Here is a 57,671-nt window from a genome sequence, read left to right as displayed (position 1 = left end):
GGCACCCTCGGTCCATCAAAGCAAGTTGCTTCCTGTTGGCTTTGCACGATGTATTACTTGGACGCGCCTCAATCGTTGTCCTGGCGCTTGGAATTGCCGTTCTGATCGAAATAGAACAGGCCCGGCAGATCATCGTCAGCCCTGGTCCCCAGCACGATCCTACGCCTGCCCTGGCGGTCGTAGATCTCGATGCCGGCCGATCCATTTTCCGGATTGGTGGTCAGTTTGATCCTGACGGCGTTGTTATTGGGGTCGCGGATCAGGATTTCCCTCTCCTCGAAGGTCGCCGCGCCAGCCACGCCCAAGCCGGCGACGGCGAGGAGCAACGAAAGAACGATTCGCTTCAAGCGACGATTCTCCCTATCGAGCCGATCCATGCGAAGGCTCAACGCTTCGATGCTGCTTTCCGACATGGCGCGATCTCCAGTCGACAGGTGGGTGGCGAATTATTTGAACCCAATGAGTACATTGTCGAGCGATTGGCTTCTCTTTTCAAGCCCTTCCAGATCAATCGCCGGAAGCGTCGATCCGCCCAGACCGTCGGCGTCGATTCCACGCACCGCGAGCGAGGAAAGCCGCCCGGAGCGCGCTTGACAGGCGATTGTTCGCCGTGTATGTAACTAATCGGTTAGGTAACCAGTTGGATAGATACGCATGGCCGTTGACTCACTCAGCACCACGTTCGCCGCGCTGTCCGACCCCACGCGCCGGGCGATTCTCGCTCACCTTGCCGCGGGGCCGGCGACGGTGAAGGAGCTGTCGGTGCCGTTTGCGATGAGTGGTCCGGCGGTTTCCAAGCATCTCCGGGTGCTTGAACACGCCGGCCTGATCGCGCGAGGTCGCGAGGCGCAGTGGCGCCCCTGCCGGCTTGAGGCGGCGCCGCTGAAGGAGGTGGCCGAGTGGGCGGAGAACTATCGAAGGTTCTGGGACGCGAATTTCGAGCGGCTGGATGAGTACCTCCAACACCTGAAGGAAAAGGAGAGGAATCATGAGCCCGGCGAATAAGGTCGGTGCCACGACGTTCACGACGCCGTCGGATCGGGAGATCGTCATGACGCGCGTCTTCGACGCGCCGCGCAGGCTCGTCTTCGAGGCCTGGACCAACTCCGAGCACCTACCGCGCTGGATGCTCGGCCCTGGAGGCTGGACGATGCCGGTCTGCGAGATCGATCTCCGTCCCGGCGGAAGGTGGCGATTCGTCTGGCGCGGCCTCGACGGCGCCGAGATGGAGATGAGCGGTGTGTACAAGGAGGTGACGCCGCCTGACCGGCTCGTCTCCACCGAGTCGTGGGGCGGCGGCTGGCCCGAGACCCTCAAAACGCTGACGCTCTCCGAAGAGGACGGCAAGACCACAGTCACGAGCACCGTGCTCTACCCGTCGAAGGAGGCCCGCGATGCGGCGCTTCAGACCGGGATGAAGGAAGGCGTCAACGCGAGCTTCGACCGACTCGCCGAGTACGTCCAGACGCTCGCCTGAGACCCGCCCGAGGGCGAAGGACAGTCGCCGGCGGGGCTTGAGAATCGGAACGGTCGTCCCTCCAACCGCTTTCAACCGCCGTCAGGAGGCCTGGCTCGCGGGCTTCTTGCGGTGGAGCGAAGGGGCGTCGGGGAAGTGCCGGAGGAGCCATCGCGACAGGCCCCAGTCGACGAACCGGGGCGCGAGCCTGTTCATGAACACCAGGAGTCGGCCCCTGGTCGTCAGCGTGATCTCGCGTTTGCGACGTGCGACCGCCCGGAGCGTGGCGCGGGCGACCGCGTCGGCGGGCATCGTCCGCCATTCGGAGACCGACACGCGGGCCGTCTTCGCTACCGCGTTGTCGTCGAACGGGGTGTCCGAGAACCCGGGATTGACCTGGAGGACGTGGATGCCGAACCGCCGCCACTCGATTCGGATCGACTCGACGAATCCCGACACCGCGAACTTGCTGGCGCTGTACTCGGCCCGGCCGGGCAGGCCGCGACGCGCGTTGACCGAGCCCATCACGACCATCACCGGGGCGGTCCCCTCGCTCAAGAGCGGCTGGGCCGCGCGGCAGACCTCGGCCATGGCGAAGAAGTTGATCTCGAAGACCCGGCGCAGGACCCAGGGATCATGGGTGTCGAACTGGCCGGTCGCCCCGACCCCGGCGTTGTTGACGACGAGGTCGAGTGCTCCGAGGCGGTTGGCGATCTCATCGAAAAGCCGCTGGCGGTCCTTGTCGACGGTCAGGTCGGCCGCGACGGTGATGATCCGCTCGGGAGAGGCACCCGATTGCAGCAGCTCGTGGGCCACGGCGTCGAGCTTGGCGGCGGAGCGGCCGGTCAGGACGACCGTCGCTCCCAGATGGACGAGGTGCTCGGCGATGGCCCGTCCCAGGCCCGAGGATGCGCCGGTTACCAGCGCTCGGGTGTCATTCCACGATCGACGGTGCGACATGGACATGGTAGTTGTGACCCGGATGGCTCATTGACGTTCGTCAAGGTGGCAGTCCAGGTATTCTAGCACATTTGGGAATTCATTTCACAACGGAATTATCAAGGCCGCCTTCCACATGCGTCATGGCGGGCGTGTCTTCGAGGTCGGCGCTGCGCCAGCCGAACCGCGACGACCGGCTGGAGTTGGTGGGCTCGCTGACCACGACGCGCGATTTGCGGCCGTTCTCGATGACGGTCTCGCGCGAGCTGACGACGGTTCCGCCGTCGACCGTGCTGGGGATCTCGCAGACCGGTCCGGCGACCGTGCTGGGCACGACGGTCCCTGGGGGGCACGCTCCGGAGCCCTGGCCGCCGTAGTAGTAATAGTGGTGCTGATGGCATCCCCAGCCGCAGCAGCATATTCCACCAGCCAAGACGACGCCGAGAGCCTTGCGACCCAGTAAGAACATCAAGCGGGCGTCTCGCATGGCGAACCTCCCGTGCAGCGACCCGGTCGAACGCGTCTCGCCGACGGAGCCGATACGGCCCCGTCCCGGCGAACTCCGACCCAGTCTCGACACCAGATACCTGTACGGAAACGGCGGAAGAAGACCTCGCCGCAAGTGAACGAATCCGTCAACCACAATCGATCGAAAGGGGAGGACTCACGGAAACGCCGTCGCCGACCTCCTGTCGACTCGGGTTGGGCCGGACTTTATAAGAATCCCCCGAATCAGCCAACATCAATTTGTCGCCCGCCCGCAAAAATCCCGCGGCTTTCCTACGCCCCTCAAAAGGCTGAATCGCCGCTGGTTTCGCCAGTTCAGGCCATCTCGGCCGAAGTAAGCTACTGGCGTGCGCGATTGGATCGGGTTACAACGGATCGATCTCGTGGCTCTCACACAAACATGAAGGCGCGGCCGGGCGACTGATGGACAGGGCTCGCGATCGCTCTCAACTCGGGGGTCGGTTCATCATGGGCATCACCTGGAGCGTTGTTCGGCGAGTGGATTTACCCCGGCGCGCTCGCCGGATCACGGATCGCCGCCGGCGACTCGTCCTGGAACCGCTGGAAGCGCGCCTGGTGCTGAGCGCGACGATCTCGGGGAGCGTGTTCCAGACGTTCGACGCGTCGGGGCTTTATCCTTCGCCCGTCACCCCGAGTTCGACGATCCCGGCGTCGGCGTTCTTGAACCTCGTCGGCGGCGTCGTCGTGACGCTCGACGGTTCGACGATGGTGTCGACCGGGACCAGCGGCTCGGGCCTCGGCCTTTACCAGTTCACGAACGTCGCCCCCGGCTCGCACACGATCACGATCCAGCCGCCGTCCGGTTTCCTCGGATTCAGCGGCCAATCGCTGAGCGACACGCTGGTGGTCCAGGCCGACCAGACCTCGTACGCCAACCTGAACTTCGCCGTCACGCCCACGACTGCGGCCGTGGTGCAGAACCTCTACCAGCTCGTGCTCAACCGGTCGGTCGGCGCCGACGAATTGAACCAGCAGGTCCTGGCGTTGCAGTCGGGCAAGACGACGATCGGCGGCGTGTTCAGCGGCCTTTACAACTCGGCCGAGTTCAACGCGACGTCAGAGCCCGTCGCGCAGGTGATCGAATCGTTCTTCCCCGGCCCGCTCGACGTCGGCGCCCTGCGCAACGCCGTGCAGCTTCAGAAGCTGGGCGTCAGCCAGGACGCCGTCGTCACTCAGATCCTCTACTCGCCGAAGTTCGTCCAGGCGTTCGGCGATCTCAGCAAGCTCAGCAATTCGAGTTACGTCACGGTGGTCTATCAGAATGTTCTGGGACGCGCGCCGAAGTCGTCCGAGCTGACCTCGTGGGACGCGCAGCTCGCCGCCGGCTTGCCGCGCGCGGACGTCGCGCTGAACCTGGTGCAGACGCGCGAGTACCAGATCCGAGGGCGGGGCGACGCCCGCCAGACGGCCGTCAGCCTGGCGTTCGTCGGCGTCCTCGGCCGCCAGGCGACGCCGAAGGAGCAGGCCTACTGGGTCGCCAGGCTCCAGGCCGGCGTGAGCGTCGCCAACATGGCCAACGCGCTGGCCGCTACGGCCGAGTTCAAGAACCTCAAGGGCTTCACCGATTCCCTGGTCTGGGACGTGAACGCCCATCAGATCGCGTCGCCCGTGAACGACCTCGACCGGCTGGAGCAGTTCAACCGGACGACGAGGCAGTTCGACCTTCCCGTCGCCGCCGGGAGCATCACCAGCACGTCGGCCGACCCCAGCAACGTCTACTTCCTGGTCCACGGCTGGGCTCCGGGCCTGACGCAGCCGGTGCTCTTGGCCTCGACGCCCGGGAATCCTCTAAAGTGGTGGTCGAGCACCGATACGGGATGGCTCCTGAACGGCGTGACCAACGTCTCGACCGAGGGCCTCGCCCAGTCGATCATCGACGCCGACCCGAACGCCAAGGTCTACGCTTATAGTTGGATCGATCAATCCGACACGCCTTCCTCGCTCAATCCCTCGCAGACCGCGGTGAACGCCTACGTCCGCAAGAATCAGAACGTCGTCCAGGTCTCCAGCGTCAGCAAGCTCTTGCCGGGCATGACGGTGCTCGGCCCCGGAATCCCGGCTTCGACGTACATCACCAAGATCAACGCCGCCAAGAACCAGATCACGCTCTCGGCGAGCCCCAGCGCGCTCGATCCCACCGCGACGCTGACCGTGCTGACCTCGCAGTTCACGGTGTCCGGCACGCTCACGGCGGGCAGCGCGGTCGTCAGTGGGATCGCCACTCGCTATCTCACCGCCGGGATGACGGCGACCGGCGGCGGCATTCCGGCGGGCGCTTCGATCGCGTCGATCGATACGTCGGGCCAGTTGACCCTCTCGCAGAACGCCGTGACGAGCGGGACGTCTCCGCTGACGTTCACGGGCTTCGGAACCGTGATCCAGACGCAGCAAGGCACGCTCAAGAACGGGTTCCTGTCGATCACGGGGCTCGACACCTCCGGCCTCTCGACCGGGATGACCGTGGTCGGATCGAACGGCGCGGTCCTGGGCTCGATCGTGTCGATCGACAGCTCCTCGCAGGTCACGATGTCGCAGTCGGCGACGTCGACCGGCGCGCAGGCCCTGATCTTCAAGGGCGCCGACCTCAACCTGCTCATGGAGCAGAACCTCTACGTCGGTCAGTCGGAATCGTACACCCAGACGAACGGTCTGCGGCTGGCGGCGGCCATCCAGCAAGCGTTGGCCCCCGGCTTCTTCACCTACGGCGACAGCACCGGCGGCGGCCTGATCCACATCCTCGGCCACAGCCACGGTTCGAAGGTCGCCACGGTGGCCACGCTCGCCTTGCAGCAGGCGAACGTTCCGGTCGCCCAGTTGACCACCCTCGAATCGCCCGAGGCCGGCCCTCAACTGACCGAGCTGGACCAGGCGATCAACACCCACCTCCCCAACCTGGGAGGGGGCGAGAACTTCTTGTGGTACTACATGAGGCAGATGAACCTGAGCCGGACCCCCGTGACCGGATCACGCGGGTCGACCAACTCGACGTTCGTCGACAACTATTTCTCGACCGAGGGCTTCGGCACGGCGCTGGGGGCCTTCACGGGCCTGAACGCCTTCGGGTCGAACACCAAGAACAACAGCCTCTCCAGCGTCGTCGACGCCCAGATGCATCCCGAGATCCTCTACGGCGGGGTCAACATCTCGAACCCGGCGACCGCTTATCCCACCTTGATCGGGTCGCACGATTATCCGCCGGCCTGGTACGGCCAGGCGAGCCTCCGCAAGGCCCCGGACCAGCCGAACGGCGTCGGCTGGTCGCCGCTCGTGAATCCGTCCGCCGTTCCCACGGGCGACCTCTACCAGCAGCAGACGTCGACCACGCGGAACTCGGTGACTCTGACCGCGGGCAGCGCGATCGTCCCCAACATCGATACGACGGGCCTCTACGTGGGGATGCCGGTGTCGGACGACGCGTTCTTCTACCACTCGATTCCCAGCGGGACCACGATCGCCTCGATCGACCCCGTCCACAACAGCGTGACGCTCTCGGCGAAGGCGAAATACTCGGACACGTACAACCTGACCTTCCAGTTCAACATCCCCGCGTACGTCGCCAACCAGTACACGTTGCTGCCGCCGACTACGCCGCCGAGCGTCACTCCCACCGGGCCGACGCCGTTGAGCTATTCGCAACAGTATGCGACGGGTCAGGTCGCCGACACCGGAAGCTCGATCACCCTGACCGTCGACGCCGGCCATTCCCAGGCGATCGACGCGATCGGCTTCAATCCGGTCGCCGCGCAGGGGATCGCCAATCTCGGCGCCGGGATGGATATGCAGGTCCAGTTCTCGGGCGTTCCCGCGGGCGCCGACGTCCAGCTCGTGGTCTGGATTCGCGGGCTGCTCGCCGCGCCCCAGGTGCTGGGGACGTCGCTGGGGGCGACGCTCGGTTACGCGAGCATTCCCTTGCTGACCCTCGACAGCTCGGACGTGGGGTCGAGCGTGCAGTACGCGACGTTGAGCGTCGGTCAGTACCTCAACTCGTGGCTGCTGCGGGCGCCCTTCAACGCGTTGAACTCCTCGACCGCCGCCGCAGGAACGATGGTTCCCACGATCGCCTTCAGTCTGATCGGCGACGTCACGTCGACGGTCTCGGCGACCGTGTCCAACATCCGCCAGTTCACCGACAACGCGTGAACGAAAAAAGGCCGAGGCGGTTGGAGCCCCGCCTCGGCCCTTCGGTCAGCGCGCGCCGCATTGAGAGCGGAGCGCCGGTGGTCAATAGCTGTCGGCCGAGATCACTTCGCCTCCATTGCCCGAGCCGAGCGCCATCCAGGTCTGCTGCGCGACCGAGTCCTTGATGAACCGGACCGAGCCGTCGGCCATCAGCGAGTTGACCCCGCCGGAGTGGAAGCTGCTGGGGGTGAACAGGTGGCCGAAGTCCGAGCCGCAATCGGCGGAGCAGTCCCAACGGCAGTACGAGAACGTGTACTGGTTCGAGTTGGGCGTGATGATGATGTTCGTCAGGGTGAACCCCGGCGAGCCCAAGGTCCAGAGCTGGCCCCGGTTGGGGTACTGGCCGGGAGTCGCGACGTACGCCTGCTGACACGTTTGGGCGGCTTGAATAATCGCGGGAAGATTCGTGCGCGCGTCGGGCAGGACGGTGGTGTCCGAGGTGAGCCCCAGACCCGAAACGCCTCCCCGGAACCGAGCCTTGGGCTGGGTGGAGGTGGTGGTGAGCGCCTCGACGTGGGAGATCGTGTTCGAGGTGCCGTCGGTGAGGTCGGAGATCTTGACTTCCTTGGCCTGCGGCGTGAAGACGCCGTTGGTCGTCGTCGCCCACGGGTTGGTGCCGGTCCCGAACGAGCCGTGGTAGCTGTTCTTGTAGTCGCGGCCGGCGTTGCCGTCGGACGGGCACAGGAAGGCGGCGATGATGGCGTTGTTCGCCGTGCTGTTGTAGTCGGGCTGGCCCGAGACCACGACCCAGGCGGTCCAACTGAAGTTGATGGCGTTGTAGACCGGCGTCTGCTCCATGTACGGCAGGAGCATCGGCAGGTGGCCGAAGGTGCCCCAGTTGTACTGAGCGCCGACCGCGCCGTACGCCACCGAGTTGCCGATCGGGAACGAACCGATCGACTGGTGGTAGTTGTGCATCGCCAGGCCGATCTGCTTCAGATTGTTGACGCACTGGGCTCGGCGGGCCGCCTCGCGGGCCGACTGCACCGCCGGCAGCAACAGGGCGATCAGAACGGCGATGATCGCGATCACCACCAGAAGCTCGATCAGCGTGAATCCGCGCGATCGTGACTGCGACATGGCTTCTCCCTCTTCAACTCGAAAGATCAAGGAATCGAAAATTGCGGATCGACGCCGGCTCTTGATTTCGAGGGCCGCGCCGGATGTCGTTGGGGCCTCAGTGCTTCGCCGCGCCTTTGCCCTTCTGGGGCGCCTTGGTTTTCATGAACTCGACCATCGCGTTGCGCGACCCCTCTTCGGCCTTCTTGGCCGGCTCGGAAGGCGGACCTTCGCTCGGACCGTCGCAGCCCGTCGACACGACGACGAGCGAACACAGCAGCAGCGAACTGGTTGCGAAAATAACCCAATTTCGGTTGAACATGATAGCTCATCATCATGGAAATAGCCGGCGCGCGCCGCGACCGCTCCTGGGCCGCGCCGGCGGCGAGACGCGCTGGATCTCGTCGAAAGTAATAAGGAACGAGCCGGCCGCTCGCGCAACGTCGCGATGAGCCGGGGCACGTACAGGGGGGATTCTTCAAGCGGCTGATTCGCACGAAGCCGGCTCACCCGAAGGGCCCGCCCTCGGATCAGTGGATTCTCAGTCGCGGGAATACATCAAATCTTCGTAATTTCAAGGTCGCGATGCGCCGCGGGCGCGCCGGCCCGCGTCGGTGACGGATGCACTGTCAACGACACCGCGACTTTCTGAGTCTTAATTTATTCGTCGAAGAAGCGGAACGTCAAGGCGGCTCCAGCTTGAAAACGAATTTCTTAGGAGATGTGTCGGCGGCGTCGGGCCTGGAATTGCGGGTGGGGTTGGGGGGCGAAGCGCGGGGCGGACTCATCGCGCCGCCCCGATCGGCGGTGAAGCGGTCGACCCTCATCCGCCGCTTCGGCCGAAGCGGCGGATGAGGGTGAGACGTGATCAGCGTCCCAGGCCGAGTTCTGGGGCCATGAGGACGACGCCCTCGCGGCGGACCAGTTCGAGGCGGCCGAGGGCGTCAATCACGACGGCGGCGTGCGCGGGGTCGAGGGCTTGCACCAGCGGCAGGGCCTGGGAGATCAGGAACGGCCGGGCGGCGGCGGCGACGTCGAGGCCCTTGCGGTCGTCGTCGCCCGCCGATTGGTCGAGGAGCCGTTCGAGGGCCGACTTGGGACGGGGGACGACGCGGACGTCGTACTCGGTGATCTTGGCGGCGTCGGCCGCGAATTTGACGGCGTCGTGGAGCGTGCCGAGCCGGTCGACGAGGCCGAGCGCGAGCGCCTGCTTGCCGGTGTAGACGCGGCCGCCGGCCAGGTCGTCGATCGGCTTCTTGAGCTTGCCGCCGCGAATCGCGGTGACGTGCCCCTTGAACACGCCGTAGATCTCGTCCATCCAGGATTGCATCTTGATGCGTTCGGCCTGGGTGAACACGTCGCCCGACGAGAGCATGCCGGCGTTCTGGCCGCGGCGGCTGGCCTTGAACTTGACGCCGATCTTGTCGTACATGCCGCCCGTCGCGAGCTTGCCGCCGACCACGCCGATCGAGCCGGTGATGGTCGCGTCGTCGGCGAACACCGTGTCGGCGCCGCAGGCCACGTAGTAGCCGCCGCTGCCGGCGACGTTCCCCATCGAGACCGTGAACGGCTTTTTGGCTTTCACGCGGCGCGTGGCGTCGAGGATGATCTCGCTGGCCAGGGCCGAGCCGCCGGGGGAGTCGACGCGGAGCACGACGGCCTTGATCGCGTCGTCGGCCGCCGCTTCGTTCAGCGCCTTGCGGATCTCGGTGCTCGCCGCCGACTGTTCCTGAAACAGCTCGGCGCTGCTGCTGGCGTTGAGGACGATCGGGCCGTCGACGTAGACGACGCCGATCGCCGCCTTCTTCTTGTCGACCGGCTTCGACGCGCCGAGCAGCTCGCCCCAGAACTTGAGAATCCCGAACGGCGACGAGGCGTCGAGCCTGGGCTCGGCCTTCTTGCCGTACTTGCGGTCGAACACGACGTCGTCGCCGTACGACTTCTTGAGGCGGGCCTCCAGGTCCTGACGGTGCTCGACGGCGTCGAGCATGCCCAGTTCCTTGGCCTTCTCGGCGCTGTGGGGGCCGCTGTCGATCCAGGCCTTGACCAGCTCGGGGCTGACCTTGCGGCTGGCGGCGATGCGGGCGACCTGGGTGTCGTAGAGGCTGTCGAGCAGCCAGTTCTGCATCGCTTCGGCTTCCTTGCTCGGCCCTTCGCGCATGAAGATCTCGGCGGCGCTCTTGTAGTCGCCGCAGGTCAGGAAGTCGGGCTTCACGCCGAGCTTTTCGAGCAGGCCGCGGAGGTACGGCGTCTCGCCGTAGAGCCCGGTGGCCCAGACGTCGGCCGTGGGCACGGCGCTCACCCGGCCGGCGCCGCTCAGCAGGGTGTACTGGCCCAGGCTTGAGATCGTGTCGGTATGACCGATCAGCTCCTTGCCCGCCGCCTTGACGCGGTCGAACGCCTGGCGAAGCTCGCCGACCTGGGCCGCGCCGATCGTGGCCCCGTCAAGCAGCACGACCACCGCCTTGACTGCCGGGTCGGCCGCCGCCTTGTCGAGACGCTCGACCAGCGTCCAGAGCGGCGTGCCGGTCTCGCCGCCGAAGTTGAAGATCTCCTCGGTCGGCGTCTCCTTCACGGCCGCCGCCAGCCGGAACACGGCGATCCGCGCCTTGGGCGGCTCGACCTTCTTCTCGTCCTTCTTGACCTCGGCGCCTTTCGCCTTGGCCGCCTCGTCATGAGGCTTGTCCTGAGCCCGGGCCGCTCCAGAAAGGAACGGGGCCGCGAGGCCGACGGCCGACATCACGACGGCGAGCTTCATCCACTTCCGCGCACTGCTCATGATTTCATCCTCAATCGAGATCGCGCACGCTCCGCTGCGAACACGCCCGTCCAAGCCCGCGCGACGTGACAGGGCGACAGGCGGTTGGATATTCGACCGGGCGAGCCGTTTCTTGACCGGCCCCCGGCACGAGCGCAACCATCGTAGTGCGGCTCCGGGGCGGAGGGCAACACGTGTCTGACTGGTGTCGTAGGGTGAAGTGGAGGCTATCCGGGCGCTCTCGCCGTCCCTTCCGCGTCGAGTTCGATGCGTTCTGTGGGCGGGTCGGCCGCGGCGGGCGCGGGAATCTCGCTGCCGGTCAGGTGCTCGAAGAACTCGCGAAGCCATTCCGGCCCGGGGCGGGGAGGAAGGTCATGGGGGTGGCCCTCCGCCCACTCGAACGCCAGGACGAGGGGGACCCAGCGGACGAACCGACTCGTAGGATCTTGACCGATCCGGTTCACGGCCCTGGAGACCTTCGCCGCCAGCTTCACGCAGTGCACTGTCTCGGGGGACGGTTGCGCGCAGTGCTCAGCCGGCGAGGTCACGAGGTATTCACGACAGGCGATCGGTCGTTCCTCGTAGATCGAGCACGACTCGTCCTCAAGGAACGGACAGGGGATGCCCTGTTTGAAATAGTCCAGAGCGAACGGCCGCAACTGATCGTCGGAGAAGGCCTCGGGCCTGAGCAGCATCTCGAGCAGTCCGGCCTCATCAAGGCGGCGACGCGCCTCGGCGAAGCGGGACAGGACCCTCGCGCGCCGGGGCTCGGGGAAGTCTACCACCAGATCATGGATCAGGCGGGCCTCGACTTCACTGCTCGGCACGAGCTGCCGGCAGCACGCCCCGCAGCCGCTCCGACAGGAGATCGTCAGCCCCTCCGACTTCGTGTCCTCCACCGCATGCTCGATGATCGTCTCCGCCAACGACCGGAACGTCGGCAACAGCATGGGGAGCGGAAACGGCGCCACGGGGACCGTGATCTTCGCCTCCACCGGAGTGCCCGAGAGGTTCAGGTTCACGTTGGCCGTGATGGTCCGCGGGGGGGAGTCGGGCTCGGGAGTCATGGGAGTCTCTGGCCGTTGGGCCTCTTTCGTGAATGGCAGCCTCGTCGTCAACCATTCTGCGCGATCGGACGCTCCGCAAGTGAGCGAAAAATGCTGAAGGATAGGGCCGTTCTCGCTGGATTTCCGGACTGCCTGTCAGTCGAAGAGGAGGAGTTGCTTGTCGCTGTCACCGCCGGGTCGCTGGAAGGCGGCGGCCGAGACGGGCCACGGGCGGACGTTGAGGTCGAGCCGCTTGCAGGAGGATCGGAAGACCCGGGCGATCAGCTCGGCCATCGGGCCCTGGCCGCTCATCCGGCTGCCGAACCGGGCGTCGTTCAGCTTGCCCTCGCGCATCGACCGGATGCGATTGAGGATCTTGTCCTTGGCGTCCGGGCGATGGCGTTGGAGCCAGTCTTCGAACAGCGGCGCGACGGCCGACGGCAGGCGGATCATGACGTAGCCGGCGGTCTGCGCCCCCGCCTTGGCGGCGGCTTCGAGGATCGCCGGGATCTCGTGGTCGTTGAGACCGGGGATCACCGGCGCGACCATCACGCCCGCCGGCACTCCGGCGGCGGTCAGCGCGCGGATCGCCTCCAGTCTTCCCGACGGTCGGCTCGTCCTTGGTTCGAGCAGCGAGGCGAGCGCCGGGTTGAGCGTCGTGATCGAGACGAACACGCCGGCCGCCTGGTGGGCCGCCAGCGCGGCCAAAACGTCGGCGTCGCGCGTGACCAGCCGGTTCTTGGTCACGATCGTGACCGCCTGGCGGTACTCGGCCATCACCTCCAGGCACCGCCGCGTCAGCCGGAGCTTCCGCTCGATCGGCTGGTAGGGGTCGGTGACGCCGCTCAGCGACAGCACCCGAGGCCGCCACTTGGGCGATTCCAGCTCGCGCCGCAAGAGCGCCGGCGCGTCGTGCTTCACCAGGATCTTGGTCTCGAAATCCAGTCCCGCCGACATGCCGAGATACTCATGCGTCGGCCTCGCATAGCAATAGATACAGCCGTGTTCACATCCGCGATACGGATTGAGACTGGCTTCGAAGCCGACATCGGGGCTCTGGTTCTCGGCGATCACGCTCCGCGAGCGGTCGGGGAGGAACTCGGTCTCGGGTCGTCGCAGGCTTTCGAGGTAGTCCTCGTCGTCCTCGAACGTCTCCAGCTCGATCTCGTGGTGCTCCGGGTCGAACCGATTGGGCGGGTTGAACCCCGCCCCCCGCCCTTTGGGAGAGATGCGCTCGCCGTTCATAGGTTGCGTCCACCTGAATTGGAACGTTGAGCCGGCCGAAGCGATCCGGAGGCCGTCCCCCTTCTCATCGGCGACGCGCCTACTCTAGCGTCTCCCAGGAGTAGTGTCCAGATGGATAGTAATCGATTCTCGGCGACGCGCCTCAGTGGCAGTTTGGCGCTGATGACATGGAGAACGGGACGAGGTCGATCGCGCCGTCGTAGATGTCGGCCGCCTTGAGCGAGCCGAGGTAGTCTCGGTATTCGTATCCGAAGGCCGACGCGGCGGTCGCGAGCACGAGAAGGTAGAAGAGCAGCCGGTGCGACGCCGGCTTGCGGGCGGTCTGTTCGGATGAGTTCGAAGCGTCGGGAGTCGACCGGGCGCCGAGGCTCGTCCGCAGGGCGTCGTTCGCGAGCGAGGCTTCGATCGGCGTCGCGGCGGACGATTCGGTTTCGAGGGCGTAGAGCAGGAAGGCCGCCGCGGGCGCGAGACCCCGGCGCTTCAGTCGCGAGCGGAGCATCTCGCGGGCCCGCGACAGCCGCCCCTTGACGGTCCCCACCGGCCATTGGAGCAGCTCGGCGACCTCCTCGTTCGACTTCCCCTCGAAGTAGCTGAGGACCACCGGCGCCCGGTACTTCTCGGGAAGGAGGCGGACTTCCTCCTGGATGAGGGGCCGGATCTCCTCGCGGCTGGCCTGGTTTTCCTGCTCCGATGTGCGGACCACGTCGGCCATGGCCAGCACGTGGGCCTCGCGGGCGCGGCGGCGAGCCCCCGCGCCGCGCGACCGGACGGCGATCCGGTGGGCGACCTCGCAGAGCCAGCCCGCCAGGTACCGACGGTCGCGGATCGTCGCCGCCTTGCGCGCGAGCGTCAAGAACGTCGCCTGGAACGCGTCCTCGGCGTCGTGCGAGCCGTTCAGCGCCTGCCGGCAGACGGCGAGGACCATCGGCCCGTGGCGGAACATCAGCTCGCGGAACGCCTCGTCGGCGTCGCTCTCCCCTCCACTCAAGTACCGATCGAGTAGCGCCTCGTCGGAACGATCGGGGCTCCCTTCGCCCGCGAAACCTGTCAGACGCGAGGGAGCGTCATGCGTGGCGACAGTCGTGGACATCGATGTGGGTCTCCTTGCCTGTAATCCGTCCCTTTACACAGAGTCTCGATTGATCACGCTGGTTACAAGATGTTTTCAAGAATCCCGGATGCGGCTTTCGAGAGAGGGCCGCATTGGGCGGCAGCCCGATTGTGCGGAGCCGGCCGCGTCGGGACAATAATCGGGCACGGGCGGCGAACCATCCTTGCATCCTTCGCCTTCGTGGGTGGGATGGGGAGGAGCCTTTCGCGATGACCTTTGGTGAGCGATGTTGATCGAGCTTGAGGAGCTGACGAAGACGTATGGCGCGATCACGGCGCTTGCGGGGTTGTCGACGGCCCTTCCCGAAGGGGCGGTCGGGTTGCTTGGTCCCAACGGGGCGGGCAAGACGACGATGATCCGCAGCCTGCTGGGCCTGATCGCGATCGACGCCGGCCGGGGGCGGGTGCTGGGGATGGACATCGCCCGCGAGGCCCTCGAAATCCGTCAGACGGTGGGCTTCGTGCCCGAGGACGAATGCCTGTTCCCGGGCGTGACCGGCGTCCAGTTCGTCGCCTACGCCGGCGAGCTGGTCGGCATGGGGCCGAGGGACGCCCTCCAGCGGGCGCACGAGGTGCTCGATTACGTCGATCTGGGCGAGGCCCGATACCGCCGCGCCGAGTCGTATTCGACGGGGATGAAGCAGCGGCTCAAGATCGCCTCGGCGATCGTCCACGACCCTCGGCTGCTGATCCTCGACGAGCCGACCAACGGCATGGACCCCGTCGGCCGCGACGAGATCCTGGCGCTCTGCCGCGACCTGTCGCGGGCCAAGGGGATGAACCTCTTGATCTCCAGCCACCTGCTGCCGGACGTCGAGGCGGTCTGCGAGTACGTGGTGGTGCTCGGCAAGGGCCGGGTGCTCGCCCAGGGGCGGATCGCCGAGTTGAAGCAGGCCCACGACCGCCAGTTCGAGCTGCGGGTCCGGGGCGATCAGCGACGGTTCGCCGGGCTGTTGGGAGCGCGCGGCGTGCGGGCCGAGCCGGTCAACGACCACCTGCTGGTCGACCTGCCTCCCGGATCGACCGTCGCGGCCCTCTGGGAGACCGCCGAGCAGGCCGCCGAGCAGATCCGGTCGCTGCGTCCCCGCCGCAGCACGCTGGAAGAAGTGTTCTTGCGAGCCCTTGGAGAGCCGAGCTGATGCCGATCCTGGACCAGGGCTATCAACACTGGAACGGCAAGCTCGCCGGGCACGCGCTCCGCTGGCTGACGATCACCCGGCAGGGCGTTCGCGCGCAGCTCAAGAACCGCTGGGTTCTGCTGATGCTGCTGTCGGCCTTGCTGCCGGCGCTCGTGCTGGCGGCCTTTCTGATCGTCTGGGGGCTGTTCGAGCAGAAGTCGGCGGTCTTGACGCCGATCCTGTTCCTCTTCACAAGCCTGCCGGACGCGCTCAAGGACGGTCCCAAGGGATACCGGTCGACGTTCTGGGTGCTCGCCTTCTCGCTGTTCTTCGAGGTCCAGATCTTCGTCTGCATGATCCTGACTGTATTGGTCGGTCCCGACCTCATCAGCCAGGACTTGCGGTTCAACGCGCTGCCGCTTTACTTCTCGCGGCCGTTGCGGCGGATCGATTATTTCCTCGGCAAGTTCGGGGTGATCGCCGCGTTCCTGCTGACGGTCACGCTGATACCGGCGCTGCTGGCTTTCGTCGTCGGGTTGGCGTTCAGCCTCGACCCGATGATGATTCGCGACACCTGGCGCGTGCTGGCCGCATCGATCGCCTTCAGCCTGGTCGCGACGCTGTCGGCCGGCCTGCTGATGCTGGCGTTCTCGTCGCTGTCGAGGAATTCGCGGCAGGTGGCGGCGATGTGGATCGGGCTCTGGATGGTCGGCGGCGTGGCCTCGGGCGTGCTCAAGCATTCGCCCTACCGCGAATGGTCGCCCCTGGTCTCCTACACCATGAACCTGTCGCAGGTCCGCGAGGCGCTCTTCGACGTCGATCGCGAGCGAGAGCGCGTCGGCGAGTTGTTTCGGGCGGGCAAGAGCACGCTCGACTCGGCGTCCCGCTTCGGGCCGCTGGGGCTGGGAAAGCGGCGAGGCCGAGGCGACCGCGACCCCATCACTCCGCCGATCCCGCCGAGTCCACCGGGCGGGAAGAACAACGCCACGAACCTCGCCTCGGCGCCGGTTCCCTGGACGTGGTCGGCCGGGGTGCTCGCGGGCCTGGGCGCCGCGTCGATCGTCGTCCTGTCCACGCGGGTCCGATCACTCGATCGATTGAAATGAGGGTTTATGGTGGGTTCAAACGCACCGGGTGGCCGAAAACCCGTGGCATTCGTAGGGGCGTCCCTTGTGGGCGCCCTGGGATGTGGGATCGGGCGCCCACAAGGGACGCCCCTACGAATGCTCCATGAAATGAGGGGCGCCGGATGAGTATGGGAGACGTGGACGGGCCGGACGAGCCGGCGGTGATCGAGTTTCGATCGGTCTCGAAGTGGTACGGCCAGGTCATCGGCGTGAACAACCTTTCGCTCCGCGTGGCCCGGGGCGTGACCGGGCTGCTGGGGCCCAACGGCGCGGGTAAGAGCACGCTCTTGCAACTGGCGACCGGCCAGCTTCGCCCCAGCCAGGGGGAAGTCCGGGTGCTCGGGCATCGGCCCTGGAACAACGCGGGCCTCAATCGGTACGTCGGCCTCTGCCCCGAGCAGGACGCGCTGTTCGAGTGGATGACCGGCCGGAAGTTCCTCCGCGCGAGCGCGGCGCTGGCCGGCTTGGGACGGACCGCCGCCAGGGAGGCCGCCGACCGCGCGCTCGAACACGTCAAGATGACCGCGCACGCCGACCGGATCGTCCGAGGGTACTCGAAGGGGATGCGGCAGCGGATCAAGCTCGCCCAGGCGCTCGTCCACGACCCCCAGGTGCTGTTCCTGGACGAGCCGCTCACCGGCACCGATCCGGTGGCCCGGCGCGAGCTGATTGACCTGATCGCCGGCCTGGCCCACGAGGGCCGGACGATCCTGGTTTCGAGCCACGTCCTTTACGAAGTGCAGGCGCTCACGCCGCGGATCGTGCTGATGAATCGGGGCCGGCTGGTGGCGTTCGGCGACGTCCGCAACATCCGCGACCTGATCGACGCCCACCCGCACCGGATCGTCCTCAAGAGCCCCAACACGCGCAACCTGGCCGCCAAGCTCGTGCGGTGGGACGACGTGGTCGGGGTCGAGATCGCGCGCGGCGGCGATTCGATCGTGATCGAGACCCACGCGCCCGACCAGTTCTATCGCCGGCTCCCGGCGCTGGCCCGCGAGGCCGACTCGCTCATCGAAGAGATCTACTCCGACGACGATTCGCTCGAAGCCGTTTTTAAATATCTGGTGAATTCATGAGTCGCGATGCAACGGCCCCGATCCCGCCGCCGGCCCTCCCCTGGTGCGAGCCGGTTCCGCTTTCGAACCGGCCGTCGCTTTCGGCTCTGGCGACGGTGCTGGCGATCACGGCGGCCCGGCAGGTGCGCGGGAAGCGGATCTGGGTGCTCGTGCTGTTGTTCGCCCTGCCGGCGGCGTTCGCCTTGCTCGTCCGGCGTTACGACCCGTCGTACGATCCCGCGATCCAGGAGCAAATCCTGGTCTTCGCCCTGATCCCGCAGGCGATCATCCCGTTGACGGCGCTCTTGTTCGCGTCGGGCCTGGTGCAGGACGACGTCGAGGAGCAGACGCTGACGTATTTGCTGGTCCGGCCCGTGCCACGTTGGGCGATCTACCTGGTGAAGGTGCTGGGGACGACGCTGGTGACGGCGGTCTTCGCCTCGGTGTTCACGACGGCCGCCCTGGCGGCGGTGTACGCCGGTCTGCCCGAATACGACGCCGGCTGGCTGCTGGCGCGCGCCGGAGTGGTGGCGGGGCTGACGGCCCTGGCCTTGCTCGAATACATCGCCGTTTTTGGATGCCTTGGGCTCGTCACGCGGAAGTCGCTGGCGGTCGGCGTCGGCTACATCCTGGTCTTCGAGGGGTTGCTGGCCAACGTGCCGTTCCTGCTGCGGTACGCCACGGCGATGTTCTACAACCGGGTGCTCAGCGTCCGATGGCTCGGGCTGCCCGGCGACGACTGGTCGATCGACCTGAACGCCGTCCCATCGGTCGCCGTCTGCCTGCTGGTCCTGCTCGGCGCCGCCGCGTTCTTCCTCGCCCTGGGCGCGTGGATCTTCAGCACCCGCGAATTCCGCGTCAAGACGCCTGAAGGAAGCTGAGTTCCCTGGTCGTGGCGACAGCTCTCTGTTTGAGACGTCCGAGTTCCAGGATGGGTGGCCTGGGTTCGGTTTCCGAACCCAGGTGGGGGGGCCGAGGCTCTCGCTCACGGGTTCGGAAACCGAACCCGTGGCACCCGCCGTCATGACGGCCGAGGGGAGCTAAGCTTCTTCGCTCATTTCTTCGCAGGCGCAGGCGCAGGCGTCGGTGGTGGCGGGGGGATGACCTTCAGTTGGTCGAACTTCTTCTTGAGGCGGCGGAGGAACTCGCGCTTGACGTTCCACTGCTGGAGTGGGAGCGTCTTGATGTAGAACTTGATCACGACGACCGTCTCGGTGATCTCGTCGACGCCCAGCATCGTCAGGTCGTCGACGATCATGAGCCGAAGCGCGGGGTCCTGGCGGATCTCCTTGCCCAGCTCCTGGATGGCCGCGATGACGCGGTCGACGTCCTCGGCGAGGGCGATGCGGATCGCGAACGCCGCGCGCGACCAGCCGTGCGTCATGTTGACCACCGAGGTCGTCGAGCCGTTGGGCATGAAGTGGAGCGCCCCCTCGTCGTCGCGCAGGGCCGTCATCCGCAGGGTGATCTGCTCGACCTGCCCGGTGTGGTCGCCGATCCTGACGACGTCCTTGAGCTTGTATTGATTCTCGAAGAGGATCATAAAGCCATAGAAGAAATCCTTGATTAGATTCTGGGCTCCGAAGGCGACCGCGACGCCGGCCACGGCGGCTCCTCCGAGCAGCGGGGTGACGGGGACGCCCGCCTGGCTGCAGATCGTCATCGCGCCGCCGACCAGGATGACAACGCTGCCGGTGTTCTGAAGCACGCTGACGAGCGTGTCCATCCGGTTGTCGCGCTCGGCCTTCGACCCGCGCAGGCCGCGGGTGGCGAAGATCTGGACGATCTTGTGCGCGTACCGGCTGACGATCCAGTAGAGGAGCGCCATGACGACGAGCGTCGCCAGGATCGACGGGCCGTGGAACCATAGCCATCCCATGATGTGATAGGATGAGAACGGGCTCTCCAGCGCCTCGACCTGTTCCTGAACCTTCTTGAGCCCCTCTTCGGCCGACTGAGTCCGCTCGGTGACGCTCTTGAGCGCCCCGAAGATCAGGTCGCGCTCCTCGACCATCGCGTCGTGGCGGGCGAGTCGATTCTTGGCTTCCTCGCGGCACGCCAGGATGCGCCGATCGAGGGCGGTGATCACGTCGACGCCCGGCGTGGTCCAGGCTTCCAGGGCCGGCGACTTCGGATCGCGCTGCATCTCCTCCTGGAGATAGGCGCGTGTCCTGGTCGCGTTCTCCATGCAGAGCCGCGAAACCTCGGCGAGTTCGCCGACCAGCTCGATCGACCGGGCGACGTTCTGCATCCGCGCGTCGAGCGTCATCGTCCGCTCCTGGAGCTTCTGGACGACCGTGCTCTTGGCGGCGAACTCGCGCTTGGCGGCGATCAGCTCCTTGCTCGGAGGCAGCTTCGCCTCCTTAACCTCGTCCTTCGCCGGCACGGTCTCGGCCGTCTTGGCGGCGTCGGTCTTGGCGGCGTCGGCCTTCTTCTCCTCGGGCTTGGGGACGCCCGGCAGGAGGGAGGGGACCGATACCGGGGCCGGCGCGGGGGCGGCTGGCTTGGGCTCCTCCGCGGCGGCCTTGGGCGGTTCGACGACCGCCGGGGGCGTGACGGCGGCCTTGCCGTCGGCGGCGAGGGGGACCGGCGTCGGCGTCGGCGTCGGCGCTGGGGCCTTGGTTTCCTCCAGGGCCTTGAGGGCGTCTCCCGATTCAAGGATCGCGTTGAGCCGCTGCTGGTCGTGCGCCAGGATGCTGTTCAGGAGGTTGATGCGCTCGAGGCTCAGCATCCGGCCGCGCAGGTCGAGGTTGAGCCGTTCGCGGGCCAGCTCCCAGGGCGTCCGCAACGCGGCGATCCGCTGCGCCAGGTCCTCGGCCTGCTTCGCATCGGCTGCGACGGTCTTCCGCCGCCGCTCCAGGTCCTGGAGCATGTCGTCGAGCTTCTGGAACGTCGACCGCGCCCGATCGTCCTCGTCGTAGTCCTGGAGCTGAGGCTCCAACTCGCCCAGCTCCTGGCGGTTGCCGCGGAGGACGCGCTCCAGCAGCGTGACGAGGTCGGCGGCGGTCAGCTTCAAACTCGGCCCCAGGGCCGGCGCATCGGGCGGTGGAAGCTTCTGGATATGGGACAGGGCGTCGGCTTCGGCCTCGGCGGCGCTGACGATGGGCTTCGTCGCCGACGGCTTCAGCTTCTCCAGGCTGTGGGAAGTGAAATATTCGCAGCCTGACGCGCCGAGTACGACGCAGACGGCGGCGAGCCACGCCAATCCGAAGCGACCGGCCGCGGTTCCGATCACCCCGTTTTCAGGCTTCGCGACACGCGACGGCAACGGCGACCTCGTGATTCAAAAGCATTTTTTTCTCGATTTCGAGAAAACAGGGCGGGAAGTCGACGACGACCGACTATACATTCAATGCAAGCCGGATGCCAAGTTCGCCGTTATTCCCAGGAAGCCGCGATGCCTCGCACGATCAAGCTATACAAGCCCTACGACGTCCTCTGTCAGTTCACCGACCCCGGCGGCCGCGCCACGCTCGCCGATTACATGCCGGTCGCCGGCGTCTACGCCGCGGGCCGGCTCGACCGTGACAGCGAAGGGCTGCTCATCCTGACCGACGACGGGCCGCTCTCGCATCGCCTGACCAATCCTCGATTCGCGCATCCACGCACCTATTTGGTGCAAGTCGAGCGCGTCCCCAGCCCCGAGGCGCTCGAAGCGTTGCGCCAGGGGGTTGTGCTGTCGGACGGCCTGACCCGGCCGGCCGGAGTGGAGCTGCTTTCCGAACCTCCCCCCCTGCCCGACCGCCCGGTGCCGATCCGGTTTCGCAAGAACGTGCCGACCGCCTGGATCAAGCTGACGCTTCGCGAGGGCCGCAACCGCCAGGTGCGCCGGATGACCGCCGCGGCGGGCTTCCCGACGCTCCGGCTCGTCCGCTGGTCCGTCGGCCCGATCACCCTCGAAGGCCTGACTCCCGGCGGCTGGCTCGATCTGACCTCCGAGGAACAGCAAGCCCTGGGCACCTTCCCGACGCCGGAGCCGGAGCCGGAGCCGGAGCAATCCTAGCGCGGTCCCGGGTCGAATTTCCCTTCTCCCCCTGGCCGGGGGAGAAGGCATGGTTGCGAGGGTCTTTCTTGTCAGGGCTTCGGCGCTCACCTCTTGCCTTCCTCCGTACGATTTCGGCGTACACAACGTCGAACTTCCCGCCGATCCTCCTCCCTCGGCGATTTCCGCCTTCGCGACTCGCGAGACCCCCTTGATGCCCCTCGACGATCAGACGCCGCCGTCCATCCTCCGGACGGCCCGCCCCGGACTTCGTTTCATCATCCTTCTCGGCCTGCTCGACGCCTTCGGGCCGCTCGGCATCGACATGTACTTGCCGGCGTTCCCGGAGATCGAGCGCGACCTGCACGTTCCGGGCGGGATGATGCAGATGACGCTCTCGATGTTCCTGGCCGGCCTGGCGATCGGCCAGCTCGTCTGCGGACCCATCTCCGACCGCGTCGGCCGGCGCAAGCCGCTGCTGTACGGCGCGGCGGCGTTCGCTGTCGCGTCGGCGATCTGCGCGTTCGCTCGCTCGATCGAGGCCCTGATCCTGGCTCGGTTCGTCATGGGGCTGGCCGGCGCGACCGGCATGGTCGTGGCGCGAGCCGTGGTCCGCGACTCGTTCGAGGAGGCCGAGTCGGCGCGGGTGTATTCGATGCTCATGCTGGTGATCGGCGTCGCGCCGATCCTGTCGCCGTCGGTCGGCGGCTGGCTGATGCAGTTCGGCGGCTGGGGGGCGATCTTCTGGGCGCTCGCCGTGTTCGCCTGCCTCTGCGGCGCGGCGGTCGCGGTCGACCTCCCCGAGACCCACCCGCCGGACCGTCGCGACCGCGAGCCGATTCTTTCGGTCTTCCCGCGTTACGCCGAGATGATCGTCGACCGCCGGTTCATCGGCTACGCCGCGCCGGCGAGCCTGTCGCTGGGGTTGATCTTCGCCTACGTCGCCTCGGCGCCGTCGATGTTCATGCAGTATTACCGGCTCTCGCCCTCGGCCTTCAGTCTGGTTTTCGCAAGCAACGCCGTCGGCTTGATCGGCTCGGCCCAGGTCAACCGCTGGCTGAGCCGGCGGTACAGCACGCACGCCATCCTCCGCGGCGCGTCGCTGGTCGGCGCGGCGGCGGGGGCGCTGCTGCCGGTGCTGGCCTGGACGGGCGTCGGCGGGTTCCCGGCTTTCGTCGCGGGGATCTTCGTCTGCCTGTCAATGCTGGGGTTGATCCTGCCGAACGCGACGGCCGCGGTGATGGCACCGTTCCCCGAGCACGCGGGCGTGGCGTCGGCTTTGCTTGGCATGCTCCAGTTCGCCGTCGGCGCGGCCACCGGCGCGTTGGTCGGCGTCTTCCACGACGGGACGCCTCGGCCGGCGGCCCTGACGATGGCCGGCTGCGCGGCGGTTTCGCTGGCCGTCACGCTCGTCGCCGAGCGCGGCCGGGCTCGATCGGCGGAGATCGACGACCTTGCGACCGGCGGCTGCGCCGTCGCGCCGAGCGGGTCTTAATTCCGTAGGTGATTTTAGCGCGAGCTTTATTTAGGCGTCACTTAATCTTCACGACAGCAGCCTATCCTACCTGTCTCACCTGATGGTTGATACGCTCGCCGAGCGGACCCGCTGTTGGGCCGCATGGCGAGCCGAGATAGAGAGATAGGAGAATAGCATCGTGACGTCGAAACGACGGTCCCGGCCGACGCGCCTGGGTTTCACTTTGATCGAACTTTTGGTTGTGATCGCCATCATCGCGGTGCTGATCGCGCTTCTGCTTCCCGCCGTGCAGTCGGCCCGCGAGGCCGGCCGCCGCGCCCAGTGCACCAACAACCTCAAGCAGATGGGCCTGGGCGTGGCGAACTTCGAGAGCGCCAACGGCTATCTGCCGCAGGGGCCCTACGACGGCGACCCGAATCCCGTCTCGCTGAACGGTACACCCGACACCGCCAAAGGGAGCACCCCCGACGGCGGCGCGTGCTGCAACGCGGCCCATCCGAACGGCTGGAACCACTTCTTCAAGATCCTGCCCTTCATGGAGCAGCAGCCGCTCTACAACATCGCCAACTTCAACGCCCCGGCGGTCCAGGTCAGCCGGCCGGCGACGCTGAACGGCGAGCAAGACGTCTCGCGCGTCGCCTTGTCGACCTTCTATTGCCCGAGCCGCCGCATGAACGAGCGCTACGGCAGCCCGCTGATCGCGGCGACTTCTCGCAACGACTACGCCGGCTGCGCCGGATTCATGCAGGGGCAAGCGTATAGTTGTTCGGGTTCGGCGTTCACGCCCGCGCCCCCCAACGGGTTGACCCCGGCCGTGGGGATCACGTCGGGGATCAATCGCGGCGACACCGCCGGCTACAAGGGGGCCATCGTGTGGAGCGGGCTCGGCGCCAAGCGGCTGTGGGCCCACTTCAAGGACGGCACCTCGAACTCGATCGTCTTCGCCGAGAAGAGCCAGCCGTTGAAGACCGTCGGCTCCGACGGCGGCGACAACGAGATGTGGCAGAACAGCGGCTGGGACGAGGACTGCATCCGCTATCAATTCGTCCCCATCCCCGACGATCAGGCCCCCTGGTTCAGCGGCGTCTGCAACACGCCGCCGGACCCGAAGACCGGCACGGGTCTGTGGCGGCGGAATTTCGGCGGACCTCACCCCGGGGGCATCAACGCCCTTCTAGGCGACGGCTCGGTCCACTTCATCAAGTTCTCCGTCAACCCCACCACGTTCCGCAAGCTGACGGTGATCGACGACCTGGAACCCCTGAGCGCCGACGAGTTCTGATCTCGGACGACCGCCGTTGAATTGAATAAGGATTGCACGATATGATCAGACTCTCGGCGATCGCCGCCCTGTTCGTCCTCTCCGCCGCCCTCGCCGGCTGCGGAGGGGGAGAGGCCGCACCCAACGACGTCAGCCAGCTTCCGGAACTCAGCGCCGAGGAGCGCGATGCGATGACCCAGCACGACTCCGCGGTGGCGGACGAGGAGAAAGCGACGATGCTCCTCACCCCTGCGGAGAAGGGATCGAAAAGATCCTCGAAGAAGCGGGTGGACCCGACCTCGGCCGAGGCGGAACGCTTCTGAGCGTCCGCCCGCCGCGCGACTTCGCATCAACTGAAACGGCCCGGGCGAATCGATCGCTCGGGCCGTTTCGTTTTGACGGATCGAACGAATGAGCTTCGGCTCGGCGCCGTTCGCTTCTGGGACTGTAGGGGCGTCCCTTGTGGGTGCCCGAATCGCCAACGCCGCGGCGGTTGCCGACGCCGATCGGGCGCCCACAAGGGACGCCCCTACGTGTGCAACCCAAACGCAATCCGCACTGGTTTTTGTTTGGACTCGGGGCATCCGCTTCGGCGGCTCAGTTGAACAGGAAGTGGCAGATGTCGCCGTCCTGCATGATGTAGTTCTTGCCTTCGACGCGGAGCTTGCCGGCGGCTCGGATTTCTTTCTCGCTCTTGTAGGTTTCGAGGTCGTCGAGGGTGTAGACTTCGACGCGGATGAAGCCCTTCTCGAAGTCGGTGTGGATCACGCCGGCGGCCTGGGGGGCGGTGGCGCCGACCGGGATGGTCCAGGCGCGGACTTCCTTCTCGCCGGCCGTGAAGTAGCTTTGCAGGCCGAGCACCCGGTAGGCCTCGTGCGCGAGGGCCGGCAGCGCGGCTTCTTCGAGGCCCGCACCGGCGAGCATCTCGGCCCGGTCGGCCTCGTCCAGCTCGGCGATCTCGGCTTCGAGCTTGGCGCACACCGGGACCATCCCCGCGCCGACCATCGCGGCGCGTTCGCGGACCTTCATCGCCAGCGGTCCTTTTCCGGCCAGGTCGCTCTCGTCGACGTTGGCGACGTAGAGGATCGGCTTGGCCGTCATGAGGCCGAAGCTGGAGATGGCGGCGGCTTCCTGCTCGTCGAGGGTCAGCTTGCGGAGCGGCTGGTCCGTGCCGAGGTGGTCGAGGCACTTGCGGATGGCGTCGGCCCGCAGCTTAGCCTCCTTGTCGCCGCTCTTGGCCGTGCGCTCGGCCTTGGGCAGGGCGTTCTCCAGGGTCTGCATGTCGGCCAGCATCAGCTCGATCTCGATCACGTCGATGTCCGAGATCGGGTCGACCGCGCCGGCGACGTGGACGACGTCCGGGTCTTCGAAGCAGCGGACGACCTGGAGGATCGCGTCGACCTCGCGGATGTGGCTGAGGAACTTGTTGCCCAGCCCCTCGCCCTCGCTCGCCCCCTTGACGATCCCGGCGATGTCCACCAGCCGGAGCGCCGCGTGGATCAGCTTCTTGGGGACGATGTACCGGCTGATCCGCTCCAGGCGGCCGTCGGGGACGCTCACCACGCCCTCGTTCGGCTCGATCGTGCAGAACGGATAATTCGCACTCTGCGCCGCCTTCGAGCTGGTCAGAGCGTTGAACAGCGTACTCTTGCCCACGTTCGGCAAACCAACGATGCCAGCCCTCATGTTCTCGCGACGCCCTTTCGATTCGACCGGGGTGATCCCGATCCGGGTGAGAAAAACGGCGGAATCCAGCTTCACGACGCCCCGCCGATCAAGGGAGCCATCGTACACTCGGCCGACCCGCCGCGTCTTCCCGAATTCGCCGGCCGAACACCCGCGAGCCTACCGTTTACGTCCGGCGGCGGGTGCTGTGGGCGTCGACGCTTTCCGCTTCTGTTCCTCGCTCAACAGTGGAACCGGTTCGATCACGACGGCCTCGCCGGCCTTGAGGCCCTCCTTGACCTCGACCGCCTGGCTGTTGGCGATTCCCAACTTCACTTCGCGCCAGTCGAGCTTGCCATCGGGCGTCTTGACCGCGACGTGGTCCTTGTCGTCGTACTGGACCACGGCCTGGACCGGCACGCTGAGCACGTCGTCGAGCGCGGCGACGAGGATCTCGACCTCCGCGGTCATCCCCGGCCGGAGGTCCGGGAGGCCTTTCGTGATTGTGACGTTCGAGGTGTAGGATTTGGCGCCGCTGCCGAAGGAGCTCCGTGCGTCGGGGCGCGGGGCGACGGCCTCAACGAGGCCGGAGAAGCTTTCGTTGGGGAACGCATCGACTCTGATCCGGGCCGTCTGTCCCGGCTTGAGCTGGTCGACGATCGACTCATGGATCCTGGCGGCGACCCGAATGCTCGTGAGGTCGGGGATGCTGAAGAGCTTCTGGCCGTAGGTGACTACGACGCCTTCCTTGATGCTGGGCCGGTTCTGGTAGTCGGCCAATACCAGGATGCCGTCGGACGGGGCGTGGATCTCGCAGTCGGCGACCTGGCGTTCGAGGCTCGCAACTATGCCCTTGGCTGACTCAAGGGCCGTCTTCTTGGACGACTCGTCGGCGCCGGCTTTTGCGATCTCGGAGCTGAGCTGCTTGGCCGTCTTGTCCTTGGTGAATTTTTCGAGGACGACCAGCTTGTTTTGCCCGACTTCGACCGCCATCTGTTCGCGGGGGACGGCCTGTTCGGCGGCGTCGAGGCGGTCGGCGACGTCGAGCTCGGCCGCGACGTCGGAGGGCGTGACCGCCTCCCGGCCGGCGAGGATCGTGTTCAACCGCTCGCGGGCGGATCGGGTCCGTTTCAGCCGCTCCTCGGCCCGCTTGACGGCCGACTGGGCCAGGCGCACCTCGCCCAAGGCGGAAGCGTGGTCCTGCGGATAGATCCCGTCCACATACTCTTTGAGCGCGATCTCGGCGACCTCGCGGGCCAGCTTGGCGCTCCCGTAGGCGTTTTCGGCCTTCTCCACGGCGGTCCGCTCGCTGGTGAGGATGCGCTTCAGGCCCGCGGAGTCGAGCTCGCAGACGAGTTGACCCTTCTTGACGCGGGTTCCCTCGGGCAGGATCATTCGGATCGCGGTGTTCTGCTCGACCTTGGAAGACACGTCGTTGTTCCGCGACGCCTCCAGGCTGCCCCGCTCCTTGATGACGACGGAGAACTTGCCGGGCTTGACTTCAACGGCCAGGCCGACGTCCGCGCTGGCGGCCTGGAGCGTGTCGTCGGGCGCTCCCTTTTCAACCCCCGCCCCCCGCCCGGCGATTGAGACGACGCCGGACGTCGAGGCGGTCACGACGAGCAGGATCGACGCGGCTTTCCACCAACTGGATATGGCCATGGATTTGATAACCCCCAGAGCGAGTGTTGCGGCGGGTCCTTGAGAGGCCGCCTGGATCGAAACGAAACGGGTCGCGGCGGCGACCGTCGCGCCCACGAGTTCGGCAGGGAGCGGCTCGCGCGGCCCCTGCCATGCCAGCATGCCGGTCGCCAGGCCGCGCCGCGTCAGACGGTCGCGGAGCCGTTCCCGGCCCCGGGACAGGCGGCTGCCAACCGTCCCGACCGGGCAGCCCAGGTGCCGCGCCGCGTCCTCGCAGGTTCGGCCTTCGAGGTCGCAGAGCACGACCGCCGAGCGATACCGCTCTGGGAGCCGGTCGACCTCCTCGTGGATGACCGCCGCCAGGTCGTCGCGGTCGGCGTCGACGTTGTTGTGGACCGCCATCTCGACCGCCTTCTTCTCGCTCGCCAGCCGCCGGGCCGCCGCGCGCTTCGCGCGGCCGGCAGCGCGGCAGGCGACCCGGTGCAGCCACGGGCCGAGCGAGTCGCGGACCCAGAGCGAGCCTCCCTTGCGGGCCAGCACGAGGAACGTGGCCTGAAAGGCGTCCATCGCCTCGTGGTCGTCACGGAGGACGCCCCGGCAGGCGCGCAGGACCATCGGGCCGTGGCGCTCCACCAGGGCGGTGAAGGCCAGCTCGGACGCCTCGCCGCGCCGGGTCGCGAACCGCTCCAGGAGCTGGCCGTCCGTCAACCCGGTGACGGTCCCCGCGTCGAACAGCGTGCGGACCTGTCCACGATAAAGCCCCTTCAGGTCGCCTGCCACAAATCCGTCCCCAGAGCGATGAGTTGTTGATCTCCACTCAAGTAAAGCCGCGATCCGGCCGGACTTATCCAGGTTTTTTCGGTATTTTCGAGAAATACGATTCTCGGGATCAACCTCGATTGCAGACCAAAGCCTCTTCCGGAGTCATCCGACCATGCGCGCCCGAACGTCCGTCTTCCTGTCGCTGACCTTGGCATGGATGGGGGGCGTGGTCGCGGCGGGCGACGACCTCCGGATCAACCAGATCCAGGTGATCGGCACGCACAACTCGTATCACATCGCCCCCGCGCCGAACGTCCTGGCGATGATCGCGAAGACCGGCAAGGGGCTGGCCGAATCGCTCGAATACACGCATCTTCCGCTCGCCGACCAGTTCTCGAAGCAGGGCGTCCGCCAGATCGAACTCGACCTCTTCGCCGATCCCCAGGGAGGGCGGTACGCGAAGCCCTTGATCCGGACGATCCTTGAGAAGATCGGCGAAGACCCGGGCGTCGATCCCGATCGCGACGGCGCGATGCGTCGGCCCGGGGCGAAGATCCTTCACGTCCAGGATCTCGACTACCGCTCGATCGTCCCGAGCTTCGCCCAGGCGCTCAAGGAGATCCGGGCGTGGTCGGCCGCGAGTCCGAGGCACGTGCCGATCCTTGTGCTCGTCGAGCTGAAGACCGAGGCGTTCCCCCTCTTGCCGACCAACCCGCTGCCGTTCGAGAAAGCGGACCTTGAGGCGCTCGAATCGGCGATCCGCGAGGGCTTCCCGCCCGCGACCCTCGTGACGCCCGACGACCTCCGAGGGGCGTCCGAGACGCTTCCCGAGGCGATCCGAACTCACGGTTGGCCGACCTTGGAATCATCGCGCGGCAAGGTGATGTTCGCCCTCAACAACGGCGGCGGCCTCCGCGACCTGTACCTCGAAGGCCACCCGGCGCTGCGGGGCCGCGTGATGTTCGTCCAGGCCGAGCCGGGCCATCCCGCCGCCGCCTGGATGGGGATCGACGACGCGGTCGCGAACCACGATCGGATCATCGAATTGGTGCGCGCGGGATACCTCGTCCGCACCCGGGCCGACGCCGACACCCAGGAATCGCGCCGCAACGACACGACGCGCCGCGAAGCCGCGTTCTCCAGCGGCGCGCAGTTCCTGAGCACCGATTACCCCAACCCTCGGCCCGATTTCTCCCCCTACTCAGCCCGCCTCCCCGGCTCCGTGGTCGCCCGTCCCAACCCCGTCAACGCCCGCCCCCGCGTCGGCGAGCGGGTCGACCTGGAAGCTTCGAAATGAACCACGCCGCCGGTTGCGCGACCGACGGCGTGGCGATTTGATCGTACCAAACCCGTCCGCGAGGGCTCAGGCCGGGTTGGTGTTGATGACGTTTTGGAGGTTGCTGGATTCGGAAAGCGGAGGCAAGGCGTTGGAGACGCCATTGGCCGAGACCGAGGCCGGGCCGGTGAGGACGCGGCGGTTGACCGACGACTCGACGAGCCGGACCTTGGGGACGCGAACCGGGCGCGCGAAGTGGGGCGGCTTGGGCGCCGGGTGCGGGACGAAGCCCCGGCTGAACTGCCAGGTCCACGGACCTTGCGCGCCAGCCGAGGTGTTGCCGGTCAGCAGGTTGCCCGACTGGTCGACGACCCCCGCCGAGCCCTGGCCGTTGACCGTGAGCTGATAGAGCTTGCCGAGCTGGAGCGCGCGGGTGGGGATCAGCGTGACAGTCCGCGAGCCGGGGTCGTAGCCCGGCGACTTGAGCGTCACCTTGTGGCTGAACGTGCCGTTGGGCCCGGCCACGGCGAGCGCGTAGTTGATGGGGTTCTCGGCCTGGGACGGGTCGAGGGGCTCGTTGAACGTCAGGACGATCCCGGTGATCGCGTTGCGGGTGACGACCAGGTTTTGGGCCGCGACGGCGAGCGCCGGCTGCGGCACCGCGCCTCGGCTGAACTGCCAGACGTACGGACCCTGGGGGCCGAGCCCGGTGTTGCCGACGATCAGGTCGCCCGCGAGGTCGGACACGCCGGCCGAGCCCTGGCCGTTGATCGTGAGCTGGTACACCTTGCCGAGCTGGAGCGGCTGCGCCGGGGTCAACGTCAAGATCGAGCTGACCGGGTCGTAGACCGGCGGGTTGAGCGGGACCGTGGCGTTGAACAGGCCGGGCTGGTCGCCGGTCGTCAGGCTGTAGTTGATCGGATTGACGGCCTGGGACGGGTCGAGCGGCTGGTTGAAGCTCAGGACGAGCCCCGTGATCGCGTTCTGCGTGACGACCAGGGATTGGTCGGTGACCGTCGGCGGGTAGGGGTTGGCGATGATCGTGGTGGTGACGGTCGCCGTGTCGTCGTTCGGGTTGGGGTCGGTCTGATCGGCGCGGACGGTCGCGGTGTTGGTCACCGTGCCGATCGTCGCCGGAATCACGGTGATTTGAATGGCTTGCGAGCCGCCGGACGAGAGCTGGCTGTAGCTCACCGTGACGACGCCGCCGGCCTGAGTGATCGTCCCTCCAGGGGCCGTCACCGACTTGACCGCCACGCCCCCCGGCAGCGTGTTGGTGAGCACCACGTTGGTGGCGTTCGAGGGGCCGCCGTTGGCGACGTTGATGTAATAAGTCAACGGGCTGCCCGCGTACACGGCGCTGGCGTTGGAGTACATCGACACGCCGACGTCGGCCCTGGCGGTCGAGGTCACGAGCGTCGAGCTGAAAAACTCCGACGTCGTGTTGAAGTTGGGATCGGTCGCCGTCGCGCTCAGGTACTGGCCCGCGGCCACGGGCGTGGGGAGCGTGAGCGTGAAGTTGGCCAGGCCGAAGTCGTTCGTCGTGACGTTCAGCGTGCCGACCAGCGTCCGGCCCTCTTCCTGGGTCGGTTGCGCCTTGGTCGGATTGGAATAGAACTGGACCTTGAAGTTGGTGTCGGGCGCCCCGGAGAAGCTCCCCTCGACGACCGTGCCGGCACCCTGCTCGTACGCCGAATTCAGCACGGGCGACGAGACGGGAGTGTTCGCCAGGTAGCCGAGGTCGATCGACTGCGAGCCGTTGGAGTAGATCAGGTTCGACAGGATCGGCGTGTTCAGTTGCGGGGAGTTGTAGTACCCGTAGCTGTAGACGTCCACGCCGGAGCCGCGGTTGTAGGCGATGAGGTTGCCCGCGCCCGGCGCGAGCCCGCCGACGGTGTTGCCGCTGGTGTTGAGCGTGACGCCGTCGAACTGGTTGCCCACGTCGACGGCGCCGCTTGCGTCGGTCCCGATCAGGTTGCCCTCGACGATGTTGCCGCCGTTGAGGACCTGGCCCTGGTTGGTCGTGATCTGAACGCCGCTGGAGCCGTTGCCCGAGATGACGTTGCGGTCGGCGGCGGTCGTTCCGCCGATGATGTTGTTGCGCGAGTCGACGATCCCGACGCCGTTGTAGCTGTTGCCCAACGGGGTGCTGCCAGCGAGGTCGACGCCGATGTAGTTGCCGGCGATCGTGCTGCCGCTGCTCCCCTGCAACAGGATGCCGCTCCCCGTGAACCGGTTGATGACCAACCCGCGCACCGTGCTCCGGGCCGTGACGATCAGGCCGGTCACGCCGGGCACCTGCTGGGGAGGCGACGAGTTCGGATAGTAGATCTGCGAGCCGTCGATCTGAATGATCGGCTGGCCCGCGTAGCCCGGCTGGGTGGTGGCGTCGATCGTGACGGGATTGCTGATCGTCGGCAACGGCGAGACCGGAACGATGGTCTGCGGTCCCGAGCCGATGCTGAACTGGATGACGTTGGGGCCGGTCGTCGTGTTAGCGTCGATGATCGCCTGCCGGAACGACCCCGGGCCGGCGTCGCCGGTGGTCGTGACGAGGAAGCTGGCGAGCAACTCGCGCCGTTCCATGGCTTCCAGGAAGGGCCGGCGCTTATTGCGGACGGAGCGGCGAACATCGACGGCGCGTGTCTTCATCGTGCCCCCTCGGCGTCGTGCGAAAAATCCCACTCGCATCAAATCAACGAGATGGTGCGAGTGTGTCGCTGGTGTGAAATGTCGGGGTCTTGACGATCAAGAGGTGGGAGTCGTCGGCGTGGGTCTCAATACCCCGTCCGAAATGTAACACTCGGTTTCGGATGTGCAAATAAGAACTGGAACCGGCCGCATGAGCCATCCACACGCTGGCGCTTCGAGCCGCTCTGAAAATCCCGGTCTGTGGTTTGCCGTAGGGGCGCCCCTTGTGGGCGCCCGATCGCCGAGCGTGAGCGGTCGACGTGAAACGAACCGGGCACCCACAAGGGGCGCCCCTACCGGACCCGGCCGACCGCGAACCCCATTTTCATGGGGCCGGTTGTCTCCACGGCGCCATGGTGGTTTGCATTCCGGGCGCTCGGAATAAGAGCAAATCGTCGCGTAAACCGTTTCAGACTTGGCGATCGTGGACAATAGTAAAGGTAGGGGCGGTCCAGCCTCGCCCGGCTCTTTCACAATTCGGGAACTCAATGAGTGGCGGACTGGGGGAACAAACCCGAAAGCCGGCCACGAAAAAGCGCCGAACGGACCCAATTGGCCGGCCGGAGGAAGGGGTCCGTTCGATGCCCACGAACGGCCGTCGACGACCGGGGAGGCGAAGGATTTCGAGGTCGCGACGCGTGGAGCGACGGTTGGTTTTCCGGGCAATCGAAGCCAATCGTGTTGTTGGCTCGAATGTGTTGTGGATAAAGGATTTATGTTTCTTGTTCGGCCTGGTTTCGTGGAGCGAACGAACCCAAATTCGGCCGGGACGACGGGGGGCTCGTCGGGGCGTGTCGAGCCCGGGCGACGAGGCGGGACGGGGAGGGGTTTGGGGCGTCGGCGGCGTGGGTTTTCGGCGCGAACGAACCCAACCTCGCGGGGGGGCCTAGACTCGGGTACACTGGTTGTCAGGCTGATGGCGAATCGGCCGGAGTGTCCCCAGCGCATTGATCTCGGAGCGGCCGTTTCATGAGTACGGGTGACTCGAACCAGAGCGAGCCCCGGCCGTTACGGCTGGTCTTCGACCGGGGGACGGTGGTCGTCGAGGGGCCGAAGGAAGGGGACGACCCCGGATTGCCGGGGGTGAAGTTCGACCCCCGGAGCAAGACCTTCCGGGCCGAGGCGATCTGGTACCGGACGGTCGTCGAGCACATCCGCCGGCAGAAGCTCGTCTACACCGACGACGCGCGCGGGTATGGCCCGACGTTGACCCCCTGGAAGATCCAGGTGGCCAAGAACGCCTTTCCGCACCAGACCGAGGGGCTCGACGCCTGGTGGAAGGCCGGCGGCCGCGGGGTGGTGGTTCTGCCGACCGGAACAGGCAAGACGCATCTGGCGAATATGGCGATCGAGCGGGCTGGGCGGCCGACCCTGATCGTCACGCCGACCATCGACCTGATGAACCAGTGGTACGACGAGCTGACGCTGAGCTTCGGCGTCGAGATCGGCCTGCTCGGCGGCGGCTACAACGACGTCCAGCCGATCACCGTCACGACCTACGACTCGGCCTACATCAACATGGAGCGCCTGGGCGATCGGTTCGGCCTGATCGTCTTCGACGAGTGCCATCACCTGCCGGGGGCGACCTACGGGCTCTCGGCCATCTGCGCGATCGCGCCGTTCCGGCTCGGCCTGACCGCGACCCCCGAGCGGGCCGACAACGCCCACACGCACCTCGACCAGCTCATCGGCCCGATCGTCTACCGCCGCGAGATCACCCAGCTTCGCGGCGAGTTCCTGGCCGACTACCAGGTGGTCCCGCTGTACGTCTCGCTCAGCGAAGAGGAGCGGCTGCGGTACGACGAGGCCCGCGAGTGCTACCGGGCGTTCGTGACCAATTCGGGAATCGATATGCGTCGGCCCGACGGCTGGAGCCGGTTCTTGTTCCTGGCGTTCCGCTCGCCCGAGGGCCGCGAAGCCTTCCACGCCTACCGCGAACAGCGCACCCTGGCCCTGGCCGCTCCGGCGAAGCTGAAGCTGCTCGAACGGCTGCTCGACCGCCACAACCACGACCGCGTCCTGATCTTCACCCACGACAACGCCACGGTCTACACCATCGCCCGCCAGTTCCTCGTTCCGGTCATCACCCACCAGACCAAGACCAAGGAGCGCCGGGAGATCCTCCTGCGGTTCAATTCGGGGGCCTACCCGATCGTGGCGACTTCCAAGGTTTTGAACGAGGGAGTGAACGTCCCCGAGGCCAACGTGGCGATCATCCTCAGCGGCTCGGGCTCGGTCCGCGAGCACGTCCAGCGGCTCGGCCGCATCCTCCGCAAGTCGGGAGACAAGAAAGCGGTGCTCTACGAGGTCATCACCCGGGGCACGGTCGAGGAATACACGTCGAACCGCCGGAGGCAGCACAGTGCTTACGACGGGGATTGAAGGACGGGGGGAGGCCGGCATGGATCGAAATACAAGCCCGAAGCGCCAGCGAGTGAATTCCCTTGCGAACCGCGTCGCCTCCGGAACCGGCCGCCCGAACCATTCAATCGCTGGCGCTTCGGGCTTGTATTCCGGACCATGCACTCGCTGGCGCTTCGGGCTTGTATTGCGAGGCAAGCCCTGCACCGACCGCATCACTTTGCGGGGAGCGGCCTGATGCTCACCGGCGACCTGGTTCGAGTCAAGATTTCCAAGGAGCGGGTGCTGCCGCTCTATCTCAACCGCGAGAGCGCGCAGTGGCTTGAGGCGGCCGAGAGCCTGCTGTTGATCTTCCGCGAGGGCGTGGGGATGACGCGGGGTGAGATCGAGGCCGAGATCGACGAGCTGTTCGGGAGTGGGGGCAAGGCGACCCTCGTGCATCGCGGGCTGGCGAAGGTGCTGGAGGACGGCTCCGAGTTCGAGGTCGTGGCCGACGTGCCGCCGGACGTGATCCGCGAGAAGGTGTTCACCGCCGCCGCCGCGCATCGCAAGACGCTCGGCAAGCCCGGCCCGGAGGCGAACCCGTTGCCCGAGGCCGGAATCGGGCCTCGTCCTCCGTTCCGCCGTGATCAGGTTCTGGCGGCCGTCGCCGACGAGCTGAAGGTCGCGCCGCAGACGCTCATCGACGGCCTGTTCGCCGACCTTCGCGACGAGAACCGCATGCTCTCGTTCAAGGACATGACCGCCCAGCGGCTGCTCGACCGCTACAACGTCGCCCTCGCCCAGACCGTCCTGCTCCGTTCGGTCCGGGTCGTCGTCGAGGTCAAGAACGAGACCCCCGCGCGGTATCGCCAGCTCTTCCGGCAGCTCAAGTTCCACCGCCTCCTGTACCGCGTGTCGGGAACCATGCGCGACGGCTACGTCTTCCACATCGACGGCCCCCTGAGCCTGTTCAGCGCGACCACGCGGTACGGGCTTCAGATGGCCCTTTTCCTGCCGTCGCTGCTCCGCTGCTGCGACTTCCGGCTCGACGCCGAGCTGCGGTGGGGCCCGAAGCGCGATCCCCGGAGCTTCCACCTCGACCCCAGCCTGGGACTGGTGCCGCACCAGGCCGACACCGGAGTCTACGTTCCTCCCGAGATCCCGGCGTTCGCCGAGCGGTTCCGCCAGGTCGCGCCGGCGTGGGAGTTGAGCGAGGTCACCGAGGTCGTCGAACTCGGCCGCGAAGGGGTCTGGGTGCCCGACTACCGAGCCGTCCACAAGGCGACCGGCGTCGACGTCTTCATCGAGGTCGTCGGCTTCTGGAAGAAGGCGACCCTCGACCGCCTGCTCGACCAACTTCCCCGCCTGGGGCCGCCCCGGTTCGTCCTGATCATCTCCGAGAAGCTCAAGGTCGATGAGGACGCCGTCAGCAAGCTCCCGAACCCGATCCTCTGGTTCAAGGAAATCCCGAGCGCCCCGGAGCTGGCCGGCATCCTCGACCGGCTGTTGAACCCGCCCGACGCCCCGGCCAAGCTGTTCTGAACGAAGTCCGTCGGTCCCCTGCCCCGCCCTGTTGCGATCCGAAAGGAACCTGCCATGTCGCGCGAAACCACCCTCAAGCGCATCCTCGACGGCGGCGTCGTGGCGATCGTCCGCTCCGAATCGAGCGAGTCGCTGGTGAAGGTCGTCGAAGCCCTGGCCGAAGGGGGCGTGACCGCCGCCGAGATCACCTTCACGGTCCCCGACGCCGTCGACGTCATCCGCGACGCCCGCCGCCAGGTCGGCGACGCGCTGGTCCTCGGCGCCGGCACCGTGCTCGACCCCGAGACCGCGCGCATCGCCCTGCTGGCGGGTGCCGAATACCTCGTCTCCCCCAACGTGAACCCGGACGTCATCCGCCTCTGCCGCCGCTACGACAAGGTCGTCATGCCGGGCGCGCTCACCCCCACCGAAGTCGTCACCGCCTGGGAGACCGGGGCCGACGTGGTTAAGATCTTCCCCGCCGACGCCGTCGGCCCAACTTACCTGAAGGCCCTCCGCGGCCCCCTGCCCCAGATCCGGCTCATGCCCACCGGCGGGGTCGACCTGAACACCGCCGAGGCCTTCTTGAAGGCCGGCGCCTGCTGCCTTGGCGTCGGCGGCTCGCTTGTCGAGCCCAAGGCCGTCGCCGCGCGCGACTTCGACCGCATCCGGTCCCTCGCCAGCCAGTACGTCGCCATCGTTCGCGAATTTCGCGCCGCGGCCCGGTAGCCGCGCCAGAAGCTCGGACGGTATTTCCGCTCTATCTTCTCCAGGTTTGCTTGGCTAAACGGTTTTCGTCGCTGCAATCCGACTTGTCGCCTGAATCGTTTCAAGCCAGGTCGGACGCAGGGTCGATAAAGCCGGCATAAGCCCTGTGCCCTGTCGGTCGTCGGGCCAGTGCGCGGCGGTCGGTTGGGCGAAGGAGACGAAATCCGTGGCGTCCGAGGCACCCCCAAACAGATGGAGAGCGAGCGCGTCGAGGCCCCTGGCCTGGTCGCTGGCTCTCGCTGCGCTGGGGATGCTGTGCGCCTCTGAGGCGAAGGCCGAATCCGCCGGGAAGCCGGCCGGGGCGAGGCCCGTGACGCTGTTCCACAAGGATAAGTCGTTCCGGATCCCGTTCAACATCAACGAGCAGGGCCGCGCCCAGCTCAAGGAAGTCCAGCTCTGGGTCTCGGAGGACTCGGGATACACCTGGAAGGCCGCCAGCAAGACCCGACCCGAACTCGGCAAGTTCACCTTCCGCGCCCCGGGCGACGGCGAATACTGGTTCGCGGTCCGGACGGTGACGACCGACGATCGGTACTCGCCGCCGCTCGACCAGACGGTCGAACCGAGCATGAAGGTGATCATCGATTCGGTCCCCCCCTCGCTTGTGGTCGAGGCCGACGGCCGCCGCGGGAGCGTGGCGCAGGTCCGCTGGGTGGCGAAGGACGAGAACCTCGACCTCAAGACGCTGGTCCTCGAATACCAGGTTGAGGGCGCTCTCAAGTGGAAGCAGGTGCCGCTTCGCAAGCCCGCGGTGGTGGGCGTGCAGAAGTGGGACGCGGGGACGGCCGACAGCCTCCGGGTCCGGGCGTCGGTGTCCGACAAGGCCGGGAACGTGGCCGAGAGCGTGATCGCCCTGCCCGAAGGCTCGGCGGCGCCCCCCGACTTTGCGGCGCTCGATCCCGAAGCCGCTACGGCTCCGCCGCTCGAGAAGATTTCGCGGCGGACGGAGTCGCCGATCGCCGAGAGTTCGGCGTTCCCGCCGGTGGAGGACGACCTCGCCGCGCCGCCGCGTCCCGCCGCCCGAACCGCGCGAGCGCCGGCCGCCCGCAGGCCCCGCGTCGACGTGGACAATGGGGCCGCCGCCGCCGTGGCCGCCGCCGACACGTTCCCACCGCCGCCCGATTGGGATCGCCCCGCGGGCCGCGTCGCCGACAGCCGGGCCGCCGCGCCTGCGCCCGCCGCGTCCGCGTCTGGCTCGGTTTTCCCCGACCCGTTCCCGAATCCCGGCGGCGAAGCCCCGGCCCCCGCCGCGTCGGCCCCGCCGGCCAGCGCCGGGGCGTCGGGCGACGGCGGCGGCGCGACGATTCTGGTGGGGAGCCCCCAGTTCAAGCTCCAGTATGAAGTCAACGACGCGGGCCCCGGCGGCCCGGCGACCGTCGAACTCTGGCTGACCCACGACGGCGGCCGGACCTGGAGCCGCCGCGGCCTCGATGCGGATAAGACGAGTCCTTTCGACGTCGACCTCGGCGGCGAGGGCACCTTCGGCCTGTCGCTCGTCGCCCTCTCGGCCTCGGGACTGGGCGACCGGCCCCCGGCCCCCGGCGAGGTTCCGCAGACCTGGGTGGAAGTCGACTCGACCCCGCCGGCCGTCCAGCTCTTTCCGGTCAAGGTCGGAACCGGCGTCCACGCCGGCAAGATCGCCGTCTCGTGGCGCGCCACCGACGCCCACCTCCCCCCGCGCTCGGTCTCGCTCTTCTGGCGGGCCGATCAGCCGGGCGCGGTCTGGGAGCCGATCGCCCAGACCCAGGAGAACGCCGGCCAGTTCGTCTGGAGCGTCCCGCCCAACCTGCCTCCCAAGTTCCACGTCCGCGTCGAGGCCGTCGACACCCTCGGCAATCGCGGCGGCGCCGAGACCACCGACGCCGCCCCCGTCATCGTCGACCGCAGCCGTCCCCGAGGCCGGATCATCGGCCTCGACCCCAACGCCCGCGCCGGCGACGGCCCTTCCGCCCGACCTGTCCGCTGAACCCCCCTGGTTGGCTCGTTTCCCTCCGCGACGCGCCGACCTGCGAGCTGATCAACTTCCCACATCCGTTCGCCCGCCACCTCCATCTCCGGATACATGAAGTATAGTTAGATTGCTTTCGCCGAGCCGCGTGGCGAACGAAACGGAACGCATGGGCGGGGTTGATCGTCCGCACGCTGGACGCGAGGGAGGAAACACCTCGGATTCGGCGGCCGTGAAGAAACGAAGCAACGGCGTGCGGAGATGCGGTGATCGATGATAAGATGGCTCGCTCGGTCCAAAAGGGGCCGTGGCGACCATCTTCATGTGCTGTGCATTGATGCACGGCGTTTGATGTTTGACGGATCATGATCCTGGCACCGGTCCCTGAGCGCAAGTCCAGGGGCTCTTGAGCATGTCATCGGGAAGGCGCATCATGACGCGACTGTCGCGGAAGTGCGTGCGGCCGGCGATCGAGGGGCTTGAGGCGCGGGTCGTGCTTTCGCTCAGCCCGGTCGCGGCCGGCTCGGGAATCCCCTATTCGGCGATCGTCAAGCTGGAGATGACCTATCCCGACGGCGAGGAGATGGTCGGCAGCGGCTCGATGATCGATGCCAACCACGTCCTGACGGCCGGTCACGTCGTCTACAGCTCCGAGCACGGCGGCTGGGCCACGTCGATCACGGCCATCCCCGAGCTGCATGGAACCTCCGAGCCGTACGGCAGCGCCCAATCCACCTACGTACGCACGTTCACGACCTGGATCAATTACGACCAGGGCCACCAGGGCGAGACGTCCCCCGACGCCCTCGACATCGGCCTGATCACGCTCGACACGGCCATTGGCGACCAGACCGGCTGGCTGTCGTACGGCTACTCGAACACCAACAGCACGTTCAGCTCCGGCGCGATTTTCGCCACCGCGGGCTACCCCGCCGCCAACGGTTACGACGGCCTCAACATGCAGTACACCTCGGGACGGATCGACGGTCTCTCCACGGGCGGCAACGGCATCCTCTTTCATAATCCGAACATCACCATTTACGGCGGTCAGAGCGGCAGCCCGGTCTGGACGACCTCGACCGGCGTCGTCTACGGCGTGGCCGTGTCCGATTCGTTCGCGATCCGGATCACCAAGTCGGTGTACGATCAGCTCGAAAGCTGGAGGACGAGCGACGCGCCGCCGACTCCGGTGGCGCCTCCTCCGTCGCCCGCGCCGCCGACCGTCCTGAACCAGACGTTCAGCGTGGCGGCGGGCTCCTCGGTGAACCTCACCCCGGCGCAGTTGCTCGCCGGCGCCGTCGATCCCCAGGGGCTGTCGTTGTCGCTCGCCAACGTCTCGAAACCCGCTCACGGCACGCTGGTCAGGAATCTGCGGGACGGGTCGTACACCTACAGGCCGTACGCGTCGTACTCGGGGCGCGACACGTTCACGATCCAGGCGACGGACGGGTCGCAGGTCAGCAACACCGCGACGATCACCATCAACGTCGCCGGCGCCGCGCCGACGCCTCCGGCGGACTCGACGTTCCTCGTCACCTTCAATACCGGCGGCTTATATCAGTATGATTCGACCGGCGTGAAGTACCTGGCCGGCGGCGTGCGGTCGGCGAACGGGGGCCTTGCGCCGGGCGGCGATCTGGTCTACACGGTCGTCTTCGCGAACGGAGACTTGTACCAGTACGACACGACCGGCGCGCACTACCTGGCCGGCGGCGTGCAGTCGGCGAGCACCGCGTACACGTCGTCCGGCGCTCCCACGTACCTGGTCGTTTTCACGAACGGGGCCTTGTACCAGTACGACGCGAGCGGCGTGACGTACCTGGCCGGCGGCGTGGGGGCGGCCACCATCGCCTATGCGCCGTCGGGCGGCGCCACCTACGAGGTCGTCTTCGCGAACGGAGACTTGTTCCAGTACGACGCGAGCGGCGTGAGCTTCCTGGCCGGCGGCGTGCAGTCGGCCAGCGCGGCGTACACGGCCGGCGGCGCGCTCGTTTACGAGGTCATCTTTCAGGACGGATCGCTGTATCAGTACGACGACGCCGGCGCGCATTACTACTTCGGCGGCGTGACGTCGGCCAATCTGGCGAACACGTACTTCTCGCCCCCCCTGTCGACCGCGGGCAGCGTCACGGCGCGGAGGACCTCGGCTGCTCCGGCGTCGTCGACTGTGGTTTCCGACGCGGAAGCCGTGGAACGAAAGCCGCCCGCGGCGACTCCCAGCCGGCGATGGGGATCGACGGCCGCTTGGGATCGACGATCCACCCGCGTAACGCGGATCGCCTGGGAGTTGCAGACGGGGGTGAGACCGAATTCCCTTCTCCCCTTGCGGGCGAAGGCACCCCGAAGGGGCGGATGAGGGGAGTTCGAGCGGTGAGGCCGTTCGAACAACGCCTAGGATGCTCACCCCTCATCCGGCCTGCGGCCACCTTCGCCCGCAAGGGGAGAAGGTATGCTCGCGACGGCCTGTTTTCATGACTGTCTTGCAGCGGTCGGGTCAGACCGCCGGGCCGAGGAGGTCCTTGACGGCCTCGCGTTCGGAGATCAGCTCGGCGACTCCGGCGTCGAGGCGCTTGCGGGCGTCGTCGTCGACGGCGACGTCGGGGACGATCGACCAGTTGCCTTCGCCCTTGGACCGGACCGGGAAGCTGTAGATCAGGCCCGCCGGGACGCCGTAGCTGCCGTCGGAGACGACGGCCGTGCTGAACCAGGTGTCGGCCGGCGTCGGGTGGTAGAGGTTGCGGACGGTGTCGATGGCGGCGTTCGCGGCCGAGGCGGCCGACGACGCGCCCCGAGCCTTGATCACGGCCCCGCCGCGCTTGGCGACGGTCGGGATGAAGGTGTCGGTGAACCACGCCGCGTCGGTGATCACGCTCGTGGCCGGCACGCCGGCGATCACGGCGTTCTTGTAGTCGGGATACTGGGTGTCGCTGTGGTTGCCCCAGATGGTGACCTTCTTGACCGACCCGACCGGCACGCCGGCCTTCATGGCGATCTGCGCGCTCGCCCGGTTCTGGTCGAGCATGGTCATGGCGAACCAGCGGTCGGCGGCGACCTTCGGGGCGTGCGACCTGGCGATCAGGCAGTTGGTGTTGCAGGGGTTGGCTACCGTCACCACGCGGACGTTCGGGCCGGCGGCGTCGTTGATCGCCTTGCCCTGGCCGGTGAAGATCGGGCCGTTGGCGCGGATCAGGTCGGCCCGGGTCATGCCGTCCTTGCGCGGCAAGCCGCCGACGAGGATCACCCAGTCGGCGTCGCCGAACGCGACGTCGGCCTTGTCCGACGCCTTGACGTCGGTCAACAGCGGGAAGGCGCAGTCTTCCAGCTCCATGATCGTCCCGCCCAGCGACGGCAAGGCCGGAGTGATTTCCAGAAGCTGAAGGGCCACGGGCTGCTCGGGGCCGAAGACCGCGCCCGAGGCGATGCGGAACAAGAGCGCGTAACCGATCTGTCCTCCGGCTCCGGTCACGGCCACGCGAATCGGCGTCGTCATCAAGGATTCTCCCTGGATTGGGGTTGGGGTGGAAACGAATAAGGGGGCGCGGCGCGGAGCTTGGCCAGCATCAGGGCCGTCTCGCGCGGCAGATGCCACGCGCCGGCGAGCAGCACCACGGCGGCGATCGCCAGCGCGGGGGGCAACGTCAGGAACGCGGCGGCGAGGTTCTCGGGATCGCGGCCGGCGATGACCCTGGGGGTCGCGCCCAACGCCGCCAGGGCCTTGCCGAAGGGGGTCGCCATCGAATCGGTCTGGCCGAAGACGTCGGCGACCCATCCCATCAGGCCGGGCGACCAGACGTCGCCCAGCAGGTGCGTCACGGCCAGGGCCGACCCGCACGCCACGGCTCGCATGTTGGGGGCCGTCACTCGGGCGATGATCGCGAAACACGGACCAAGGTTCGCGAACAACAGCGCCGTCGCGGCGAACACGGCGACGACCACCGCCGTCTGGCTCTTGCCGAAGATCACGACGAGCAAGACCGGGATCGCCGTCAGGGCGGCTCCGGCGGGGACGAGGAAGAGCGCCCGGGGGTTGGTCTTCGACCACCGATCGGCCAGCCAGCCGCCACCGGCGATCCCCACGGCCATGGCCGTCGGCAGCACGACCGCCAGCATCGGCCCGACGCGGTCGGCGGGAATCATCCGGACGCCGGTCAGGAACGACGGCAGCCAGTAGAACAATCCGCCGATCACGAACGTCGTGAACGTCAGGCCGAAGACCGAATAGGTGTACGATGAATTGACCATCAGGTCGACGTAATCCTCGACGCTGGGGCCGACCGCCTCATGGAGCCGAAGCCGAGGGACGGCGACTCCTTCGCTGATCCCCCGCGCGGGCTCGGGCAACACCAGGGCCGCCATCGCCACGAGCAGCCCCGGCGCGCCGGCGATCAGGAACGCCGTGTGCCAGGTGAGCCCGATGTCGAGCGCCGGGCCCAGGCCCAGGCCGAGCGCGGCGCCGGCGGGAAGCGCGAGGAAATAGGCCGCGAGCACCCGCGCCCGGACGCCGCGGGGGAACAGGTCCATCAACAGGGTAAGGGCGATCACGCGGAAGCTCACGCCGCCGATTCCGACGAGAACGCGGGCCGCCTGAAGCTGATCGTAGGAAGCGGCCATGCCCGTGACGATGGTCGCCAGGCTCGCCGCCGCGATCGCCAGGGCCGCCAGCCTTGGCCGCCGCATCCGGTCGGCGAAGAAGCCGAGCGTCGGCGCCCAGAGGGACGCGGCGATCAGCGTGAGGCTCGACAGCCAGGCGGCCTGTTCGTCCAGCAGTTCGAGTTCCAAGCCGATCGGCAGGATCAGGGCGGTGAACAGCCAGTGGTCGAACGAGCCCAGCATTTGAGCCAGGAACAGGAAGCCGAGCGCTCCCCAGGCCCACCACGGCGCCGGGCGCGGCTCGCCCAGCGGGGAAGCCCCCGAGGGTGGGACCGGCGATGGAACCCCCCCGGCGCTCGATTCGTTGCTCGACTGACTCACGAACGTGGCACTCCCGACACGGCCGTCCGGTCTGTTCGGCCGGACCCGGCCAGTGCCGATCGTACGCCAGCGACGCCGGGCCGTCCAGGGGGGATCGGCCCGGGCGAACGGCGGGGGCGGGGTAAGCCGACGCGGCTCAGGGGATCATCTGGTAGGTCACGAAGGCGATGTTCCGGCCGTCGGGCGACCACGAGTTGACGTTCAGCGTCCCCTGGCCGCCGAAGACGCGGGCGAGGACCGAGACGGTCCCGGTCGCGAGGTCCAGCAGCCGCACGGCGACGTCCTTGTCGGCGGGATGCCCGCTCACCGACTTGTCGTAGGAGAGGAACGCCAGCTTCCGGCCGTCGGGCGAGACGTGCGGGAACCAGTTGTTGAACTCGTCCGACGTGACCTGACTCTGATCGGTCCCGTCTGGCTTCATCTTCCAGATCTGCATCCGCCCGGTGCGATCCGAATTGAAATAGATCCAACTACCGTCGGGCGCGTATTCGGGACCGTCGTCGAGCCCCTTGGCGGTCGTCAGGCGGGTCTCGGCACCCCCCGCAGCGGGCCTGGTGTAGACGTCGAACTCGCCGCCGCGCTCGGCGCAGTAGGCGAGGGTCGCGGCGTCGGGCGACCAGCCGTGCCAGTACGACGGCGCCTCGGGGGTGACGAGTCTGGGTGTCCCGCCGGCGAGCGGCAGCATGTAGATCCGCGACTTGCGATCCCCCTGCGACTGGTCGCTGATCGCCAGCGAGCGGCCGTCGGGCGAGACGCCGTGGTCGTTGTTGCAGCGGACCGCGAAGCCCGTGTCGACGGCGCTCGGCGCGCCTCCGGCGACGTCGATCCGGTGAATCCGGCCGTCGCCGTTGAACAGGATCGCGCGGCCGCCGGGGAGCCAGTTGGGGGCCTCGAACCTCCCGGGCGCGACATACACCACGCGACGGTCGGTCGAGGCGATCGACTGGGTTTCGAGCGCGCTGTAGAGCTTCGGTTTGGCCCCGGTCTTGGGCGGGTCGGTGTTGATCGCGACGTTCGTGAACACGGCCCGCTCGACGACGTCGTTCTCGTGCGAGCAGACGCCGAGGCCGACGTAGAACGGCTCGGTGAAGGCGATCTTCTGCGCCGCGCCCGAGAAACCGAGGTCCGAACCATGAGACCCGACCCACATGCGGACGACCCCGCCGCGCTTCTCGATCCGCAGTCGTTCGGGGCCCTTGACACCCGCCTGGATCTCGTGCGTGTTCGCCCCCCGACCGTCGCGGAACTGGAGCGACGTGAGGCCGTCGCCGTGCAGCGCGACGTCGGCGTAGGCCGAGTCGGCGTCGAGGCTCTGGCGGATCATCAGCACGGCCTTGCGGTGGGGGTTCTTGCCCGCGCCCTCGAAGGCGACGTCGGCGTCGAGCGTCAGGTCGCCCTTCGCCTGCCGCCAGACGAACTGGAACGCATCGGCGGCGAACCACATGTTCTCGCCGGCGCCCGAGATTGCGTAAGAGCCTTTCTTTTCATCGAAGGCCGCGGCGCCCGCGAGCCGCACGCGGCCGACGTCGGCCTGACCTTCGAAGAGGCCGAGCGGCTTGGCGTCGGACGTCTTCGGCGCGGGGGCGTTCTCGGGGGCCGGCGGCTGCTTGAGCGTCTCCAGGTAGGCGATCAGGTCGGCGAAGTCGGCCGGGCTGATCCCCTCGGCCAGGCCGGGAGGCATGATCGAGACGTCGCTCCGCTTGCGGTCCTCGATTTCCTCCTTCTCGACCCGGATCAGGTGGGCGTCGACGTCCTGGATCTCGACGGCCTCGGGGGTCTCGTTCTTGACGACGCCGGTGAGCACCCGGCCGTCGGCCAGGGCCAGCACGATGGACTCGAAGCCGCTGGAGATCTTGGCCGAGGGGAAGAGGACCGAGGCGATGATCTCGTCGCGCGGGTACTTGGCGCCGACGCTCGACAGCTCGGGGCCGACCGCGCCCCCTTCCTTGCCGACGGCGTGGCACTTGATGCACGCGAGCCCCTTCAGGTCCGCGAACAGCGCCCGGCCGCTCTCGGGCGAACCCTTTCCCTTGAGGGCCTCGGCCCGGTAGGCCTCGGGGTCGAACGCCGCGGCCGAGGGACCCTTCAGGAACGCGTAATCCGCCGCGCCGGCGACCGACGCCGAGAACTGCCAGGGGCCGCCTCGATTGCCGCAGCGAATCAGGATCGCGTTCTTGCCCTGCTTCAGCTTGACCTCGAACTTCGACTCCTCGGCCGTGAAGCCCCGGCGGTCTGAGAAGTCGTAAACTTGCTTGCCGTCGACCCAGACGGTCAGGGTGTCGTCGGAGCCCACGGCCATCGTCGCGGTGCGGTCGGTCGGGCTGTCGATCTCGACGTAACCGAACGCCGCCCGGTCGTCGTCGTGCCCGTAAATCCGGCCCAGGTCGATCTGGCCTTTCGGATCGGCGGCGGCGGCCGACTTCCACGACGCGTCTTTCTCGTCGACGCCCTTGAACGAGGCTTTCAGGTCGATCGGCTGATCGGTCGGGAACGGCGTCGCGTCCTTGATCGGGAACGGTCCGATCACCTTCCACTTGAGGATCGGTTCGAGGCCGTCGAACACGGTGCGCAGCTCGGGCAGGGCCGCCGCCGGCAGTTCGTTCCGCTTCGCGAGCTGTTCCAGGATCGGGATCGCCCGGTCGCGGAGCTGGCCGACGGCGCGGGCGCCGTGGCGGCGGAGGTCGGGGCTCTTGTCGCCGAGGGCTCGCAGATAGACCTGGAAGGCGGCGAGGTCGGGCATCGCGGCGAGGGCTTCGACGGCCTCGAACCGGGTGTCTTCACGGTCGGCCGCCGCGATCAACGCGGGGATCGAAGCGCGGTCCTTGAGGGCGCCGATCGCCTCGACGGCCCGCTTGCGGACCTCGGCCGACGGGTCGTCGAGCCGTTTCCGGATCGCCTCGACGCCCGAAGCGGACGGTCCGCCTTTCTGCGATCCGAGCACCGAGGCGAGCGCGCCGACGGCCGCGTCGCGGACGGTTGGGGTCGAGTTGCCGAGCGACTGGACGAGGGCCGAGACCGCGGCGTCGGCCTTGAACTTGCCGAGCGCGGCGATCACGACCTTCTGGCGGTCGACGCTCAAACTCTTGTCGGCGAGCACGTCGAGCAGGACCTTCGTCGCCTGGTCGCCGCCGATCGCCTTGACGGCGTCCAGAGCCGCGTCGCGGACCGGATCGGGGTTGTGGGCGTCGCGGAGGGCCGAGGCGAGCGCCGGCAGCGATTCTTTATCGCCGAGCGCTCCCAGGGTCCGGGCGAAGGCCGAGCGGACGCCGAGGTCGGCCTCCTTCTCGAACCGGGGACGCAACAACACCGCCGCGCCCTTGTCGGAAACGTCGGCGACCGCCTCGGCGGCGGCCTTGCGGACGGCCGGCGCGGGGGCGTCGAGAAGCCGGTGGATCGTGTCGAGGACCAGCGGAGTGCCTTCCCAGTCGACCGTCTTCGCCGGCACCTTGTTCCGCGCCGGCTGGGTGCCCCACCAGCTTCCGTCCCACGGCGGCGCCTTGCGGCAGGCCGACGACAGGAACGTCAGCCCTTTCGCCCGCTCGGCCGGATCGTGCGAGGCCGACGACGCGAATTCGGCCAGGGCCGAGACGGCGCCCTTGTCGTAGACCCGCTCCATCGTCAGCAAGACCCCGGCGCGGACCTTGGCGTCGGTCGACTGGAGCCCCCGGGCGGTCGCCGGCCAGTCGCCGATCCGCTCGAGCGCCTTGCGGGCCGAGTAGGCGAGGAAGACGTCGGCGTCGGCGACGATCGGCGTCAGGGCCGGGATCGCCGACGAGTCGCCGATCCTCCCCAGCGCCACGATCGCCTGGAGCCGGACGGAGGGCTCGGCGTCGTTGAGCCGGCTGACCAGCGAGGAGGTCGCTTTCGGCGTCGGGTGCTCGCTGAGCGCGCGGGCGGCCTGGGCGCGGACGTCGGGCGTGGACGAGTCGAGCGCGGCGATCAGCGGCGAGGCGGCCTCGGGCGAGCCGCCGGCGATGGCGTCGACGACCCAGACGAGGTGTCGCTTGGCGAGGGGAGGCGTCTTATCGTCGGCCAGGGCGGCCGTCACGGCGGCCAGCGCCGGCTTGCCCAGGCGGGTCAGCGCGGCCTGGGCGCGCTTCCGCTCGGTGAGGGCCGGGTGGTCGAGCTGGGCGATCTGGCGGTCGGCCGGGTCGGAGTCGGCGCCCCGGAGCCGGCGGGGGGTCGTGTCGGCGTCTTTGTGGGTCACGGCGTAGACGCGGCCGAGCTTCTCTTTCTTGTTGCCCCAGCCCCCCATCGACCAGTCGGCGATGTACATCGTCTTGCCGTCGTGCGAGAGGGCCAGGTCGATCGGCCGGAAGTCCTCGACCTCGCCGGGCTCGACGAAGTCGATCACGTCGCCGACCTGGAAGCTCGACCCCTTGGGATCGAACCGAAAGCCGCGCACGGTGCGCTTGCCCCACTCGGTCCAGAAGGCCCGGCCCCGGTATTTCTCGGGCCAGGCGTCTTCGTTGTAGACGAGACCGCCGCACGGCGAGCCGCCGCCGTACTCGGCCATCCGCGGCAGCATGCGGTCGGTGCGGTCGTGGTAGTCGTATGGATAGCCGTAATAACCGCCGTCGACGTGGTGGGTCACGCGGGTCCACCAGCCGAGGCCGTCGTCGGTGTTGTCGTATGTGAACAGGTTGTCGCGGGCGTCGAGGTTCGGCTCCAGGTGGTTGCGGGTACCCGACGAGAACACCTCCAGGCCCGTGCCGTCGAGCCGGCAGCGGAGCACGCCGCCCCCCTTGAGCTGGGCCGTGCGGCCGTCGGGGCCCGTCGCCTTGGGGACCCCCTTGTCGCCGACGGCGATGTACAGGTAATTGTCGATGCCGATCTGGATGCCCGAAACGATGTGGTCGTTGAGCATGTTGGGGAAGCCGGCGGCCACGCCCATGTCTTTGAAGATCTCGGTGCGCTGGTCGGCCTTGCCGTCGCCGTCGGTGTCGCGGAGCACGGTCAGGTTCGGCATGTTCATGACGTAGAGGGCGCCGTCGTGCCAGAGCATGCCGAAGATCGCGCTCAGGTTCTCGGCGAAGACGACCGGCTCCTTGCCGGGCCGGAACAGCAGGACCTTGTCGATCGGCTTGTCCGCCGGCCCGATCTGGTCCATCGGGTCCTCGCCGACGAACAGCGAGCCGTCGGGCGCGGTGGCGAGCTGGCACGGATACTTCACGGCCGGCACCGCCGCGATCAGGCGGATCTGGAACCCCTCGGGGACCTTCGGCGTCGCCCCTCGGGCGAGCCCGCCGAGGCTCGGAACGAGAGCGGTCGCGATTCCGAGAACGAAGGCCGTGCGCAGGCGTGCGGAACACGTCCGCGAGAGGATTCCAAACGGCATGAGCGAACTTCCTGTTGAGACTTCGGCGGGCCACACCATGGGAGAGCAGCGAGCAATTGTACAGATTTTGTGAAATCGCCCGCAACCAGGGGCTCTGGCGCGACGCCGGCGCGGCGTGGCTCGCTGACGACCGGTTCTCGGGCGGCGTCGGATCGAACCTCACGAATCGTGGCCGTGTCATTGACGGATATTCATAATGGAGCGAGGTTCGGTTGAGTCGGCGCGGACGAGCAAAGGGAGATCGAGGTCGATGGCGATGAATTCGAGCGAGTGTGCGGCGGTACAGTCACGGACGTCCACGGATGGAGCGGTGTTCGCGGTCCTGGCGGCCTTGAGTGTTTCGCATCTGCTCAACGACACCATGCAGTCGCTCCTGCCGGCGTTGTACCCGGTGCTGAGCGATCGGTACAGGCTCAGCTTCACGCAGGTCGGGCTGATCACGTTCGTCTTCCAGGTGACGGCCTCGCTGCTGCAACCGGTCGTCGGATTCGTCACCGATCGTCGTCCCCGGCCGTACTCGCTGGCTTCGGGGATGGTCTTCACGCTCCTCGGATTATTGCTGCTGTCGGTAGCGGATAGTTTCCCGAAGATCCTGCTGGCCGCCGGGCTGGTGGGCGTGGGATCGTCGGTGTTTCATCCCGAGGCGTCGCGCGTGGCGCGGCTGGCGTCGGGCGGCCGGCACGGGTTCGCGCAGTCGTTGTTCCAGGTCGGGGGCAACGCGGGCTCGGCGCTCGGGCCGCTGCTGGCCGCGTTCGTCGTCGTCCCCTGGGGCCAGGGGAGCATCGCCTGGTGCTCGATCGCCGCCCTGATCGCGATGGCCCTGCTGTTCGCCGTCGGCCAATGGTACGGAAACCACCTGTCGGCCCTGCGGGCGAACCCCCGCCCGGCGAGCCACGCGCATCGGGTCGACGTCTCACCCGCCCGGGTCAAGATTTCGATCGGCATCCTGCTCCTGCTGGTCTTCTCGAAGTACTTCTACATGGCCAGCCTGAGCAGTTACTACACCTTCTACCTGATCCACAGGTTCGGGGTCTCGATCGAGTGGGCACAGGTTTACCTGTTCATATTCCTCGGCTCGGTGGCGGCCGGGACGCTGGCCGGCGGGCCGGTCGGCGACCGGATCGGATTCAAGGCCGTGATCTGGACGTCGATCCTCGGCGTGCTGCCGTTCACGCTGGTCTTGCCTTATGCGAACCTGTTCTGGACGGCCGTCCTCACCGTGCCGATCGGGGTCGTCCTGGCGTCGGCGTTCTCGGCGATCATCGTCTACGCGCAGGAATTGCTCCCCAGCCGCGTCGGCACGGTCGCCGGCCTGTTCTTCGGCTTCGCGTTCGGCATGGGAGGCCTCGGCGCGGCCGTCCTTGGCGGCCTGGCCGACCGGACGAGCATCGAGTTCGTCTACCAGGTCTGCTCGTTCCTCCCCCTCGTCGGCCTGCTGACCGGCTTCCTGCCGAATCTGGAGAAACGACCGGCCAAGAGATCCCGAAGGGAGGGTATTAAAAATCGGTAAGAGTTGGCTGTGGACTTGACTTGGCGGTGTCATGCGGATTTAATCCGAAATGTGGCGTGCGGATACATTTGAAAACGAGGCACGAAAAAAGATGAAAGCCAGGTCGCGCCATCTTGTGCTTTGGGTAATTTCGGCTGCGGCCCTTCTTTTGACCGCTTCAACGGCGAGCAAATTCCTTCCTGCTTCGTCGTCAAACAAATTCAGCCATGACTTTGGGAATATCCTCAGTTCTCAAGTAAATCAACTTTCACACAATTTTACATTCACGAATCAATCGTCGACACCTCTGTCGGTGGTTCGGTTCGCCAAGGGTTGCACCTGCACGGACGCTTCGATCAGCAAAAGGTTGATCCCTCCAGGCGAGACGGCTCTGGTCTCCATGACGACGGACGTTCCCACGTCCCATCAGCACAACGAAAGGTATTGCATAGTCGAAACGGATCACCCAAAGTACAAGAACATGGTTTACCGGTTCTTATTTACAAGCTTGCCGCCTACTAGCTTTGAGCCCAATTACCTTGCAATCGGCGACGAAGATTTTGCTCAAGGCCAAGAAGATTTTGTTGTAAAAAACGTCAGGTTGTTGCTCTGTAGAAAACCCGTAGTCGCACAATCATGACGTTATGGGTAATGGCCCGAAGGACGATCTCGCGGCACTGGGTCGGATGCTTCCGCGCGCGGAGGGCCGAGCCCAAGCGCCGCTTGAGCATCGAGTTCACCGTCTCCACCTGCCACCGTTGACCGTACTTGCGTTTGAGTCGGGCGAACCGCTGTTTCATCACCCGCCGCCACCAGCCCGTGGGGGGCTTGTCGGTCGGCCGGCCCCGCTTCGGCGGGATGATCGTCCGCACGCCGTGCGACCGGACGGCCCGGTGGACCCGTTCGGCGTCGAAGTCGGCGTCGGCCAGCAGCGTGTCGATCCGGGCGCGGCGCACGGCCTGGGTCCAGGCCCGGCCGAACTGCACCAGATCCGACGCCGGGCCACGCCCCGGGACCGCCGAGAGGATCATATGGCTCTTGCAGTCGACCACGAAGACGACCTTCGGATAATGCGCGTAAGTCCTGGCGGGGTCGGAGTCTCCGGCGGAGCGACGCTTGGCGTAGTAGCGGCTGACGTGCCGCGACTCCATCCCCGTGCCGTCGACGGCCGCCAACGGGACGCGGCGCTTCAGCGTCCCGTCCTGCCGCGCCCGATCGAGCACGGCGTCGAACATCCGGCGGCCCGGGACCGACGCCAGCAGGCGTTGCGCGGCCTTCTGAAACGTGGTGAAGTGCGGGACGACCGTCAGCCCGATCCGGTCCCGCAGGTCGGCGTGGTCCGCCAGGTGCGCCGCCAAGCCGCGGTAGTCGAGGCGGAGGAACTCCTTGAGCACCAGGCAGGCCAGAAGTTGAGGCTGGGTGAACTTCTTGGGGCTGAACTGGTGGCGGTGCGCCGGAAGGGCGCGACAAGCCGCCTCGTAGGCGACCTGGAACACCCGCAGTGGTGATTTGCTCATAGTCACATGTCATTCTACGACCGCCAGTGGACGACGGTTCACGGGTTTTCTACAGAGCAATGTGTACCTCTATTTACCGGCTTCGGTTGTCAAACCAGTGTTAAATTAGTTTTCATCACCACATATTTTCAGAATTCCCCCGATTGCGATCCTACATACTCCAAGCGATGTAAACCGTTGCTCACTATGGGGACCGATTGCGCGAACATGCCATTGCATTGACGCTTGCGGCCTCCGTAAGAAGGCAGTCATCCGGCGTGTGTTCGAGCCGACGACCACGTCGGCTCGGATCGTTGTGGATCATTTGCCGATCGGCTGTAGCTGGTGTTTGCACTGCTCAGGTGGTTGGCTCTCCGGCAAGTCGCCGGTTTCCAGGAACGGATGCGACTCCGGTGGTTTGGTTCGAGTAGGACGTCGAGTCAGCCATCGTCCGGCAAGCCTTTTTCTGAGACAATTCACTGAGGCAAATCGATTACTAGATTACTAATGGTGTGGTGGTGACATGATGTTTTGTCTTATAATGCTGCTGGCGTGCTTCGATCCCATCCCGGTTAATCAACCTGCGGATGATGAAACACTAAGATATGTGGAAATCAGCCAAATCGAAAATTTGTCTCGAGTTTTGTATGGAGCGTTTACATTTGAAGTGGTTCAGGGGGTGGCAAGTGACATTGAAGCGGCAGCCCGTGGCGAGATACAGAATCCCGTCAGTGCGAAAGGGAGGTATGTATTTGATGATAACAGCAATTTGTTCGAATTGATTTATGAAGACGATGACATGTTGGACATACTACGCAGGTCGGTCCGAATCAATTTACGGTCGGATTCATGTCGACCCAAATGCTCACTGACGGTAAGTCGACCTGTCTGGCAATTCGGTCGACAACTGAATTGGCAGCTCGCAAAGTCGGCTACTCCGTCGAGTTGTTCCCGGATCTCGAAGGCTCTGTCTTCCGGGAACGGTTTGATTTCATCCTGCCGATTGGGTTGAAGCATACGGGGAATCGCTTTACTGCCGACGTTGCGTTGGTTCGCGACGGACAGTCGAAGGTGAAGGAGTTGGACCTCGATTTCGACTTCGCTGGGCGCAAGACGTCGAAGGTTGTATTCCAGTCTCTGAAAGAGAAAGGCCCACTTCGAGTCCACATTCTCGACATGGAGCGTGGAGGCCTTCCACTCGAATCGCAAGACATGGATTCAAATGGGACTGTCGTCAATACTGTTCGGTATTATGAATTCGAGAGGCTTCGCGATCAATGCTGGCTGCCACGTAAGAAGGTGGCTTTCAGCCCCCTCGGCAAAAGTGCGCGGGTCGTGAGAGTGATCTCTCAAGACGTCGACCGTCGTCCTTCTGCGAAGGAATTCAAGCTCAATTTTTCGGCGCCCGTCCAGATTCCGGATTTGACCAAACAGATAATATATAATCAAGTCAGCGAATTTGAGTTTAATGCGTCTCCCTCGCTCAAGTCCCACGTCAGGCCGATGCTCGTCAAGCCTTCGCCTGACGAAAGTGCTCCTCCGGTGATGCCAGGGGAGCTCGAGCCAGCTTCTTGGGCTTTCCCCGTCATGCTTGGTTCGGCATGCTGCCTGATACTCGGAGCCCTCGTCTTCGTATTCAGGAGGCGCTGACATGGCGATTTCGTCGGCTCCCGTCAGGCGTGGGTTCACGTTGTTAGAAGTCGTCGTCGTGGTCTCTATCCTCTCCCTGCTCACCGTGCTTTCGCTGCGTGCCGTCCAAGCCGCGAGGGAGGCGGCAAGAAGCGTTCAGTGCACGAACAACCTGAAGCAGATCGCACTGTCGATCCAGAACTACGTCGCCCAGTGCGGCTATTTCCCACCGGTCAACGTTCAGACGTCGAGTCTCGGCTTCAAAGAGGGCGCTGCGCCATCCGTTCACAGTTTCAGCGCTCTCAGTCGCGTCATGCCGTGGCTCGACTTGGGGCCGGCGCATAATTCCGCGAACTTCATGCTGTTCCCGGACTTCCCGGACGGGTTGTCCGCCAATCAGACGGTCATGACGACTCACGTATCTGCTTTCATATGTCCCTCAGATGGTGCACGGCCGGTGGCGGGTTATGGACGTTGCAACTACCGGTTCAATATCGGTGTCACGCAACGGATAGCTCCGGTGCCGTGGGACGCGGCGTCGTTGGGTGGAGCGTTCACAACCCATTTCGACTATCGTCCCTCCGATATCCAGGACGGCTTGACCAACACGTCGGGCGTTTCCGAACTGCTTCAAGGCGATTGGGTGGCGGGAATCACACGGTCGAAGGGCGACTACGCACTGTTGGACGTCGAGACGGCCCTCAGAAGGGACATGACCTGCGACGTCGCCGCCTCGCTGTGCTCGGCCCGGGGCGCGGGTGCGGTGTCGTTTGAGTCCCGAGGCGGTGAGAGTTGGTTCCTTACCGGCTTTCACTTCTCCAACTACAATCATTGCGCGACCCCGAACTGGGTAGGCGGCATGTGCGCGTTCGATCTCGCGATCGAGCCGATCCATTCGCGGGCCATACACGACGGAGTCTTCGGGCCCTCGAGCCGCCATGGTGGAATCGTCCATACGTCAATGTTGGATGGTAGCGTTCGGTCCGTGAGAGACGGCATATCGCTCCAGGTATGGAGGGCGCTCGGAACTCGATCGGGAGGCGAGATCTTGGATGCTGGTGCAGCCTCTGAACCTTGAGGCGAGGACATGCCTCGGAGCCGAGGCTCGCGCCTTCGGCGGTGCTCCTCTAATCGCCTGACAGTCAGTCCCTGCATTTTCACACGTCTGCGAGTGCGGTGAATACGACGCCCGGACGCCTGGCGTCGAAATCGTCCTGGTCTTGCGAGCGGGACGATTCTCTAGCCGGCGATCTCTCTAAGCGCCAATCTGAGGCCGTAGCAGACCACGGCGCCGGAGGCGAGGCAGCCGAGGAGGACGACGAACCGGCCCAGGCCGGGGCGGTGACGCTCGACGACTTCGCCGGCGACGACGACGAAGCCCACCACACTGAACTTGAAGACCGCCATCCCGGCGATGTTCCAGCGAGCGAAGAAGAACTGCGCGACCGGATTCGATTCGTAGAACGCCGGGCCCGTCTTCAGCAAGTGGTACGTCACCATCAGGTCGGCCAGACTCAGCAAGATCAAGGCGAGGCTTTCCCCTTCGAGTGCGCTCCGCTCGCGTGCCGACGCGTGGACCCCTCGTGATAGCGTCGACCAGATCGACGGCCGAGGCCGAGTCCGAGGCCGAGGCGCCGGGGCGATCGGGAGCGGAGCGGCGACCGCGAGAGGCGGCGTCGGCGTCTCGACGAGTGCGTAACCGGACGCCGACTCGGGGATGACCTGGATCGCACCGCAATGCCGGCAGCGTCCGCGCTTCCCCGCTTGATGGGCCGGAACCGTGAGCCTCGCCCCGCACCGCGGGCATGAGAAGAAGTTCGTGCTCGAATCGCTCACGTCCACGTCGTCCCCTCGTCAGGCCATGCCCCGACTCGATGCCCGCCGTCAGTGATTGCAACGCGCAGGCTCGCCGGAGTCCAGCGGATTCGACGCCTGAAAACTTGACGTCGAAATAGATGACGCGTAAACTATCTTCAGGTGAATGAAACGGCGAGCGAGCGGAGAGCGGCTGATGGCTTCAGGGGAACTGGAACGACGGATCGGCAAGCGCGAGCCGTTCGGCACGCGGGAGGAGGCGGCGTTGCTGGCTCTCTTGCGGACGAGCGATCGGGTTCAGGCGCCGTTCGCGCGGTTGTTCCGCGAGCATGGGCTGACCTCGGCGCAGTACAACGTGCTGCGGATTCTGAGGGGCGAGGGCAAGCCGACGCCGATCCTCGAAATCGCCGAGCGGATGCTCACGGCGACGCCCGGGATCACGGGGCTGATCGACCGCCTGGAGAAGCTGGAGCTGGTCCGCCGCGAGCGATGTTGCAGCGACCGCCGGGTGATCTTCGTGGCGATCACCCCCAGGGCGACCGACCTCCTGAAGCGGCTCGACGAGCCGGTCCACGATCTGCATCGTCGGCTGCTGTCCCATCTGGGGCCGGCCGACCTCAAGACCCTGATCCGCCTGCTGGACGCGATTCGCGAGCCGATCGAAGATCCGGCCGACTGAACGACGCCCGGCGTTTTCCTGGTCCTCTTTTGGAGAAGGCTTCGATGCTTCACGTCCGCAAGGCCGCCGATCGCGGCGGCGCCGACTACGGCTGGCTTCAAACGGCGCACACGTTTTCGTTCAGCGTTTATCACGATCCCGATTATATGGGATTTCGCCATCTACGCGTCATCAACGAAGACGTCGTGGGACCGGCCAAGGGCTTTCAGAAACACCCGCACCGCGACATGGAGATCATCACGTACGTCCTCTCGGGAGCGCTCGAGCATCGCGACGATCTGGGCAACGCCTCGGTCCTCCGAGCCGGCGAGCTGCAACGGATGACGGCTGGGACCGGCATCCGGCACAGCGAGGCGAACCCGTCGGTCGACGAGCCGGTGCACCTGTACCAGATCTGGGTGTTCCCCGATCGCGAAGGACTCGAACCGGGCTACGAGCAGAAGGGGTTCGACGAGGCCGACCGCCAGGGCAAGTGGCAAGTGGTCGTCTCGCCCGACGGCCGCGACGGGTCGCTCGTGATCCATCAAAACGTCTCGATTCTCCTCGCCGATCTGGGGACCGGCCAGGTGCTGGAACGTCCGATCGCCGAGGGCCGGCACGCATGGGTCCAGGTGATCCGCGGCCCCGTCGTGGTCAACGGCGAACCGCTTGAAACCAGCGACGCTCTTGCGATAAGCGACGAGTCGTCGGTGTCGATCAAGGCCGAAGGGCCCTCGGAAATCCTGTTGTTCGACCTCGCTTGATCGAAGACTCTGAAGGCGGCGGTCTTGTGTGGGACCGTCGCGCGTCGGCCGCGTCATTTCCTGGGAGGTGATTCATGGTTCCCGTGGTGCAAGGCGTGCTCAGCGTTGTGGGTCGGTTCGCGATTTCGACGATTTTTCTCCTGGCCGCCGTGGGCAACAAGATCCCGAATTTCGAGGGCGTCACCAAGGTGATGGCGGCGAAGGGTATGCCCGCGCCCGGATTCCTGCTCGTCGGCGCGATCGCGTTCCTGATCGCCGGCAGCCTTTCGGTGATCGTCGGCTACAAGGCGCGGATCGGGGCGTTCCTGCTGCTGGTCTTTCTGGCCCTGGCCTCGTATTATTTCCACGACTTCTGGCGGCTGGCCGACCCCAAGGAGCAACAAGAGCAGACGATCCAATTCATGAAGAACCTCTCGATGATGGGGGCCATGCTGTTCATCATCGCCAACGGCGCGGGGGCCTGGAGCCTCGACGCGCGTCGGCGGGCGACTGCCGAGAAAGGGTCGGTCGTACTGGGCTGAGGCCGGCCGATCGACGGATCATTCACGCAACT

The 57,671-nt window shown here is 66.6% G+C and carries 42 protein-coding genes; 24 read left to right on the top strand and 18 right to left on the bottom strand.

The genetic code is table 11. From position 1 onward, the window contains the following. Positions 1-68: 68 nt before the first annotated feature. Positions 69-326: a hypothetical protein gene (locus BSF38_RS14300; protein ID WP_168189374.1), complete on the bottom strand. Its 258-nt coding sequence runs from the start codon at positions 324-326 to the stop codon at positions 69-71. Between the two features lie 328 nt (positions 327-654). Here BSF38_RS14300 and BSF38_RS14295 point away from each other — a divergent pair, with 328 nt between their 5' ends. Together BSF38_RS14295 and BSF38_RS14290 are read left to right on the top strand one after the other, a co-directional pair. Continuing rightward, positions 655-1,005 carry an ArsR/SmtB family transcription factor gene (locus BSF38_RS14295; protein ID WP_076346643.1) on the top strand — a complete coding sequence of 117 codons (351 nt, stop codon included), beginning with the start codon at positions 655-657 and terminating at the stop codon, positions 1,003-1,005. After that, the gene (locus tag BSF38_RS14290; RefSeq protein WP_076346641.1) at positions 989-1,477 is read left to right on the top strand and encodes an SRPBCC family protein; all 489 of its coding nucleotides are present in this window, start codon (positions 989-991) and stop codon (positions 1,475-1,477) included. The genes BSF38_RS14295 and BSF38_RS14290 overlap by 17 nt, the downstream gene beginning before the upstream one ends. Positions 1,478-1,558: 81 nt before the next feature. On the opposite strand, the gene BSF38_RS14285 is transcribed toward BSF38_RS14290, so the two are convergent. After that, positions 1,559-2,416: an SDR family NAD(P)-dependent oxidoreductase gene (locus tag BSF38_RS14285; protein WP_076350900.1), complete on the bottom strand. Its 858-nt coding sequence runs from the start codon at positions 2,414-2,416 to the stop codon at positions 1,559-1,561. A gap of 79 nt (positions 2,417-2,495) precedes the next feature. Next, the gene (locus BSF38_RS30730) at positions 2,496-2,882 is read right to left on the bottom strand and encodes a hypothetical protein (RefSeq protein WP_145952125.1); all 387 of its coding nucleotides are present in this window, start codon (positions 2,880-2,882) and stop codon (positions 2,496-2,498) included. Between the two features lie 596 nt (positions 2,883-3,478). On the opposite strand from BSF38_RS30730, the gene BSF38_RS14275 reads away from it, so the two are divergent. Further along, the gene (locus tag BSF38_RS14275) at positions 3,479-7,063 is read left to right on the top strand and encodes a DUF4214 domain-containing protein (protein WP_076346637.1); all 3,585 of its coding nucleotides are present in this window, start codon (positions 3,479-3,481) and stop codon (positions 7,061-7,063) included. Between the two features lie 81 nt (positions 7,064-7,144). On the opposite strand, the gene BSF38_RS14270 is transcribed toward BSF38_RS14275, so the two are convergent. From BSF38_RS14270 to BSF38_RS14245, 6 genes are all read right to left on the bottom strand, one after another. After that, entirely contained in the window at positions 7,145-8,182 is a 1,038-nt protein-coding gene (locus tag BSF38_RS14270; RefSeq protein ID WP_076346635.1) for a DUF1559 domain-containing protein, read from the bottom strand. Between the two features lie 97 nt (positions 8,183-8,279). After that, entirely contained in the window at positions 8,280-8,483 is a 204-nt protein-coding gene (locus BSF38_RS14265; RefSeq protein WP_076346633.1) for a hypothetical protein, read from the bottom strand. 546 nt (positions 8,484-9,029) lie between these two features. Beyond that, positions 9,030-10,940: a signal peptide peptidase SppA gene (gene sppA, locus BSF38_RS14260; protein WP_168189373.1), complete on the bottom strand. Its 1,911-nt coding sequence runs from the start codon at positions 10,938-10,940 to the stop codon at positions 9,030-9,032. A 206-nt stretch (positions 10,941-11,146) separates the two neighbouring features. Next, the gene (locus BSF38_RS14255) at positions 11,147-11,986 is read right to left on the bottom strand and encodes a YkgJ family cysteine cluster protein (protein ID WP_076346629.1); all 840 of its coding nucleotides are present in this window, start codon (positions 11,984-11,986) and stop codon (positions 11,147-11,149) included. A gap of 135 nt (positions 11,987-12,121) precedes the next feature. Continuing rightward, positions 12,122-13,210 carry a PA0069 family radical SAM protein gene (locus BSF38_RS14250; protein ID WP_076346627.1) on the bottom strand — a complete coding sequence of 363 codons (1,089 nt, stop codon included), beginning with the start codon at positions 13,208-13,210 and terminating at the stop codon, positions 12,122-12,124. A 142-nt stretch (positions 13,211-13,352) separates the two neighbouring features. Continuing rightward, complete coding sequence (locus BSF38_RS14245) at positions 13,353-14,300, bottom strand: RNA polymerase sigma factor (protein WP_076346625.1); 948 nt, start codon at positions 14,298-14,300, stop codon at positions 13,353-13,355. A 247-nt stretch (positions 14,301-14,547) separates the two neighbouring features. Here BSF38_RS14245 and BSF38_RS14240 point away from each other — a divergent pair, with 247 nt between their 5' ends. From BSF38_RS14240 to BSF38_RS14225, 4 genes are all read left to right on the top strand, one after another. Beyond that, positions 14,548-15,459: an ABC transporter ATP-binding protein gene (locus BSF38_RS14240; protein WP_076346623.1), complete on the top strand. Its 912-nt coding sequence runs from the start codon at positions 14,548-14,550 to the stop codon at positions 15,457-15,459. Next, positions 15,459-16,544, top strand: coding sequence for an ABC transporter permease (locus BSF38_RS14235; RefSeq protein ID WP_076346621.1), 1,086 nt, complete (start codon positions 15,459-15,461; stop codon positions 16,542-16,544). The genes BSF38_RS14240 and BSF38_RS14235 overlap by 1 nt, the downstream gene beginning before the upstream one ends. A 143-nt stretch (positions 16,545-16,687) precedes the next feature. After that, positions 16,688-17,644 carry an ABC transporter ATP-binding protein gene (locus BSF38_RS14230; RefSeq protein ID WP_083712939.1) on the top strand — a complete coding sequence of 319 codons (957 nt, stop codon included), beginning with the start codon at positions 16,688-16,690 and terminating at the stop codon, positions 17,642-17,644. Continuing rightward, positions 17,641-18,504 (top strand): ABC transporter permease, encoded by an 864-nt coding sequence (locus BSF38_RS14225; RefSeq protein ID WP_076346616.1) that lies wholly within the window; start codon positions 17,641-17,643, stop codon positions 18,502-18,504. Before BSF38_RS14230 ends, BSF38_RS14225 begins: the two co-directional genes overlap by 4 nt. Before the next feature lie 173 nt (positions 18,505-18,677). On the opposite strand, the gene BSF38_RS29975 is transcribed toward BSF38_RS14225, so the two are convergent. Next, positions 18,678-20,891: a mechanosensitive ion channel family protein gene (locus tag BSF38_RS29975; RefSeq protein WP_083712938.1), complete on the bottom strand. Its 2,214-nt coding sequence runs from the start codon at positions 20,889-20,891 to the stop codon at positions 18,678-18,680. Between the two features lie 129 nt (positions 20,892-21,020). Between BSF38_RS29975 and BSF38_RS14215 the strand changes: the two genes are divergently transcribed. The 4 genes from BSF38_RS14215 to BSF38_RS14200 all read left to right on the top strand — a co-directional run bounded on the left by BSF38_RS14215 (position 21,021) and on the right by BSF38_RS14200 (position 24,666). Then, entirely contained in the window at positions 21,021-21,626 is a 606-nt protein-coding gene (locus tag BSF38_RS14215; protein ID WP_076346614.1) for a pseudouridine synthase, read from the top strand. Between the two features lie 193 nt (positions 21,627-21,819). Continuing rightward, complete coding sequence (locus tag BSF38_RS14210; protein WP_076350896.1) at positions 21,820-23,100, top strand: Bcr/CflA family multidrug efflux MFS transporter; 1,281 nt, start codon at positions 21,820-21,822, stop codon at positions 23,098-23,100. A gap of 160 nt (positions 23,101-23,260) precedes the next feature. After that, the gene (locus BSF38_RS14205; RefSeq protein ID WP_076346612.1) at positions 23,261-24,364 is read left to right on the top strand and encodes a DUF1559 domain-containing protein; all 1,104 of its coding nucleotides are present in this window, start codon (positions 23,261-23,263) and stop codon (positions 24,362-24,364) included. A gap of 41 nt (positions 24,365-24,405) precedes the next feature. Further along, positions 24,406-24,666 carry a hypothetical protein gene (locus BSF38_RS14200; RefSeq protein WP_076346610.1) on the top strand — a complete coding sequence of 87 codons (261 nt, stop codon included), beginning with the start codon at positions 24,406-24,408 and terminating at the stop codon, positions 24,664-24,666. A gap of 274 nt (positions 24,667-24,940) precedes the next feature. Here BSF38_RS14200 and ychF read toward each other — a convergent pair whose 3' ends face one another. Both ychF and BSF38_RS31360 read right to left on the bottom strand, forming a co-directional pair. Continuing rightward, positions 24,941-26,029 carry a redox-regulated ATPase YchF gene (ychF, locus tag BSF38_RS14195; protein WP_076350894.1) on the bottom strand — a complete coding sequence of 363 codons (1,089 nt, stop codon included), beginning with the start codon at positions 26,027-26,029 and terminating at the stop codon, positions 24,941-24,943. A gap of 159 nt (positions 26,030-26,188) precedes the next feature. Beyond that, positions 26,189-28,429 (bottom strand): efflux RND transporter periplasmic adaptor subunit, encoded by a 2,241-nt coding sequence (locus BSF38_RS31360; RefSeq protein ID WP_076346608.1) that lies wholly within the window; start codon positions 28,427-28,429, stop codon positions 26,189-26,191. Positions 28,430-28,583: 154 nt separating this feature from the next. On the opposite strand from BSF38_RS31360, the gene BSF38_RS14185 reads away from it, so the two are divergent. Beyond that, positions 28,584-29,708: a phosphatidylinositol-specific phospholipase C1-like protein gene (locus BSF38_RS14185; RefSeq protein WP_076346606.1), complete on the top strand. Its 1,125-nt coding sequence runs from the start codon at positions 28,584-28,586 to the stop codon at positions 29,706-29,708. Positions 29,709-29,774: 66 nt separating this feature from the next. Here the strand turns inward: BSF38_RS14185 and BSF38_RS14180 are convergent, their stop codons facing one another. After that, entirely contained in the window at positions 29,775-32,339 is a 2,565-nt protein-coding gene (locus tag BSF38_RS14180) for an Ig-like domain-containing protein (protein WP_076346604.1), read from the bottom strand. Positions 32,340-33,347: 1,008 nt separating this feature from the next. On the opposite strand from BSF38_RS14180, the gene BSF38_RS14175 reads away from it, so the two are divergent. The 5 genes from BSF38_RS14175 to BSF38_RS14155 all read left to right on the top strand — a co-directional run bounded on the left by BSF38_RS14175 (position 33,348) and on the right by BSF38_RS14155 (position 41,314). Next, complete coding sequence (locus BSF38_RS14175; protein WP_076346602.1) at positions 33,348-34,760, top strand: DEAD/DEAH box helicase family protein; 1,413 nt, start codon at positions 33,348-33,350, stop codon at positions 34,758-34,760. A 216-nt stretch (positions 34,761-34,976) separates the two neighbouring features. Next, positions 34,977-36,263, top strand: coding sequence for a DUF790 family protein (locus tag BSF38_RS14170; protein ID WP_076346600.1), 1,287 nt, complete (start codon positions 34,977-34,979; stop codon positions 36,261-36,263). A 54-nt stretch (positions 36,264-36,317) separates the two neighbouring features. Continuing rightward, entirely contained in the window at positions 36,318-36,971 is a 654-nt protein-coding gene (locus BSF38_RS14165; RefSeq protein WP_076346598.1) for a bifunctional 4-hydroxy-2-oxoglutarate aldolase/2-dehydro-3-deoxy-phosphogluconate aldolase, read from the top strand. Between the two features lie 205 nt (positions 36,972-37,176). Next, positions 37,177-38,976: a hypothetical protein gene (locus BSF38_RS14160; RefSeq protein WP_237170879.1), complete on the top strand. Its 1,800-nt coding sequence runs from the start codon at positions 37,177-37,179 to the stop codon at positions 38,974-38,976. Positions 38,977-39,391: 415 nt separating this feature from the next. Next, the gene (locus BSF38_RS14155; protein ID WP_076346594.1) at positions 39,392-41,314 is read left to right on the top strand and encodes an Ig-like domain-containing protein; all 1,923 of its coding nucleotides are present in this window, start codon (positions 39,392-39,394) and stop codon (positions 41,312-41,314) included. Positions 41,315-41,452: 138 nt separating this feature from the next. Here the strand turns inward: BSF38_RS14155 and BSF38_RS14150 are convergent, their stop codons facing one another. The 3 genes from BSF38_RS14150 to BSF38_RS29965 all read right to left on the bottom strand — a co-directional run bounded on the left by BSF38_RS14150 (position 41,453) and on the right by BSF38_RS29965 (position 49,267). Continuing rightward, positions 41,453-42,448, bottom strand: a complete 996-nt coding sequence (locus BSF38_RS14150) for a malate dehydrogenase (protein ID WP_076346592.1) — start codon at positions 42,446-42,448, stop codon at positions 41,453-41,455. Continuing rightward, positions 42,448-43,929, bottom strand: coding sequence for an MFS transporter (locus BSF38_RS14145; protein WP_145952124.1), 1,482 nt, complete (start codon positions 43,927-43,929; stop codon positions 42,448-42,450). The genes BSF38_RS14150 and BSF38_RS14145 overlap by 1 nt, the downstream gene beginning before the upstream one ends. 136 nt (positions 43,930-44,065) lie before the next feature. Beyond that, positions 44,066-49,267, bottom strand: coding sequence for a HEAT repeat domain-containing protein (locus BSF38_RS29965; protein ID WP_145952123.1), 5,202 nt, complete (start codon positions 49,265-49,267; stop codon positions 44,066-44,068). Between the two features lie 250 nt (positions 49,268-49,517). Between BSF38_RS29965 and BSF38_RS14120 the strand changes: the two genes are divergently transcribed. Then, a complete protein-coding gene (locus BSF38_RS14120) occupies positions 49,518-50,777 on the top strand; it encodes an MFS transporter (protein ID WP_076346588.1) in 1,260 nt (419 codons plus the stop codon). A 49-nt stretch (positions 50,778-50,826) separates the two neighbouring features. Further along, positions 50,827-51,396 (top strand): DUF1573 domain-containing protein, encoded by a 570-nt coding sequence (locus BSF38_RS32665; RefSeq protein WP_083712934.1) that lies wholly within the window; start codon positions 50,827-50,829, stop codon positions 51,394-51,396. Here the strand turns inward: BSF38_RS32665 and BSF38_RS14110 are convergent. Beyond that, a complete protein-coding gene (locus BSF38_RS14110) occupies positions 51,353-52,273 on the bottom strand; it encodes an IS5 family transposase (RefSeq protein WP_099091980.1) in 921 nt (306 codons plus the stop codon). The genes BSF38_RS32665 and BSF38_RS14110 overlap by 44 nt on opposite strands. Positions 52,274-53,101: 828 nt before the next feature. Here BSF38_RS14110 and BSF38_RS14105 point away from each other — a divergent pair. Both BSF38_RS14105 and BSF38_RS14100 read left to right on the top strand, forming a co-directional pair. After that, entirely contained in the window at positions 53,102-53,902 is an 801-nt protein-coding gene (locus tag BSF38_RS14105) for a hypothetical protein (RefSeq protein WP_145952122.1), read from the top strand. A 1-nt stretch (position 53,903) separates the two neighbouring features. Continuing rightward, entirely contained in the window at positions 53,904-54,959 is a 1,056-nt protein-coding gene (locus tag BSF38_RS14100) for a DUF1559 family PulG-like putative transporter (RefSeq protein WP_076346580.1), read from the top strand. A gap of 161 nt (positions 54,960-55,120) precedes the next feature. On the opposite strand, the gene BSF38_RS30725 is transcribed toward BSF38_RS14100, so the two are convergent. Continuing rightward, a complete protein-coding gene (locus tag BSF38_RS30725) occupies positions 55,121-55,408 on the bottom strand; it encodes a DUF5658 family protein (RefSeq protein ID WP_145952121.1) in 288 nt (95 codons plus the stop codon). Between the two features lie 484 nt (positions 55,409-55,892). On the opposite strand from BSF38_RS30725, the gene BSF38_RS14090 reads away from it, so the two are divergent. The 3 genes from BSF38_RS14090 to BSF38_RS14080 all read left to right on the top strand — a co-directional run bounded on the left by BSF38_RS14090 (position 55,893) and on the right by BSF38_RS14080 (position 57,639). Continuing rightward, positions 55,893-56,375 carry a MarR family winged helix-turn-helix transcriptional regulator gene (locus BSF38_RS14090; protein WP_076350890.1) on the top strand — a complete coding sequence of 161 codons (483 nt, stop codon included), beginning with the start codon at positions 55,893-55,895 and terminating at the stop codon, positions 56,373-56,375. Between the two features lie 44 nt (positions 56,376-56,419). Then, positions 56,420-57,118: a pirin family protein gene (locus BSF38_RS14085; protein WP_076350888.1), complete on the top strand. Its 699-nt coding sequence runs from the start codon at positions 56,420-56,422 to the stop codon at positions 57,116-57,118. Between the two features lie 74 nt (positions 57,119-57,192). Continuing rightward, entirely contained in the window at positions 57,193-57,639 is a 447-nt protein-coding gene (locus BSF38_RS14080) for a DoxX family protein (RefSeq protein WP_076346576.1), read from the top strand. The last annotated feature ends 32 nt before the right edge of the window (positions 57,640-57,671 follow it).

The organism is Paludisphaera borealis (assembly GCF_001956985.1).
Lineage (GTDB): Bacteria > Planctomycetota > Planctomycetia > Isosphaerales > Isosphaeraceae > Paludisphaera > Paludisphaera borealis.
Note: the sequence above shows the minus strand (reverse complement) of the source record. Positions and strands in the feature narration are given on the sequence as shown.

Coding starts and splice junctions, on each gene's coding strand:
- BSF38_RS14100 (WP_076346580.1), top strand. CDS start 53,904: ATGGCGATTTCGTCGGCTCCCGTCAGGCGTGGGTTCACGTTGTTAGAA.
- BSF38_RS14240 (WP_076346623.1), top strand. CDS start 14,548: ATGTTGATCGAGCTTGAGGAGCTGACGAAGACGTATGGCGCGATCACG.
- BSF38_RS14175 (WP_076346602.1), top strand. CDS start 33,348: ATGAGTACGGGTGACTCGAACCAGAGCGAGCCCCGGCCGTTACGGCTG.
- BSF38_RS14270 (WP_076346635.1), bottom strand. CDS start 8,182: ATGTCGCAGTCACGATCGCGCGGATTCACGCTGATCGAGCTTCTGGTG.
- BSF38_RS14235 (WP_076346621.1), top strand. CDS start 15,459: ATGCCGATCCTGGACCAGGGCTATCAACACTGGAACGGCAAGCTCGCC.
- sppA (WP_168189373.1), bottom strand. CDS start 10,940: ATGAGCAGTGCGCGGAAGTGGATGAAGCTCGCCGTCGTGATGTCGGCC.
- BSF38_RS14165 (WP_076346598.1), top strand. CDS start 36,318: ATGTCGCGCGAAACCACCCTCAAGCGCATCCTCGACGGCGGCGTCGTG.
- BSF38_RS14210 (WP_076350896.1), top strand. CDS start 21,820: ATGCCCCTCGACGATCAGACGCCGCCGTCCATCCTCCGGACGGCCCGC.
- BSF38_RS14170 (WP_076346600.1), top strand. CDS start 34,977: ATGCTCACCGGCGACCTGGTTCGAGTCAAGATTTCCAAGGAGCGGGTG.
- BSF38_RS14245 (WP_076346625.1), bottom strand. CDS start 14,300: ATGTCCACGACTGTCGCCACGCATGACGCTCCCTCGCGTCTGACAGGT.
- BSF38_RS32665 (WP_083712934.1), top strand. CDS start 50,827: ATGTGGCGTGCGGATACATTTGAAAACGAGGCACGAAAAAAGATGAAA.
- BSF38_RS14265 (WP_076346633.1), bottom strand. CDS start 8,483: ATGTTCAACCGAAATTGGGTTATTTTCGCAACCAGTTCGCTGCTGCTG.
- BSF38_RS14285 (WP_076350900.1), bottom strand. CDS start 2,416: ATGTCGCACCGTCGATCGTGGAATGACACCCGAGCGCTGGTAACCGGC.
- BSF38_RS14180 (WP_076346604.1), bottom strand. CDS start 32,339: ATGAAGACACGCGCCGTCGATGTTCGCCGCTCCGTCCGCAATAAGCGC.
- BSF38_RS14150 (WP_076346592.1), bottom strand. CDS start 42,448: ATGACGACGCCGATTCGCGTGGCCGTGACCGGAGCCGGAGGACAGATC.
- BSF38_RS14105 (WP_145952122.1), top strand. CDS start 53,102: ATGTCGACCCAAATGCTCACTGACGGTAAGTCGACCTGTCTGGCAATT.
- BSF38_RS14225 (WP_076346616.1), top strand. CDS start 17,641: ATGAGTCGCGATGCAACGGCCCCGATCCCGCCGCCGGCCCTCCCCTGG.
- BSF38_RS14090 (WP_076350890.1), top strand. CDS start 55,893: ATGGCTTCAGGGGAACTGGAACGACGGATCGGCAAGCGCGAGCCGTTC.
- BSF38_RS14215 (WP_076346614.1), top strand. CDS start 21,021: ATGCCTCGCACGATCAAGCTATACAAGCCCTACGACGTCCTCTGTCAG.
- BSF38_RS14200 (WP_076346610.1), top strand. CDS start 24,406: ATGATCAGACTCTCGGCGATCGCCGCCCTGTTCGTCCTCTCCGCCGCC.
- BSF38_RS14155 (WP_076346594.1), top strand. CDS start 39,392: ATGACGCGACTGTCGCGGAAGTGCGTGCGGCCGGCGATCGAGGGGCTT.
- BSF38_RS14120 (WP_076346588.1), top strand. CDS start 49,518: ATGGCGATGAATTCGAGCGAGTGTGCGGCGGTACAGTCACGGACGTCC.
- BSF38_RS14085 (WP_076350888.1), top strand. CDS start 56,420: ATGCTTCACGTCCGCAAGGCCGCCGATCGCGGCGGCGCCGACTACGGC.
- BSF38_RS30730 (WP_145952125.1), bottom strand. CDS start 2,882: ATGCGAGACGCCCGCTTGATGTTCTTACTGGGTCGCAAGGCTCTCGGC.
- BSF38_RS14295 (WP_076346643.1), top strand. CDS start 655: ATGGCCGTTGACTCACTCAGCACCACGTTCGCCGCGCTGTCCGACCCC.
- BSF38_RS14185 (WP_076346606.1), top strand. CDS start 28,584: ATGCGCGCCCGAACGTCCGTCTTCCTGTCGCTGACCTTGGCATGGATG.
- BSF38_RS14230 (WP_083712939.1), top strand. CDS start 16,688: ATGAGTATGGGAGACGTGGACGGGCCGGACGAGCCGGCGGTGATCGAG.
- BSF38_RS14080 (WP_076346576.1), top strand. CDS start 57,193: ATGGTTCCCGTGGTGCAAGGCGTGCTCAGCGTTGTGGGTCGGTTCGCG.
- BSF38_RS14255 (WP_076346629.1), bottom strand. CDS start 11,986: ATGACTCCCGAGCCCGACTCCCCCCCGCGGACCATCACGGCCAACGTG.
- BSF38_RS14250 (WP_076346627.1), bottom strand. CDS start 13,210: ATGAACGGCGAGCGCATCTCTCCCAAAGGGCGGGGGGCGGGGTTCAAC.
- BSF38_RS29965 (WP_145952123.1), bottom strand. CDS start 49,267: ATGCCGTTTGGAATCCTCTCGCGGACGTGTTCCGCACGCCTGCGCACG.
- ychF (WP_076350894.1), bottom strand. CDS start 26,029: ATGAGGGCTGGCATCGTTGGTTTGCCGAACGTGGGCAAGAGTACGCTG.
- BSF38_RS14290 (WP_076346641.1), top strand. CDS start 989: ATGAGCCCGGCGAATAAGGTCGGTGCCACGACGTTCACGACGCCGTCG.
- BSF38_RS14110 (WP_099091980.1), bottom strand. CDS start 52,273: ATGAGCAAATCACCACTGCGGGTGTTCCAGGTCGCCTACGAGGCGGCT.